A 56425-nucleotide genomic window follows, 5' to 3' on the forward strand; every position below is an offset into this window, starting at 1 on the left:
TCCGCTTCGGCGGCGCATCTTGAATGCCATTCAAGAACCTAGAACGTCATTCAAGGTTTGCGTCCAGAGTCAGGGGTCCGCCATGGGGCAGCAGGAGACAGCCGACGTCGACGAGGTGTTCCGGGTCGAGACCCACGGGATCGACCCCATCCCCGACGCCGAGCGCCACGGCAGCGCCAAGGACCTCTTCTGGCTCTGGTTCGGCTCCAACCTCACCTTCACCTACGTGATCAACGGCGCCCTCGCCGTGGCCTTCGGACTGTCCTTCTGGCAGGCCACCGCCGTGGTCGTGGTCAGCGGGCTGTCCTTCTTCGCCGTCAGCGCCGCCGGACTCAGCGGCATCCGCACCGGCACCGCCACCCTGGTCATCTCCCGCGCCGCCTTCGGAGTCCGCGGGAACTTCCCGGCCGGCGTCCTCAACTGGGTGGTGAGCATCGGCTACACCATCGTCAACACCGTGGTCGGCACGCTGGCCCTGGAGGTCTTCCTCGCCGAGGCCGGACTCGGCGGCGGCACCGCCGTCCGCGCCCTCGCGCTGACCGTCACCCTCGCCCTGACCTTCGCCGTCGCCATGTGGGGCCACGCCACCGTGCAGTTCGCCGAACGCTGGATGGCCTACGTCCTCGCCGCCGGCTTCGGCGTCCTGCTCCTCTTCGTGCTGCCCGGCGCCGACACCTCCGCCCCGGCCGCCGCCCCCGGCCTGTCCGGCTGGAGCCTCGCCTTCGTCGTCATGCTCGCCGGGCCGTTCTCGTACCTGCCGATGCCCGCCGACTACACCCGCTACCTGCCCCGGACCACCACGCTCAAGTCGATCACCTGGAGCGGAGCGCTCGGCGGCTTCGTCTCCTCCGTGGCCCTGGGCGTCGCGGGCGTCGCCGCCGCCACCCAGACCGACATGACCGACGCCGTCGCCGGGGCCGAGGGCCTGCTGCCCGGCTGGTTCCAGCCGCTGTTCCTGGCCCTCGTGCTCGGCGGCTCCGTCACCAACTCGATCATCACCCTCTACTCCTCCAGCCTGAACCTCCAGGTCCTCGGCATCCCCTGGAGCCGCGCCCGGGCCATCGTGATCAGCGCCGCGGTCACCGCCGCGGGCTCGCTCGCCGCCCTCTTCCTCACCGACTTCACCACCTCCCTCCTCTCCTTCCTCTCGCTGCTGATCATCGTGTTCGCCCCCTGGGGCGGGGTCTTCCTCGCCGACATGCTGCTGCGCCGCTGCCACTACGACGCCGACGCGCTGCACGCCGGGAGCGCGGGCGCCTACTGGTACCGCGCCGGCTACCACCCCGCCGGCCTCGCCGCCCTCCTCGCCGGCATGGTCTTCTCCGCCCTGACCTGCGACTCCGCCCTGTGGACCGGGCCGCTGGTCGCCCCGCTCGGCGGCGCCGACCTCACCCTGCTCGGCGCGGTCGTCTCCGGGCTCGCGTACGCGGCCCTGGTCCGGCGCGTCCCCGCGTACGCCCCGGCCGTCTGACCCCGCCCCGCGCCCCCACATCCACCGTCACCCCCACCCACCCCCACCGCACAGGAGCACCACCCCATGCCCGGCACCGCACAGCCCTTCCCCGCCGACCTGCTGCTCACCGGAGCCCGCATCCACACCGTGGACCCGGAGCTCCCCGAGGCCGAGGCCCTCGCCGTCCACGACGGCCGGATCGTCTGGGTCGGCCCCGACACCGGCGCGGAGGCCTGGGCCGGACCGGACACCGAGCGGATCGACGCGGGCGGGAAGCTGGTGCTGCCCGGCTTCGTCGACGCCCACAACCACGTCCGGCTCGGCTCCGACGACGCCTGCGTCCAGCTCGCCGGGGTCCGGACCCTGGAGGCCATCCTCGACCGCATCGGCACCTGGCGCGAGGCCCACCCGGACGCCGCGTGGATCGAGGCCGAGGCCTTCGACTACTCCGCCATCCCCGGCGGGCGGATGCCCTGCGCCGCCGACCTGGACCCCGTCACCGGGGACACCCCCGCGATCGTCCTCTCGTACGACGTGCACACGGCCTGGCTGAACACGGCCGCCCTGCGCCGCCTCGGCGTCACCCGGGACCACACCGACCTGCCCTTCGGCACCGCCGCCGTCGACCCGGAGACCGGCGAGCCCACCGGCTTCGTCAAGGACTTCGCGATCAAGGGGCTCTCCCGCGACGGCCACCGGGCCCTGCGCGACCTCGGAGTGCCGTGGGCCTCGACGGACCGGCAGTACGGGCGCCTCGCCAAGAGCCTCGACGACGCCATCGGCTTCGGCATCACCACCGTCGTGGAACCCCAGAACTCCCTCGACGACCTGGAACTCTACGAACGGGCCCGCGCCGAGGGCCGGCTGCGCTCGCGCATCGTCGCCGCGCTGTTCCACCCGCGCGGCACCACCGAGGAGGAACTCGACGCCTTCGCCGACGCCGCCCGCAGGTACGCCGGGGACCGGCTGCGGGTGGGCCCGCTCAAGCTGTACATCGACGACGTGGTGGAGCCGCGCACGGCCGCCCTGCTGGAGCCGTACACCGGCTGCGGCAAGCACCGGGGCGAGACCTTCTACCCGGCCGAGGAGTTCGCGGAGCTCCTGGCCGGGCTGGACGAGCGGGGCTTCCAGTGCTTCGTCCACGCCACAGGAGACCGGGGCATCCGCACCGTCCTGGACGCCGTCGAACACGCCCGCAGGGTCAACGGCCCGCGCGACGCCCGCCACCAGGTCGTGCACGTGGAGTGCCTGGACCCGGCCGACGTCCCGCGCTTCGCGGAACTCGGCGTGGTCGCCTGCATGCAGCCCCGGCACTGCGCCCCGGAGATCGCGGGCCCCGGCCAGGACTGGGCGGAGAACGTCGGCGAGGACCGCTGGCACAAGGCCTGGCCCATGCGCAGCCTGCACGCGGCCGGCGCGGTCCTGGCCTTCTCCAGCGACTGGAACGTGGCCGAGATGGACCCGATGATCGGCATCTACACGGCGGTCACCCGCCGCCCGCTGGACGGCGGCGACCCGTGGCAGCCGGCCGAGACGGTCGACGTGGCGACGGCCGTGCACGGCTACACGATGGGCTCCGCCTACGCCAACTTCCTGGAGCGGGAGCGCGGTTCCCTCACGGTCGGCAAGGTCGCCGACTTCGTCGTCCTGTCCCGCGACATCCTCGCCATCGCCCCGGAACGCATCCCCGGCACCGTGGCGGAAACCGTGGTGGTCGCGGGCGAGGTCGTCCACCGGGCGCCCTGACCCGGACCGGAACCGGCCGTCAGCGCTGGGGCCAGTACCAGAGGGGTTCGTCCAGGGGGCCCTCACGGCCCGCCACCTCGGTGCGGCCGAACTCCTTGAACAGGGTGATCGTCCGCAGGTCCACCCGGTGCCGGCGGGTGCCCGCCGCCAGGGCCTCGGCCAGCGGGGCCGCGTGGGTGACCACCACCGTCTGGGTGTCCCGGGCCGCGGTCAGGATCAGGTCGGCGAGGGGGGCCAGCAGGTCCGGGTGGAGGCTGGTCTCCGGCTCGTTGAGGACCATCAGGGACGGCGGCCGGGGCGTCAGCAGGGCCGCCGTCCACAGCAGGTAGCGCAGGGTGCCGTCGGAGAGTTCGGCCGCGCCCAGCGGACGCAGCAGGCCGTGCTGGTGGAGCTCCAGCCCGAACCGGCCGTCCCGGTCGGTGACGGTGACCCGCGTCCCGGGGAACGCCGCGTCGACGGCGGCGTCCAGCGCCGCGCCGTCCCCGGTCTCCCGGATCGTCTGCAGCGCCGCCGGCAGGTCCGAGCCGTCGGCGCCGAGCACCGGCGTACGGGTGCCGACGCGGGGGGTCCGGGCGGGCGCCTCGGCGTCGGTGCGGACGTGGTCGTAGAACCGCCACGACCGGATCAGCTCGCGCAGGGCGAGCAGGTCGGGCGCCAGCTGCGGGTCGGCGAGTTCGCCGAGCATGGAGTCGTAGGGGCGCAGCGCGTTCTGGGTGCGGTGCCAGCCGCCGTCCGCCGTGCGCGTCCGCACGGCCGGCCCCGCCCGGTCGCACAGCAGCGCCGCGGGGCGCAGCACGGGCCCGGCCCAGGTGCACTCGCGCTTGATCTCCGGGTCCAGGGAGAAGAGCGAGTCCGGTACGGGCGCCGGGTGCCCGAAGTCCACCGCGTACCCGAACTCGTCACCGGCGAAGCCCAGCCGCAGGCTGACCGGCTCGGCGCGCACCGTCCCCTGGAGCGGCCGGTGCCCGTCCCGGACGTCCCGGGACAGTTTCTCCGGACCCGCCCACAGGGTGGAGGGCAGACCGCCCTCCCGGGCCAGCGCGGCGACCGCCCCGCCGCGCGCGGAGTCGGCGAGGAGCCGCAGCGAACGGTAGAGGCTGGACTTGCCGGTGCCGTTCGCCCCCGTGACCACGGTCAGCCGGCCCAGCGGCACGATCAGCCTGCGCAGCGAGCGGTAGTTCTCCACGGCCAGGGTGGTGATCACGTCTCGGGGTGCTCCTCGGGAGCGAGGGAACGGCCCCTCGGGAGCACGCGCGGGCCCAGCCGGTCGTGGAAGACGGGGGTGTTCACCGCCCGGCCGTTCCCTCGCCGGCGAACCGGGCGACCGAGGGGGAGTCGTCGGGGAGCCCGCTGCCGACGGCGGCTCCCGGCTTGCCCTTGCGGAAGGCCGCGCAGGCGATCGTGACGGCGGAACCGAGCACCGCCCAGCCGGCGAGCACCAGCATCGGACCGCCCGCGCCGTTGCCCCTGAAGTACGCGATGGAGCGCCCGGCGTACGTACCGGCGCCCGGCGGCAGGGCCGGGCCGATGGTGCTCCAGAACGGCGGCAGCAGCGGGTACGGGTAGGCGCCGCCCGCGCTCGGGTTGCCGAGCACCACGACCAGCAGGATCGCCAGGCCGATGCCGACGACGCCCGCCAGTCCCTGGAGGGCCAGGGTGATCGCGCCGACCGCGAAGACGACCAGGGCGCCGAGGCCCCACAGGGCCATGAGCGAGCCGGGCAGCGCGTCCAGGACCGGGCCCGCGATGACCGCGCCGAGCAGGCCGGCGACGATCGCGTACACGAGCAGCGCGCCGAGCCGGATGACGGCGCGGGCGGAGTTCGCGGGCCGGGCGCCGGCGCTGATCGCGAGGATCGCGGCGCACAGGTACCCGCCCACGCACCAGCCGACGACGAGGTAGAAGGAGCTCAGGCCGCGCCCGTCGCCGGCGGCGGCCGGGGCCACGTCGGTGACCCGGACGGTGCGGCCCTGGCTCTTCTCGGCGCGGCCGACGACCTCCTCGATGGCCTGGGAGAGGGAGGCTCCGGCGCCGCCCGCGACGAGCAGCCGGTCGGTGGTGCCCTCGGGGTCGACGACCAGGGCGCCGTCCACCTCGCGGTTCTGGATCAGCCGGACGGCGTCGACCTCGTTCGCGGCCACCCGGGTGTCGAGCGGCTCGCCGGGCAGCTTGCCCAGCTGCTGCGCGGTCCGGTCGGCGAGCGGGGCCGTGGGGGCGGCCACGGCGAGCGGGATCTCGCTGGGCTTGGGGTGGTGGAAGGCCCCGATGTAGGAGGTGATGAAGGCCAGCTGGAGGGCCAGTACGCCCAGGACCAGCAGGGCTGCCCGGGTGGTCACGGCGTCCTTGATCTCGGCGAGGAAGCCGCCGGGCGGACCTGGGTCGGTGCTCTGGGTGGGCTGGGTCATGCCTCCCACGCTCGGCGCGCCGGGGACGGGGCGCAGCAGGGGAGGGCCGAACGGATGATCGAACAAGTGTTTCGCACGGGTATTCGAATTGCTCTATGGTGGAGACCGGGGGAGACCGAAGGAGCCGGGGGGCATCGAGCGAAGCAGGAGGCCGCGGGTGCCTGGTTTTACGCATCTGCACACCGTTTCGGGGTTCTCCGCGCGCTACGGAGCCTCCCACCCGGAACAACTGGCGGAACGTGCCGTCGAGCGGGGCATGGACGCCCTCGCCCTGACCGACCGCGACACCCTCGCGGGCGCGGTGCGGTTCGCGAAGGCGGCCGCCGGCGCCGGGATCCGGCCCCTGTTCGGAGTGGACCTGGCCGTGGCCCCGGCGGTATCCGGGCCGGCCGGCCGGCCCGCCGTCGCCGCGGGCGAGGCCTCCCGCCGGCGCCGGGTGCCCGTCAAGGGCGGGGCCTTCGTGGACGAGTCCGCCGCGCGCGCCGTCTTCCTGGCCCGGGACGGGGCCGCCGGATGGGCCGCGCTGTGCCGGATGGTCACCGCCGCGCACGCGACCCACCCGGGCGCGGAGCCGGGCACGCCCGGAGCCTGGGACATCGGGGCTGGCGGGGCGGACGGGGCCGACGGTACGGACGGGGCCGACAGAGCGTCCGGCGGGGTCCGGGCCGACGGGTCCGGCGCGCCCGGCATCCGCGTCCGCACCGGACAGCCGCTGCTGCCCTGGGAGGCCCTGTGCGCCGACGGCGTGTTCGTCCTGCTCGGCCCCGGCTCCGAAGTCGGCCGGGCCCTCGCCGCCGGCCGCCCCGACCTGGCCGCCCGGCTGCTCGCACCCTGGCGGGAGGTCTACGGGGATGCCCTGCGCCTGGAGGCCGTCCACCACGGCCGCCCCGGCACCGGCCCCGGCTCGCTGCGGCTGGCCGCCCGTACGGTCGGCTTCGCCGCCGAACAGGGCGTCCCGGCCGTACTGACCAACGCCGTCCGGTACGCCGACCCCGGCCAGGGCCCCGTCGCCGACGTCCTCGACTCCGCCCGCCGGCTCGTCCCCCTCGACCCCCGCGGCCCCCTCGACACCGGCGAGCGCTGGCTCAAGGCCCCCGCCGCCATGGCCGAGACCGCCGACCGGATCGCCGAAGCCGCCGGGCTGCGCCCCGCCGACGCCCGGCGCCTGCTCGCCCGTACCCGGGAGACCGCCGGGGCCTGCTCCGTCGACCCCGAGGACGACCTCGGCATCGGCTCCGTGCACTTCCCCGAGGCCCGCCTCGTCGGCGCCGCCCACCGCACCGCCCAGCGGGTCCTCACCTCCCGCGCCTCGGCCGGCATGGTGCTGCGCGGCTACGCCGGCGACCGCGCGTACTGGGACCGGATGCACCAGGAACTCGACGTCATCGCCCACCACGGCTACGCCTCCTACTTCCTGACCGTCGCCCGGGTTGTTGACGACGTGCGGGACATGGGCATCCGCGTGACCGCCCGCGGCTCCGGCGCCGGCTCCCTCGTCAACCACCTCCTCGGCATCGCGCACGCCGACCCCGTCGCCCACGGCCTGCTGATGGAACGCTTCCTGTCCAAACGCCGCCGCGTCCTGCCCGACATCGACATCGACGTGGAGTCCGCCCGCCGCCTGGAGGTCTACCGCCGGATCATCACCCGCTTCGGAACCGAACGCGTCGCCACCGTCTCCATGCCCGAGACCTACCGGGTCCGGCACGCCATCCGCGACGTCGGCGCCGCCCTGTCCATGGACCCCGCCGCCGTCGACCGGCTCGCCAAGGCCTTCCCGCACATCCGCGCCCGCGACGCCCGTGCCGCCCTGGAGGAACTGCCCGAACTGCGCGACGTACGGGGGGAGTCGTACGGGCGGCTGTGGGACCTCGTCGAGGCGCTGGACGCACTGCCGCGCGGCATCGCCATGCACCCGTGCGGGGTGCTCCTCTCCGACGCCTCGCTCCTCGCCCGCACCCCCGTCGTCCCCACCAGCGGCGAGGGCTTCCCCATGTCCCAGTTCGACAAGGAGGACGTGGAGGACCTCGGCCTGCTCAAACTCGACGTGCTCGGCGTCCGCATGCAGTCCGCGATGGCCCACGCGGTCGCGGAACTGCGCCGGGCGACCGGGCGGGAACTCGACCTGGACGACCCGGCGCAGCTGCCGCCCGGTGACGCGGCGGCGTACGAACTGATCCGCTCCGCCGAGACGCTGGGCTGCTTCCAGATCGAGTCCCCGGGCCAGCGCGACCTGGTGGGGCGGCTCCAGCCCGCCACCTTCCACGACCTCGTGGTCGACATCTCGCTGTTCCGCCCGGGACCGGTCGCCGCCGACATGGTGCGGCCCTTCATCGAGGCCCGGCACGGGCGGGCCCCCGTCCGCTTCCCGCACGAGGACCTGGCCGGGGCGCTGCGGGAAACGTACGGGGTGGTGGTCTTCCACGAGCAGATCATCGAGATCGTGCACGTCATGACCGGCTGCGGCCGCGACGAGGCGGACCGCGTCCGGCGCGGGCTGTCCGACCCCGGCTCGCAGGCCCGGATCAAGGTCTGGTTCGCGGCGGCCGCCGCGGCGCGCGGCTACTCCCCGGAGGTGACCGCCCGCACCTGGGAGATCGTCGAGGCCTTCGGCAGCTACGGCTTCTGCAAGGCGCACGCGGTGGCCTTCGCCGTACCCACCTACCAGTCGGCCTGGCTCAAGGCCCACCACCCGGCGGCCTTCTACGCCGGACTGCTGACCCACGACCCCGGCATGTACCCCAAGCGCCTGCTGCTGGCCGACGCCCGCCGCAGGGGAGTGCCCGTGCTGCCGCTCGACGTGAACCGCTCTGCGGTCGCCCACCGCATCGAACTGGTGTCCGGTACTCCGGAGCGCTGGGGGCTGCGGCTCGCCCTCGCCGACGTCCACGGCATCAGCGAGACCGAAGCCCGCCGCATCGAGACCGGCCAGCCCTACGCCTCCCTGCGCGACTTCTGGGACCGCGCCCACCCCGGCCGCCCCGTCGCCGAACGCCTCGCCCAGGTCGGCGCCCTGGACTCCTTCGGCACCAACCGCCGTGACCTGCTGCTCCACCTGACGGAACTCCACGGCGCCCAGCGCGCCTCGGCCACCCAACTCCCCCTGGGCGGAGGCCGTTCCACCGCCCGCGTCGGACTGCCCGACCTCACCGGAGCCGAACGGCTCAGCGCCGAACTCGGCATCCTCGGCATGGACGCCTCGCGCCACCTCATGGGCGACCACCACGCCTTCCTCGCCGAACTCGGCGTCACCCCGGCACACCGGCTCCGGGACACCGCGCACGGCCGGACCGTCCTCGTCGCCGGCGCCAAGGCCGCCACCCAGACCCCGCCGATCCGCTCCGGCCGCCGCGTCATCTTCACCACCCTCGACGACGGCACCGGACTCGTCGACCTCGCCTTCTTCGACGACAGCCAGGAAGCCTGCGCCCACACCGTCTTCCACTCCTTCCTGCTCCTCGTACGAGGCGTCGTGCAGCGACGCGGACCGCAGAGCCTGAGCGTGGTCGGAGCGGCCGCCTGGGACCTCGCCGCCCTCGCCGAACTGCGCGCCGGCAGCGGCCTCGAAGCCGTCACCACCCGGCTCGCCGAACCCCCGGCCGCCCCCGGCCCCGGCGACTCCGGCCGCCGCATCCACCTGCCGACCGGCTACGAGATGAACCCCTGGGCCGACCTCCAGCCGCCCGGCGAACGCGCCGCGACCGGCCGCAAGCTGTGGCACTCCAGCCCCGGGAGCGCCGGATGACCGCGATCCTCCACGTCCGCTGCGCCCCCGGGCTCCCCGAAGACGGCTACCGCGAACTCCTCGACCTGCTCCGGGAGTTCTCCCCGTTCGTCCAGGCCCTGCCGCCCCGCGCCGCCCTCGTCCAGGCCCGCGGCGCCCAGCGGTACTTCGCCTCCGGCCCCACCCGCATCGCCGAGGTCGTCCGGCTCCGCGCCGTGGCCCGGCTGGGCACCGACGTCCGCATCGGCGTCTCCACCACCTGGGCCGTCGCCGCCATGGCCTCCGCGCGCGTCCCCGAACCCGGTGGAGTCCTCTCCGTCCCCGGGGAATCCGTCACCGCCTTCCTCGCCCCCCTCCCCGTTGAAACCCTGCACGGACTCGGCGCCCGGCAGGCCGACGCACTGCGCCGGTACGGGCTCCACACCGTCGGAGCCCTCACCCGGGTCCCGCCCGGGGTCCTGGAACGGATCCTCGGCAAACGGGCCGGCCGCACCGTCGCCGACCGCGCCCGCGGCATCGACCCCCGCCCCGTCACCCCGCGGGACCTGCCCGCCTCCACCGCCGTCCGCACCCGCTTCACCCGCCAGGAACTCGACGGCCCCCACACCCGGGCCGCCCTGCTCACCCTCGTGGTCCGGCTCGGCGCGACCCTGCGCGGACGCCACCAGGCCGCCCGCTCGCTCCACCTCACCCTCCACTTCGCGGGCGGCACCCGGTGGGAGAAGACCCGCCGCCTCCCCGAACCCTCCGCGCACGACGAAGACCTCCGCACCCTCGCCTACCGCCTCATGGACGCCGCGGGACTCCAGCGGGCCCGTCTCACCGGCATGACGCTCCGCGCCGAAGACCTCACCGGCGCGGCCGCCGCCACCCGGCAGATCTCCCTCGACCCCGTCCGTGAATCCCGCCTCACCGTCGAAGCCGCCGTCGACCGCGCCAACGCCCGCTTCGGCCCGGGCACCGTCAGACCCGCCGCGACCCTTCTTTCCGGGGGCTCCTCCGCCTCCGGGACGCTCGCGGCCTGACCCCTTTCCCCAGGGGGGGCGGGACGGGACCCTCAGAGGTCCTCCAGCATCCGCCGGGCTGTCTCCGCCTTCAGGGCGGTGGTCTGGGCCTGGATCAGGTGGAACTGGGCCTCGCGGGAGAGGCGGCCCGCGGTGTGCCCGTACTGGACCGCGCGGCCGCCGGCCACCGCCACGCAGGTCGCGGCCGCCCGGACGGCCAGGTCCAGGGCGGCGGCCCGCAGCGCGAGGCGGTCCTGCGCCCGTTCCCCCGGCGGGAGTTCGTCCCGCAGCGCGTACGCCTCCGCGCGCAGCCGGGCGGCCCGCCGGGCGACCCGCAGGCCGAGGTCCTCGTACGGGGGCGAGGCGAGCAGGAAGTCCGCCGTGGCCCGCAGCTGGCCGAAGACCGCGGGCTGCGCATCGGCGTTCTCCAGGTCGTACGCCCGGATCCAGTCCGCCCGCGCCGCCCGGCCCAGCACCCGCGCGTCCGGCACGTGGACGTCGCGCAGCTCGACGGAGGCCGTGTGCGTACCGCCCATCGCCCACAGCGGGGCCCCCGCGACCGCGGTCAGACCGTCCCCCGGCACGCGGTCCACCAGGGCGAGGACCACCTCGTCGGACGCGGTGGCGGCGCCGACGAACAGGGAGTCGGCCAGCGCCCACCCCGTCACCCACGGCACCCGGCCCGCCAGCCGCCACCCGCCTGGAACCCGTTCTGCGGTGACGGGCGGGCGCGGGTGCCGCAAGAAGGCGAAACCGGCCGTCGCCCGCCGCTCACCGGCCGCCAGCGCGGGCAGCCACTCCTCGCGCAGGGCCGTGCCCGCCGGGTCCCGGGCCGCGAGCAGGGCCTTGGCCAGCGGAACGTGCTGGGTCCAGACGAACCACGTCGAGGGGTCCACCGCCGCCAGCACCTCGTGCACCTCCCGGGTCACCTGACGCGGCGTGAGACCGCTCCGCGGCGCCGGTTCGTATCCGATCAGCCCGTACGCGCCACAACCGGCGAGGGTTTCCAGGTGCGTGACGGGCACCCCCGCCTCGGCCGTCCGCTCCGCCTCGGGCCGCAGGACGCGTACGGCGGCCTCCGTGACGGCCGCGACGAGCGGATCGGCCGCCAGGGCCGCCGGGGCGGCCAGGTCGGTACCGGCGCCAGGAGCCCTCTGCATGGCCGCGCTCACCTCAACTGGGGGTTCGGGGGCGTCCATTGTTCCTGAGCGGCACTGGAGACGGACTCGACACGCGAGTTTTTACCGACGCGTAACTTCCCTGTCTTGCTACTCGCCCGTAATTTGGCCGGAGCAGCCCCCTTGTGATCCGGATCACGGGACGAACCCCCACGAACATTCCCCTTGACCCGCGAGGAGATCACACGATGCTGCCCTGGAGACGCCTGCTCCGCCCGCTGGCCGTCCTCACCCTCGCCGCCGCGGCCCTCGTCGCCCCCACCGGCACCGCACAGGCCGCGGCCGCCCCCAGCAGCGGCTGGAACAACTGGTCCTGCAAACCGTCCGCCGCACACCCCCGGCCCGTGGTCCTCGTCCACGGCACCTTCGGCAACTCCGTCGACAACTGGCTCGGGTTCGCCCCCTACCTGGTCCACCGCGGGTACTGCGTCTACTCCCTGGACTACGGCCAGCTCCCCGGCGTGCCCTTCTTCAACGGCCTCGGCCCCATCGACAAGTCGGCCGCCCAGCTCGACGTCTTCGTCGACAAGGTCCTCGCCGCCACCGGAGCCTCCAAGACCGACATCGTCGGCCACTCCCAGGGCGGCATGATGCCGCGCCACTACCTGAAGTTCCTCGGCGGCGCCCCCAAGGTCAACGCGCTCGTCGGGATCGCCCCCGACAACCACGGCACCACCCTCCTCGGCCTCACCCAGCTGCTCCCGTACTTCCCCGGAGCCGAGGACCTGATCAGCACCGCGACCCCGGGCCTCGCCGACCAGATCGCCGGGTCCCCCTTCATCACCCGCCTCAACGAGGGCGGGGACACCGTCCCCGGCGTCAAGTACACGGTGATCTCCACCAGGTACGACCAGGTCGTCACCCCGTACCGGAGCCAGTTCCTCGACGGGCCGAACGTCCGCAACGTCCTCCTCCAGGACCTGTGCGTCCTGGACTTCTCCGAGCACGTCACCATCGGCCTGACCGACCGGCTCGCCTGGCACGAGGCGCTCAACGCCCTCGACCCGGCCAACGCCGAACGGACCACCTGCGCGTCGGTCTTCGACTGACGCGCAGGTGGTCCGCGGCGGGAGGGCGCCGTTGGGGCGGCGCCGTGGTCGGTGAGGTCTGCCCGGTCCGCCCAGGCTGCCGGGTCTGTTCGGTCCGGCCGGACTAGCGGCCGTGGCGGCCCGTCGTCGCCCGGCGGCGGGCCAGGCCGAACAGCACGGCCGCACCGGCGGCCAGCGCGCCCGCACCGGCGATCGCGAGCGCCGGGGTGGCGCCGCTGCCGCCCGTCTCCGCGAGGTTGTCGCCCTTGACGGCGACCGGGGTCGAGGACGCGAGCGGCGCGGGGCCGCCGGCGTGGCCGTTCGTCTTCGGGTCGTCGTCACCGTGGCCGTTGTGCTCCACCGAGGACTTGGCCGCGCCGTCCGCGATCTGCCGGTCCGTCGGGGCCTCGGCCTTCGGGCCGTCACCGCCGGCGGCCGCGGTGGTGGGCGCGGCGGGCGCGGAGGTGCCCGCCCCCGGCTTCGAGCCGGGCTTCGTCCCCGCGGGGACGCTCGCCGACGCGCTCGGCCCGGTGCCCGGAGCGGTCGTTCCCGTGCCGCCGCCGGTGCCCCCGCCGTCCTTGCCGAAGACGACGTCGGAGCAGGTGTAGAAGGCCTCCGGGCTGTCCGAACGCTGCCAGACGCTGTAGACGAGGTGGCGGCCGGTCTTCTTCGGGACGGTCCCGCTGAAGACGTAGTCGCCGTTCTGCATGCCCGGGTCGGTGACCTTCGCGAACGGCGCCGGCTCCAGGTCGGACCACTTCAGCGGCTTCGTCGGGTCGTACCCGTCCTTCGTGACGTACAGCTCGAAGGAACCCTTGTGCGGGGCGGTGCCCTTGTAGCGGAAGGTGTGCGCCCCGGCCGTCATCGGGCTGGCCGGCCAGTCGGCGCGCGGCAGGTCCAGGCCCTTGTACTTCGCGTTGCCGGCCGAGCACAGCTGCCCGTCCGGGATCAGGGACTTGCTCTGGCCCGCGGCGTTGGCGATGTTCACCGCGTTCCAGTCGTAGAACGCCTGCGCCCCGCTCGCCGCGACGGCCGCCTTGCACGCCGCCGACTTCGGGGACTCCGGCCCTTCCGCGTAGCACGCCGCCACCCGGCTGACCGGGTCCGTCATCGACCCGTGGGCGGCCGCGGGCACGGCGGCGTACGCGGCCACCGCGAGCGGGGCGAGACCGACGGCGGCGATTCGGGTGGCGGTGCGGCGTACGGGCATGGGGGAACTCCTTCGGGCACGGGGCAGGGTGCGCCAGCGGGCCGGGGCCGTGCGGCGCCGCCCCCGAATCGGGGTCCCGACGCCGCGACCGGCCCTCCCTGGCCCCGCCAAGCTAGCCCCCCGGACCCCGCGTTTTCCCCTGACGGAGCCCCCGGAGCCGATCCTTAGGGTCCGGTTAAGGCAGAGGAAAGCGGCACCTCAGGAACGGGCCTCGACGTGCTCGCCGGACCACTTCAGGAGCGTCACGGCCAGCTCGGAGAGGTCGACGCCCAGCTGTACGAGCTCCTCCGGGAGGGACTCGTACGCGCTGGATCCCTCCTGGGGGCGGTCGTTCGCCGGATCCTGCACGGCCACGGCCGCTTCCCCCGCCGGCTTCCGCAGGCCGTAGATGTGCCTGTTCCGCTTCCGGAACGCCGCCACGCAGTCGTCGAGGATCTCACGGAGCTCATGGGAGGCCTCCGCGTCGTACGCGCCGGTGTCGAGGATCTGCCTGACGGTGTCGAGGGCGTCCGGTCCCGACGCCCTTGCCGCCATCACGGAAGCGAACGGACCGGCGACCATCCTCTCCATCGTCTGGAACAGGGCGAATTCGGTCGCTGCCGAATTCCTGACCATGAAGCCCAGGGCCAAGTCCAGGTCCTTCTCTTCGGGGCTGTGAGCGTAGAAGTCTTCCATCCGGCCATCCTCGCCTTCCCCGTGGTCTCCGGACAGCGAATATCCGCGCCCCCGGCCGGACCGCGCTACGGGAGCAGGGCCGCCAGGCCGGACGGGGTCCTGGCCTGGTCGTCCAGGGCGTCCAGGGCGCGGACCGCCTGGGCGGCGGCCTCCGGGTCCGTCGCGGTCAGCCCGCTCGCCGCGAACTCGTCCTCGTCCAGGCGCAGTACCGACGTCCGGTCCGCGGAGACCCACAGGTCGAGGTCCAGGTCCTCGACCAGGATCTCGCCCTCGCGGACCACCGCCGGGCGCGTGACGTCGCAGTACCAGCCCTTGAGGACCCCCTCGCCGGTCCACACCTCCTTGACCGCGTACCAGCGCGTGCGCCAGAAGTGCTCGACGAACACGTCACCCGGCTCGAAGCGCACGAACCCGAAGTCCTTCACCGCCTCGGCCGCCCAGGGGGCGCGGACGGAGATCCGGTCGCCGTCGTCGGCGACCTCCACCGCCGGATAGCGGATCTTGGTGCGGCCCGCCTTCGTCAGGGTGACGGTCCATCGGCTGCTCACTGTGCGGCTCCCGTCTTCTTCGCGTACCGCGTCTCGGTCGCGCAGATCTCGTACCCGAACCACCTGTTGATGGCGAGCATCGGTTCGTTCCCGGCGTCGTTTCCGGTGAACGCCTCCCGGTAGCCGGCCGCGCGGGCCCGCAGCAGGGAGTCGGTCTTGGCGAGCTTGGCCAGCCCGCGTCCGCGGAAGGCGCGCAGGGTGCCGGTCATCGCCGAGGAGTAGCGGCCGGCGCCGTCGGTCCGCGCCGCGGAGAAGGCCGCCACGACCCCGTCGACGAGGACGGCCGTGGTCAGCTCGTGGTCGAGGGCCGGGTTGTGCCAGACGTCGCGCAGCCAGTCCTCGTAGTCGTCCAGCTCGACGGGTACGTCACCCGGCTCGTCGGCCGAGGCCTCGCAGTCCGCGCGGTGGAACGGGCGCGGGTCGGCGGCGAAGGCGCTGCCGGGCCGCAGCTCCACTCCGGCGGGGAGCTCGGGCAGCGGCGGCAGCGCGGCCGCCGTCAGGTCCAGGCGCAGGAAGTGGGCCGAACGGCCGGCGCGGTACCCGCGCCGCTCGGCGAAGGCCCGGTGCTCCGGCTCGTCCAGTACCCAGCTGTACGTGTCCGTCACGTCCGGCCGCGCCAGGTGCGCCTCGGCCGCCCGCACGAGCGCGCCCCCGGTGCCGAGGCCGCGGTGCTGGGGGTCGACGTACACGTTGACGTACGCCTGCCCGGGCTCGGTGCTTCCGTGGGCCACGCCCACCTCGGCGGTGCCGACGGCCAGGCCCTCCGGGGTCTCGGCGAGCAGGACGCGGCGGTGGCCGTCGGGATGGGCGCGGGCGAGTTCGTAGGTCACGGCCGCGGCCGTGGTGACCATGAAGGGCAGCGCCGCGCGGCGCACCCGGACGGCGGATCCGGCATCGGCGGTGTCGCCCGGGCGCAGGTCGCGGATGGTGATGGTGGTCATGCGGCCGACGCTACGGGCGGCCGGGTGCGGGCCGCCTCCGAATTACGGCCGATGGGGGAGAATCCGTCAGGTGACCCCGACGAACCTGAAGATCACCATCGACGACGGGGCGGGCTCGGCCGCCCCGTACGAGCAGTTGCGCGCGCAGATCGCCGACCGGGCCCGGTCGGGGAGGCTGCCGGCCGGCTTCAAGCTGCCCACCGTGCGGGGCCTGGCGGAGGAGCTGGGGCTGGCCGCGAACACCGTCGCGAAGGCCTACCGGGCGCTGGAGGCCGACGGGGTGATCGAGACCCGGGGCCGCAACGGCACCTACGTCGCGGCGGCAGCGGAGGGCGCCGCCCGCGAGGCCGCGGGAGCCGCGCAGACGTACGCGGAGCGCGCGCACCGGCTGGGCCTGACCCAGGCGCAGGCCCTGGAGGCGGCCGCGGACGCCCTCCGGGCCCGGTACGCGCAGTAGCCCGGGCGGCCCGTTCCGGCAGCGGGCGCGGGGCCCGCTGCCGGGGCCCGGCCCGGTGGACCGGGTACCCCGGCGCCGGTTGACCGGTACCCCCCGGCCCGACGGCGGGGCCCCCGCTCAGAGGTAGAGGCCCTCCGGGCTGTGCGGCTGGGCCGGGAGGACGGCGGCCGGTCCCGTGCCGCGCCGGAGGGCGAACAGTTCGGCGAGGGTGGCGCCCTCGCGGGACACGCCCTCGTCCGTGCCGAGCCAGTCCACCGCCTCCCCGTGCGTCAGCCGTCCGACCTCGATGCGGGCCAGGCAGCGGCCCGGCCGTACCACCGCGGGGTGCAGCCGCTCCAGGTCCTCGTTGGTGGTGACGCCGACCAGGACGTTGCGGCCCTGCCCCAGCAGACCGTCCGTCAGGTTCAGCAGCCGTGACAGGGCCTGGCCGGCCGTGTGCCGGGCCTCGCCGCGGATCAGCTCGTCGCAGTCCTCCAGCAGCAGCAGCCGCCAGCGGCCCTTCGCCGTGCCCTCGTCCTCGCCGATCGCGATGTCCATCAGGTAGCCGACGTCGTTGAACAGCCGCTCCGGGTCCAGGACGCAGTCCACCTGGCACCAGTCACGCCAGGACCGGGCCAGCGTGCGCAGCGCGGACGTCTTGCCGGTGCCCGGCGGGCCGTGCAGCAGGAGCAGCCGCCCCGCGATGTCGTCCGGGGTGACCTTCATCAGCCGGTCCATCGCCCCGGCCACCGGCGCCGTGTAGTTGGGTCGGACCTCTTCCCAGGTGCCGGCGGAGATCTGCCGCGTCGTGCGGTACGGGCCGCGCCGCGGGGAGACGTACCAGAAGCCCATCGTGACGTTCTCCGGCTGCGGTTCGGGCTCGTCCTGCGCCCCGTCCGTGGCCTCGCCGAGCACCCGCGCCGCGACTTCGTCGGTGACCGCCGTCACCGTCACGTCCGCGCCCCGGCTCCAGCGCGAGATCAGCAGGGTCCAGCCCTCTCCCTCGGCGAGGGTGGCGCTGCGGTCGGTGTCGCGCGCCGAGCGGAGCACGACCGCCCGCGGGGGCAGCAGCGTCGCCTCCGCCTTGACCCGTTCGATCGACACGCTCTGCGAGTACGGCTGCTCGCCGGAGGCGAACCGGCCCAGGAACAGCGCGTCGACTACGTCCGACGGTGAATCGCTGTCGTCGACATTGAGCCGGATCGGCAGCGCGTCATGCGGGTCTGCTGGCATGGCGCCCATGATCCGGCACGAACTGGCCCCGTGCACCTGTGTTTCGCCGGATCGGGTGCCCGAATTCCCTCTTCAAACGCATCGGGAGTGAAGATTCCGGCCCGTTCCCACCCCGAACATTCTTGGCATGAACACTTACAGAATCCCCCGGCTGCTTGTACCACGGACTCAGGAGTAACCCCCACTAGGAGCCGCACACATGAGCAAGAGAATGTCGCGCTTCGCAGCCCTCACCTCCTCCCTGGTCCTCGCCGCGGGTGCCGCCCTGTTCGGCGCCGGCCAGGCGGCCGCCGCCCAGGCCGACTTCGGCTACGTCGCCCTCGGCGACTCGTACTCCTCCGGCGTCGGCGCCGGCAACTACGACAGCGGGAGCGGCGACTGCAAGCGCACCGCCCGCGCCTACCCCGCGCTGTGGGCGGCCGCCCACGCCCCGCAGACCTTCTCCTTCACCGCGTGCTCGGGCGCCCGTACCGGTGACGTCCTCGCCGGCCAGCTCGGCCCGCTCAACTCCGGCACCGACCTCGTCAGCATCACCATCGGCGGCAACGACGCCGGATTCTCCGACGTCATGACGACCTGTGTGCTCCAGTCCGAGTCCACCTGCGTCAACCGCGTCAACCAGGCCAAGGCGTACGTCGACTCCACCCTCCCCGGCCGGCTCGACCAGGTGTACGACTCCATCCGCGGCCGGGCCTCCGGCGCCAAGGTCGTCGTCCTCGGCTATCCCCGCTTCTACAAGCTGAACGGAACCTGCGCCACCGGCCTCACCGAGGGCGAACGCTCCGCCATCAACGGCGCGGCGGACCACCTCAACGCCGCCATCGCCAAGCGCGCCGCCGACCACGGGTTCACCTTCGCCTCGGTCGCCGGCGCCTTCACGGGCCACGAGATCTGCTCCGGCAACGCGTGGCTGCACAGCGTCAACTGGCTCAACATCGGCGAGTCGTACCACCCCACCGCCGCCGGACAGTCCGGCGGCTACCTGCCGGTCTTCACCTCCAAGGCCTGAGTCCCGGCCCTGAGCCCGGGTCCTGGGGCCCGGGCTTCAGGGAGCGGGTTCCGGGTCCGGCGCCCCCGTGGACGGGGGCGCCGGACCCGGTGACCCGGAGGGCTCCGGCGAAGCGGGCGGGGAGGAGGAGGCTCCGCCCGTCGGGGTCGGCGGCGGCGAGCAGGTGACCGAGAACTCCAGCCACGCGGACTCCGTCCGTACCGGCTGCCGCACCTCCAGTCGGACCGCGTCGTCCAGGGTCGTCCCCGGCCGGTACCCGGACGCGGTGTGCAGGACCTGACGGGTCCGCGGTCCGCCCTCCTCGTACGAGACGCTCTCCCAGCCCCGGTCCGCGGCGTCCCCGCCGCGCGTGGCCCAGCGGTACTCCAGCACGACGGGAGTACGGGCGACTTCGAGGGTGGCGGTGAAGGCGGGCGCGCCCACGGCGGGCGGCGGACAGCTGCCGCTGTAGACCGCGCGCAGGGTGTGGACGTACACGGTGACGCTCTGGGCGGGCTCCGCGCTCCCCGAAGCCGAGGCCGAGGCGGACGCGGAGGCCGAAGCGGAGGCCGGCGCGGACGGGGGAGGGGAGGGGGGCGCGGACGCCGGAGCCGGGGAGTCCGGACCCGTACCCGGAGCCCCGGCGCCCCGGCCGCCCCCGCTCTGGCGGTCCTTCAGCAGCAGCCACCCCAGCAGGCCCAGGGCCACCAGCAGGACCACGATGCCGAGGGTCAGCACCGTGCCCGCGTTCCCCTGCCGCGCACCCGGCCCCGGCGCGGGGCCCCGTACCGGCACCGGCACCGGCGGGGTCGCCGCCCCGTACGGCCCGCCGCCCCCGTCCTGCCCGAACCGCGCCGTCACCGCAGGGGCGCCGGGCTCCGACGCCGGTCCGCCGGCGGCCCGTACGGCGCCGCCCGCACCGATGATCCGCAGCATCCGGGAAGCCTCCGCCGCGTCGAGGCGCCGGTCCGGATCCTTGCGCAGCAGCCCTTCCAGGACCGGTTCCAGGGGGCCGGCCCGGCGCGGCGGCGGCAACTCCCCTTCCACCACGGCCCGGAGCGTCGACAGCGCGGTGTCCTGCCGGAACGGCGAGACCCCCTCCACGGCCGCGTACAGCAGCACCCCGAGCGACCACAGGTCCGACTCCGGTCCCGGATCGCGCCCGAGCGCCCGTTCCGGAGCCAGGAACTCGGGGGAGCCGACGACCTCGCCGGTCATCGTGATCGCCGACGAACCCTCCAGGCTCGCGATCCCGAAGTCGCCCAGCACCACCCGGCCGTCGTTGGCGATCAGCACGTTGGCCGGCTTGACGTCGCGGTGCAGCACCCCCGACCCGTGCGCGGACCGCAGCGCGGCGAGGACCTGCTCGCCGACGTGCGCCGCCCGCTGCGGGGTCATCGGCCCCTCGCCCTCCAGCACCTCGGCCAGGGAGAGCCCGCGCACCAGCTCCATCACGATCCAGGGGCGGCCGTCCTCGCTCGCCACGTCGTAGACCGTGACGACCCCGCGGTGCGAGACGCGGGCCGCGGCCCAGGCCTCCCGCTCCAGGCGCCGGTACATCCGGGCCACCTCCGCCGCGTCCAGACCGGCGGGCGCCCGCACCTCCTTGACGGCGACCTCGCGGCCCAGTACCTCGTCCCGGGCCCGCCAGACGATCCCCATGCCCCCGCGGCCGAGCGGGCCGAGCAGCCGGTACCGGCCCGCGACGACACGCGCGGCGTCGTCACTTTCGTTCCCACTCACGCGTACCCCCATGCGTCACCGGGCGATCACTCCAAGTTAGCGCAGGAAGGCTTCCGTGGCCCCTGTCGTGACGTCACTCCCTGCAGGGCTCCCCAAGTGGGCCGATTTGTGCGGAGAGTGACGGTCGACTCCGCTGAGTAATCGTCAACTACCCGTAAGGACAGGGGTAATTCACACCACCGGGATACCCGAGCGCGACGCGGGGGCGATAGGGTTACCCTGCCCGGGCCGGGTGCCCTCGTACGGGTGGGGAGAGACATGGAACAGATAGCAATGCGCAGCAGGCCGCCTCGCGTGCCTGCCATCACCTGCGGCAGCAACGCGACCAGCTCGCGCCTCGACCGCCACCTCGCAGTGCTGGGCGGCCCCGCCGTCCCGCGCCACGAGTCCGCCGAGGCGACCCTGCTGATGCGTGAGCTCACGTCCCGCGACCACACGCACGTCCAGCGGAGCCGGAGCGCGCGCGTCGCCCTCTTCGCCCCGCTGCGCAGGCTGCGGCGCACGCTCTTCGGCAGCCGCCGCTCGTAAACCGACCCCGTCGCGCAGCCGGCCGCTCCGGCTGCACCCCGGCCCACGTCCCTACTCGCCGGCGTCTCCCCGGCCTCCGGCGATCACACCGTCCCGGCGCAGTGCCGCGATCTGCGCGCCCGTCATCCCCAGGGCGCGCAGCAGGGCATCGTCGTGCTGGCCGAGCGCGGGCACCGCTCCCATCCGCGGTGCCGCGCCGCCCGGCAGCCCGATCGGCGGCAGCAGCGCCCGCAGCGGGCCCACCGGAGAACCCACCTCCCGCCAGCGGTCCCGTGCCGCCAGCTGCGGGTGCCCGGCCAGCTGGGCCACCGAGTTCAGCCGCGCGCAGGCGATCCCCGCCTCCTCCAGCCGCCGGACCGCCTCCTCCGCGCCCAGCCCCCCGAGCGCCGCGGCCACCACCGCGTCGGTCTTCTCCCGGTTCCGGGTGCGCGCCGCGTTCGTCGCGAACGCCGGATCCGCGGCCAGGTCCGGCCGCTCCAGCACCTGCCGCGCGAGCCGCTGCCACTCCCGGTCGTTCTGCACCGACAGCAGCACCCGGTCCCCGTCGGCCGTCGCGTACGCGTCGTACGGAGCGATCACCGCGTGCGCGAGTCCGGTGCGGACGGGCTGCTCCCCGTCGTGCATCGTGTGGTGCAGCGGGTGCCCCATCCACTCGGCGAGCGAGTCCAGCATCGACACCTCGACCGGACCGCCGCGCCCGGTGGTCCCGCGGCGCAGCAGCGCGGCGAGGACCCCCGAGAAGGCGTACATGGCCGCCGCGATGTCGGCCGCCGGGATCCCCGCCTTCACCGGCTCGTCGGGAGTGCCGGTCACCGACACCAGACCCGCCTCGCACTGCACGAGCATGTCGTAGGCGCGCTTGTGGGCGTACGGGCCCTGCGGACCGTAGCCCGAGACGTCCACGGCGATCAGCCGCGGGTAGCGGGCGCACAGCGTCGCCGCGTCGAGCCCGAGCCGGGCGGCGGCGCCGTGGGCGAGGTTCTGGACGAAGACGTCGGCGTCGTCGAGCAGCCGGTGCAGCACCTCCAGACCGCGCGGGTCCTTCAGGTCGAGCGTGAGGGACTCCTTCCCGCGATTGGCCCAGACGAAGTGGGAGGCCAGACCGTGGGCGGCGGTGTCGTAGGCGCGGGCGAAGTCCCCGCCGTCGGGGCGCTCGACCTTGATGACCCGGGCGCCGAGGTCGGCGAGCTGACGGGTCGCGAAGGGGGCGGAGACGGCCTGTTCGACGGCGATGACGGTGAGGCCGGCGAGGGGAAGGGGCTCGGTGTCGGTGTCCATGACACCGATCCCTATCCCGGCGCGCCCCGGTCTGTCACCCCCCGGAGGGGACGACGCGCTGCGGAGCGCGGAGGTCAGAGCAGGGCGAACTGGCCGCCCGGACCCTCCTCCTGGTGGTCCAGCACCGAGGCGGGCCGCCGGGCCCAGCGCGGCGGCGGCAGCACCCCGGCGGCCGTGAGCTCGGAGGCGGGCAACGGCGGCCCCGGGATGAACGCCGCCCGCTCCGGGGCCAGCGCGGCCAGCAGCGCCAGGGTCGTCACCAGCGCCGGAAGCTCCGAGGTCCAGGCCTGCGGCCAGCCGGCCGGGCCGAGCGCGGCCAGCCCGTCCGCGTCCGCCGCCCGGTGCGCGCAGCGGGCGGCGAACCAGGCCTCCAGCACCCGGACGCCCTGGGCCTCGTACTCCCAGGCCGCCGCCGGGACCGGCGACACGGCCCCGTCCCCGAGGGTCAGCGTCTCGCTCTCCGCGTCGTACCCGATGCCGTCCGGCCACCCCGTGACCGCCGCCCGGACGTACGGCCGCCGGCCGCCGGGCAGCCGGGGCGGCTCCCCGCCCCGCGCCCCGCGCAGCTGGACGGCCAGCAGCCGGTGCCCCAGCTCCAGCCCGGCCCGCCAGCGCTCCGGGTCGGCCGTGAGCGGGACCTCGTGGCCCCGGGGCCCCGGGCGGCCCGCGGCGAGGATCCAGCACAGCACGTCCTCCGCGGTGACCCAGCCGCCGAGGCGCTCGCCCAGCAACGGCAGCAGGCCCGGCGCGAGGTTCGGCTCGGCGCCGCCGGGGCGCCGGTGCAGCGGCCGGATCCGGCCGAGCCGGCCCGCCGGGAGGTGCGCCGTGACCAGCAGCTCCGGCATCTCCACCACGAACAGCTGGTACCCGTCGCGGACCCGCCACAGCTCCGGCCGCGCCGAGTCGATGAGCCGCTGGTCGGGCAGCAGCCACTGCTCGTCGAAGGGGGCCCGGAGCACCCGTACGGGTTCGGGGAACGGGCCGGGCGCGTCGGCGAACCGGGCCGTCGCGGAACGCTGCCCCGGCAGGGCGGCGGCGCCGGAGGCGGTCGTACGCGCCCGGGACGGGCGGAACAGCCGCTCCCGTTCGGCCCCTTCGGCGCCCGTCAGGGCGCTCCAGCGGGTGCGCAGCGTGGCCGGGTCGGGCGCCGCGACCCAGTCCCGGCCCAGGCGCAGGCCGCCCACGGCCCAGGGCATCAGTTCGTCCAGCAGCGGGTTCGGCGGCGGTGTCTCAGCGCTCACCCGGCAGATGGTAGCGACGCCCGCCGGGGGCGGGCCGCGTCCTGGCCGAAGCGTTACGCTCCTTATGGACGCATATGTGACGTGTGCACCCATCCGTACCGACGGAGGAGCCGGCCATGAGCCAGTACGACGAGTACTCGACGCCCTCGCAGGCCGAGGGCGAACGCCTCGACGAGGACATGGACGACAAGCAGCGCGAGCAGCGCCACCACCCGCAGACCGTGCGCACCACCCCCTCGCAGGCCGAGGGCGAGCGCAGCGCCGAGGACGACGAGACGAAGTAGCAGCGTCCGGGGCTCAGGGCGCGTCGACGGTGACCGTGAAGGAGAACCGGTCGCCCCGGTACCGGATCCGGGCCACGTCGGCCACCCGCCCGTCCTCGTCGTAGGTCACCCCCGTGTAGTGCAGGATCGGGCTCAGCAGCGGAACCCGCAGCAGTTCGGCCGTCACCGGGTCGGCCAGCCGCGCCTCGACCGTGTCCGTGATCCGGCTGATCCGTACGCCGACCACGTCGCGCAGCACCTTCGTCATCGGCCAGCGCACCAGGTCCGCCAGGTCCACCGCCTCGGCGAGCTCCGGGCGCACCGCGTTCTCCGCCCAGTTCGAGGGCTCGTCGCTCTCGCCGTCGTACCGGAGCCTGCGGTACGTGACGACCTCCGCCGTGTCCGGGAAGTGCTCCAGCAGCTCCCCGGACACCGGCGTGCGCTCATGGCCGAGAATCGTCGTCCGCTCGCCCGACTGCTGCGCCACGATCGCGTCGACCGAGCCCAGCAGCCGCACGGGGGCGCCGCGCCGCGCCCCCGGCTCGATGAAGGTCCCGCGCCGCCGGTGGCGGCTGATCAGGCCCTCGCCCTCCAGCTCCTTGAGCGCCTGGCGCATCGTCAGCACGCTCACCCCGTAGTGCTCGGCGAGCTGTTCCTCGGTCGGCAGCCGCAGGGAGGCGTCCGGGGTGCGCCCGAGTATCGAGGCGCGCAGGGACTGCGACACCTGATACCAGAGCGGCAGCTTCCGGTTCAGTACGAGGGAGTCGGGGGCGAAGGCGGTCACGGGTGGTTCTCCGTAGGGCTGGCCGGACGTCGTGCGGTGCGCATGCGCGAGCGGACTCCCGCCCGCGCATGCGCATGTTAGGCGCGGAAGTGGCGCTGGAGACCCTGCCATACGTCGTCGTATCCGCGCTGGAGGTGGTCGGCGTCCGCCGCTTGGGGGGTGGCGGTGATCGGCCAGCGGGTCTCGAACATGAAGGCCAGTCCGTCGTCGATCTTCTGCGGCTTCAGCTCGGCGGCGCTCGCCTTGTCGAAGGTCTCCCGGTCCGGACCGTGCGCGGACATCATGTTGTGCAGCGAGCCGCCGCCCGGGACGAAGCCCTCGGCCTTGGCGTCGTAGGCGCCCTCGATCAGGCCCATGTACTCGCTCATCACGTTCCGGTGGAAGTACGGCGGACGGAAGGTGTCCTCGCCGACCAGCCAGCGCGGCGCGAACACCACGAAGTCCACGCCCGCGAGACCGGGGGTGTCGGAGGGCGAGGTCAGCACCGTGAAGATCGACGGGTCCGGGTGGTCGTAGCTGATCGAGCCGATGACGTTGAACCGGCGCAGGTCGTACACGTACGGGACGTGCGTGCCGTGCCAGGCGACCACGTCGAGCGGCGAGTGGTCGTACGTCGCCGACCAGAGGTTGCCGCAGAACTTGTTGACCACCTCGGTCGGGCGCTCGCTGTCCTCGTACGCGGCCACCGGGGCCCGGAAGTCGCGCGCCGAGGCCAGGCCGTTGGCGCCGATCGGGCCGAGGCCGGGCAGCTCGAAGGGCTGGCCGTAGTTCTCGCAGACGTAGCCGCGCGCGGGGCCGTCGCCGGCGTCCAGCGGCTCGACGCGGAAGCGGACGCCGCGCGGGATCAGCGCCACCTCGCCCGGACCGGCGCTCAGCAGGCCGAGCTCGGTGCGCAGCAGCAGGCCGCCGCGCTCGGGGACGATCAGCAGCTCCCCGTCCGAGCTGCTGAACACCCGGTCCGTCATGGGGGCGTTCGCGGCGTAGAGGTGGATGGCCATGCCGGTGCGCTGGGCGGCGTCGCCGTTGCCGCCCAGGGTCCACAGGCCGGCCAGGAAGTCGGTGCCGGGGGCCGGGTCGGGCAGCGGGTTCCAGCGCAGCCGGTTCGGGTCGGGGACCGTCTCGGTGAAGGGCGCCGTGCGCAGGGCGCCGTTGTCGACGCGGGTGAAGGCCGGGTGCGCGGCCGAGGGGCGGATCCGGTAGAGCCAGGAGCGGCGGTTCTGGGCCCGCGGCTCGGTGAAGGCGCTGCCGCTGAGCTGCTCGGCGTACAGGCCGAGCGGGGCGCGCTGGGGCGAGTTCCGGCCGTGCGGGAGAGCGCCGGGCACGGCCTCCGAGCTGTGCTCGTTTCCGAAGCCGGTGAGGTACTCCAGCGCCTCCGCCGTCTTCCTGGCCTGCTCACTCATGTGCTGCTCCCGCTCCGTCGAAGGAATCCTATGGTCGACAGTAGGATTCCGCGACCCGCCCGTCAACGGTGCCCGGCGGCCGCGTCGCCCGCCTGGCTCGATCCGGCGGGTGCCGGCCGCCCGCCCCGTCGGGCCTCGGGCGGGGCTCGGGCGGGGCTCGGGCGGATCTTCGGCGGGCCTTCGGCGGGTCTTCAGCGGGGTCGATGTTCTGCCGGACGTACGGATTCCCGCAGAGGGGGATCCGAAAAGATGAACATTGCTCTACTCTCTCGCGCATGTCGTGGACCCGCAGGTTCCCTGCCGTGCCGGCGGCGCTCCTCGCCGCCCTCCTCGCGCTCCTGTCCCTCCTCGCCGCCGCGCCCGCCGCCCGCGCGCACGAGGAGCGCCCCGTCGCCCTCCCCGACGGCACCGGATCCGTCCCGCAGTACCGTTCCGCCGAACCCGACCTGCTGGTCTGCAAGACCGACCGGGCCGCCTTCGAACGCCGCACGTCCGGCTTCCCCGACGCCCTCAGACAACGCAACCTCGCCCTGTACGAGCGGTGCGAGAAGAGCGGCTACCGCCACCTCCAGGAAGCCGTCGACGCCGTCGACCGGCCCGGGATGAACATCGCGATCCTCCCCGGCCTCTACGAGGAGGAACCCTCGCTGCCCCCGCCCACCGGGGAGTGCGCCGCGCTCAAGGCCCCCAACTCCTCCTTCGGCTACCAGATCCTGTCCTACGAGCAGCAGGAGCAGTGCCGCCACAACCAGAACCTCGTCGCGATCCTCGGCAAGACCGACCTCCAGATCGAGGGCACCGGAGCCTCCCGCACGGACGTCGTCATCGACGCCAAGTACCGGAAGCTGAACGCACTGCGCGCCGACCGGTCCAACGGCATCTACTTCCGCAACTTCACCGCCCAGCGCACCACCTTCAACTCGCTGTACGTCCTCGCGGGCGACGGCTTCGTCATCGACGACGTACTGACCCGCTGGAACGACGAGTACGGCTTCCTCACCTTCGCCAGCGACCACGGCCTCTACAAGAACTGCGAGTCGTACGGCAACGGCGACTCCGGCATCTACCCCGGCAGCGCCTCCGACATCAACGACGGCCGCGGCTACGACGTCCCCCGCTACTCCATCGAGATCACCGGCTGCCGCAGCCACCACAACATGGTCGGCTACTCCGGCACCGCGGGAGACTCCGTCTGGGTCCACGACAACGAGTTCGACCAGAACATGGGCGGCGCCTCGATGGACAGCGCCTTCCCCGGCCACCCCGGACTCCCGCAGAACCACGCCCGGTTCGAGCGCAACCTCATCCACGACAACAACCAGGACTACTACCGGTACGTCGCCGACGGCACCTGCGCCAAACCGCCCGCAGAACGCGGCTACGAGCAGGGCGTCGTCTGCCCCCAGATCTCCATGCCCCCGGGCACCGGCATCATCACCGCGGGCGGCAACTGGAACCTCTACGAGGACAACTGGGTGTACGGGCACCGCCGCGCGGGCTTCTTCCTCAGTGCCGTGCCCGCCTTCATCCGCGGCGAGGAGGAGTGGTCGAAGCAGACCGACACCTCCCACCACAACCGCTACGCGGGCAACGTGCTCGGCAAGGACAAGTCCGGGGCCTCCCGCCCCAACGGCACGGACGTGTGGTGGGACGGCCAGGGCAAGGGCAACTGCTGGCAGGACGGACCCGACGGCTCCACCCCCGGCACGCTCCCGCAGTGCGGCGACCGCCGGGGCGCGGTGTCCGGCGCGTCGGCCCGCCTGGTGGGCGAACCGGTGAAACTCGCCCAGCTGCTGGTCTGCGCCGACTACAGCGTCCAGGCGCGCAAGCTCCCGGCGGGCTGCGACTGGTACGGAGCCCGCGGCCTGGAGCGGGTCGAGACCCAGATCGCCCTGGGGGCGGCCGCCGTGCTGCTGCTGGTCGGCGGGGTGCTGTGGCGGCGCCGGCTGCGTGGCTCCCGGCTGGGCGCGGCGGCGTCCCTCCTCGGCCTCGCCGGCCTCGCCCTGGACGTGGCCGGATCCACCATGCCCCTGGTGGACACCTTCGTCCCGGCCCTCGCCCTGCTCCTGCTGGGCCTGTGGTGGACGGGCGCCGGACTGGTCCTGCGCGCGGAACGCCCCTGGCTGGCCCGCCTCACCCTGCTCCTGGGAGCCCTGACCCTGCTGGACGCCTTCGACAAGGCCGTCCTGATGATCCCGTGGATCCCGCTGAGCCCCGCCTGGGTACGGGCCCTGCTCGCGGTGGTGTGGGTGCTGTGGGCCGTCGTCGCCTCGGCCCGCCCCGGCCCGCCCACCCCGGCCCACCCCGCGGGCCCCGGCGACGACCCGGAAGGCGACCGCGCCCCGACCCCGCCACCCCCGTCCCCACCCCTGACCACGACCGCCCCCACCCCATGACCCCCGCCCACCCGGCCCCCGCCCCCGGCCGGGCCAACCCCGGCCGGGCCCACGGTCCGCGGTGGCGGTGTGTGAGGCCGCGCCCGTGGCCCGCCGGGTACCGGGGCGTCATGGACCGGCGGGCCGGCCGTGGCGGGGGCCCGCGTGGGCGGAATTTCGATACGGCCCGTCCCCTGACCGGAGGTCCGCAGTGAGTGTCCGCCCCGAAGACCGCGTCCGCTGTGACGCGTGCGGGATACCGACCCGCGCCACCCGGCCGCCCCGCAGGCGCACCCGCGTCGCCGCACTGGTGGCCGTCCTCCTGGTCCTCGCGGGCGGCGCAGTGACCGGCTGCGGGGGCCGGGCCACCACCCACCACAAACCCGGCACCACCCACGAGGAGGCCTCCGGAGGAGTCGGGACCCTCCTGGAGGCACAGGACGGCACGGGACACCGACTGCGCGAGGTCCCCGCGCGGGGCGCGCCGGAGGTCCGGCTCACCGCACGCCCCGACTCCGAGGACGGCTGGAACCTCCAACTGGCCGTCACCAACTTCCGCTTCACCCCCGACAGCACCGGCGGAGGCGCCCTCCCGGGCGCCGGCCACGCCCACCTGGAGCTCGACGGCCGCAAGCTGGCCCGGCTGTACGGCCCCTGGTTCCACCTGCCCGCGGCGCAGGTGCCGGAGGGCGCGCACACCCTGACGGTCCGCCTCTACGCCGACGACCACACCGCCTGGGCCGTCGCCGGCAAGGCGGTCGAGGCCGGCCTCCCCCTGACCGCCGGCCCAGGGGGACAGGCCGCCCACAGCCACCCGGCAGACGCCCCGAGCGGCAGCGCCACCGGCACCCCGACCGGAGCCGCGACACCCACCGGAACCCCGCCGGCCGACCGGGCCGTCACCCTCACCGTCCGGGACGGCAAGGTGCACCCCGCCCCCGGCCGCACCGAGCTCAAGCGCGGCGAGCGCGTGGCCCTGCGCGTCACCAGCGACCGCGCGGACACCCTCCACGTCCACGGCTACGACAAGGAACTCGCCCTGCCCGCAGGACAGGAGGCGACCCTCGTTCTGACGGCAGACCGCGCAGGCCTCTTCGAGGTCGAAACCCACGAGTCCGAGCTGCTCCTGACCCAGCTCCTCGTCCGATGACGCCGGGCGGCCGGACGTCGTCGGAAAGCGCGCCGGGGGCTTGGCCCTGGCCCCCCGGCGAACCCGGCTCCGGCCTCGCCACCGGCCTCGCCCCCGGATTCGCCCCCGGTCCCGGCGAGGGCCCGGCCGGCGGGGCCGGCCAGGGCGTGGTCCTTCACCCGGCCGACCCGTCGACCCTGCTCGCGCACGGGATCGGATCCCAGCACGACCTGCCCATCTCCCCCTTCTACGCCTTCGCCGGCGCCTTCACCGCACTGTTCGTCTCCTTCCTGGCACTCGGCCTGCTCTGGTCCGCCTCCCGCTTCCGCGGCGACCGCTCCGGCCTCGCCCTGCCCGCCGGGCTCCAGCGGGTGGCCGACGCGCCGGCCACCCGCCTCACCCTGCGCGGACTCGGTCTCGCCGCAGCCCTCGCCGTCCTCCTCCACCTCCTCCTCGGTCCCGACGACCCCGCCCGCAACCCCGCACCGGGGGCCGTCTACGTCCTGCTCTGGGTCGGCCTCGTCCCCGCCTCCCTCCTCCTCGGCCCCGTCTGGCGCCTGATCAACCCGCTGCGCACCCTGCACCTCCTGCTCTCCCGGGGACGAGCCCGGCTCCGGGGCCGCCCGCCCGGACCCGGCCGCCCGCTGCCCGCCCGGCTCGGCCAATGGCCCGCCGCCGCAGGCCTGTTCGGCTTCACCTGGCTGGAGCTCGTCGCCCCCGATCCCGCATCCACCACCACCCTCCTGATCGCTCTCACCGGCTACGCCGCCGTCCACCTGCTCCTCGCCGCCCGCTTCGGCGAGCGCTGGTTCACCGACGCCGACGCCTTCGAGGCCTACTCCGGCCTCCTGGCCCGGCTCGCCCCGCTCGGCCGCCGCAGCGACGGCCGCCTGGTCCTGCGCAACCCCTTCCACGGACTCGACGCGACGCCCGAGCGGCCCGGACTCGTCGCCACCGTCTGCGTCCTCCTCGGTTCCACCGCCTACGACGGCTTCAGCGACAACCCCTCCTGGATCAACGCCGTTCAGACCTCCCCCCTCGGCCGTACCCCCACGGCCACGCTCGGACTGCTCGCTTCCATCGCCCTCGTCGCCACCCTCTACTGCCTGTGCGCGGCGGCCACCCGCCTCGTCGCCGGTCCTCACCCCGGCCCGCTGACCGCCTTCGCGCACTCACTCGTGCCGATCGCCGTCGGCTATCTCATCGCCCACTACTTCTCCCTCCTCGTCACCGAAGGACCACGCACAGTGAGCATCGCACTCGGCACTGACAACGGCCCCGAACCCAGTCCCCCCTTGGGTCCTGGCGGTCTGGCCACCCTCCAGGTCCTCGCCGTCGTCACCGGGCACGTACTCGGAGTGATCGCCGCCCACGACCGTTCCGTACGTCTCTTCCCGCCCGCCAAGGCGGTCGCCGGCCAACTCCCGCTGCTCGCGCTGATGATCGCTTACACCGTCGGCGGACTCGCCCTCCTGCTGAACTGACCGCCCGCCGGAGGCGGAAGGGGGGACTGCGGGGGAGGGGGACGATTCACGAGGGGCGGGGCCGGGAACGCTGGACCGAAAAGCCAGGAGCGGCATGATGGACCCCGTGCCTCCCGCCCACCCCCTGCGCCGGACCCCCGTCCAGCAACGCAGCGCCGACCGCCTCGTCCGGATCCTCGACGCCTGCGCCGAACTCCTCGACGAGACCGGGTACGAGAACCTCAGTACCCGGGCCGTCGCCCTGCGCGCCGGAGTGCCCATCGGCTCCGTCTACCGCTTCTTCGGCAACAAGCGGGCGATGGCCATCGCCCTGGCCCACCGCAACCTCGACCGCTACGCCGACGGCATCCAGGAACGCCTCGCCGCACTCCCCGCCGCCGACTGGCGGCCGGCGGTCGACGCGGTGCTGGACGAGTACCTGGCCATGAAGCGCAGCGTCCCCGGGTTCGCCCTGGTCGACTTCGGGGTGCCCGCGCCGCCCGCCGACGGTCCGGCCGCCGACCCGAACAACCTCGTCGCCGCCCGCCTGACCGAACTGCTCTGCGCGCACCTCGGCCTGACCCCCGGTGCCGAGCTCCGCAGGGCGGTCCTGGTGGCGGTGGAGGCGACCGACGCGCTGATCCAGCTCGCCTTCCGGACGGACCCGGCCGGAGACCCCGGAATCGTCGCCGAGACCCGGGCCATGATGCAGGCCTACCTGGCCCGCGTCCTCGACTGAACCGGCTTCCGCCCCGCGCCGGCCTCCCGTCCAACCGGATCCGCCCCGGACTCCGCGTCGAACGGGCGGCCGCAGACCCCTCCCCGCCGTGCCTACCGGTCGGTATGCTCGGTGCGCCCGCCGCCCAGCCCCTCCGGAGGCAGGGCCCGGCCCGTGCCCGCGCTGCAGCCCGCCGCCCTACAGGAGCGTCCATGCCCCGCACCGCCCCGCGCATCTGCCCGCTCTGCGAAGCCACGTGCGGCCTCACCCTCACCATCGAGGGCACCACCGTCACCGGCGCCCGGGGCGACCGCGACGACGTCTTCAGCCGCGGCTTCATCTGCCCCAAGGGCGCCGCCTTCGGCGCGCTCGACGCCGACCCCGACCGGCTGCGCACCCCCCTCGTCCGCCGCGGCGGACGCCTGCGCGAGGCCGGCTGGGACGAGGCGTACGAGGCCGTCGCCGCCGCGGTGCCGGCCCTCGTCGCGGAGTACGGGGCCCAGTCCGTCGGCGTCGTCCTCGGCAATCCGAACGTCCACACCATGGCCGGCGCCCTCTACCCGCCGCTCCTCGTCAACGCCCTCGGCACCCGCAACCTGTTCACCGCCAGCACCCTGGACCAGATGCCCAAGCACGTGTCCAGCGGGCTCCTGTTCGGCGACCCCTTCGCCATCCCCGTCCCCGACCTGGACCGTACGGACTTCCTCCTGGTCCTCGGCGCCAACCCGGTCGAGTCGAACGGATCCCTCTGCACCGCCCCCGACTTCCCCGGCCGCCTCAAGGCGCTGCGCGCCCGCGGCGGCACGCTCGTCGTCGTCGACCCGCGCCGTACGCGCACCGCCCGCCTCGCCGACTGGCACCTCGCCCCGCGCCCCGGCAGCGACGCCCTGCTGCTGGCCGCGCTCGCGCACACCCTGCTCACGGAGAAGCTCGCGGATCCCGGCCCGCTCACCGACCACCTCGAAGGGCTCCGGGAACTCGCCGACGCCCTCGGGAGTTTCACCCCTGAGGCAGCAGCCCCCGCCTGCGACCTCCCGGCCGCCGAGATCCGCGCCCTCGCCCGCGAACTCGCGGCCGCGCCGACCGCCGCCGTCTACGGCCGGATCGGCAGCTGCACCGTGGAGTACGGAACCCTCGCCAGCTGGCTGGTCGACGTGCTGAACATCCTCACCGGCAACCTCGACCGCCCGGGCGGAGCCCTCTTCCCGCTCGCCGCGGCCGGCCCGCGGCCCCGTCCCGCCGGACCGGGCCGCGGGTTCGCCCTCGGACGCTGGCACAGCCGGGTCAGCGGCCACCCCGAGGCGAAGAGCGAACTGCCCATCGCCTCCCTGGCCGAGGAGATCCAGACCCCCGGCGAGGGGCGGATCCGTGCCCTCATCTCCATCGCAGCCAACCCGGTGCTGTCCGCCCCCGACGGCCGCCGGCTCGACGCCGCCCTCGCCGGACTCGACTTCATGGTCAGCGTCGACCCCTACCTCAACGAGACCTCGCGGCACGCCCACGTCGTCCTGCCCCCGCCGCCGCCCTCCCAGAGCGCGCACCACGACTTCGCCTTCAACGGCTTCGCCGTACACAACCAGGTCCGCTACACCCGCCCGGCCGTTCCCCTCGAAGCGGACCGGCTGGACGAGTGCGAGATCCACGCCCGTCTCGTCCTGGCCGTCTCCGGCACGCACGGCTCCGCCGAGCCCTCCGCGGTCGACGACCTCGCCATCCGGGCCGCCCTCGCCAAGGAAACCGCCGACCGGCACTCCCCGCTGCACGGAGCCGACCCGGCGCGCCTCGCCGGCCTCCTCACCGGTGAGAACGGCCCCGAGCGGCGGCTCGACCTGATGCTCCGGCTCGGCCCGTACGGGGACCGGTTCGGGGCGGCCGGGAACGACGCCGCCGCCACGAGCGCCGGCCACCGGTCGGGCGGCGGCCCGGACGCGGCGGAGCCCAGGGCCGGGCTCAGCCTGGAACGGCTGCTCGCCCACCCGCACGGCATCGACCTGGGCCCGCTGAGGCCCCGGCTTCCGGGCGTGCTCAGGACCCGCAGCGGCAGGATCGAGCTGCTCCCGGACCCGATCGCGGCCGAGCTCCCCAGGCTCCGCGCGGCGCTCGCCGAACGCCCCGCCGCCCTGGTGCTCGTGGGTCGCCGCCACCTGCGGTCCAACAACAGCTGGTTGCACAACGTCCCGGCCCTCGTCGGAGGTTCCAACCGCTGCACCCTCCAGGTCCACCCCGAGGACGCAGCCCGGCACGGCCTCACCGACGGCGGGCGCGCCAGGCTCACCGCGGACGGCGGCAGCCTGGACGTACCCGTGGAGATCACCGACGCCGTCCGCGCGGGCGTCGTCAGCCTCCCGCACGGCTGGGGTCACGACCGGGCCGGCACCCGCCTCACGGTGGCCGCCGCCGACCCCGGAGCCAACGTGAACCAGCTGCTCGACGGCACCCTGCTGGACCCCCTGTCCGGCACGGCGGTGCTCAACGCCTTCCCGGTCCAGCTGGCACCCCTGCCCTGAGCTGGGGTTTTGCTCGTATTGCTCACGCGCGGACATCTTGTTGGGTCCAGGAGGCGGCACCTACGTTCCCTGCATGCTGACCTTCCTCGGCTTCGCCATGATCGCGACTTTCCTGGTCCTGATCATGCTGAAGAAAATGTCGCCCATCGCGGCGCTCGTGCTCATCCCCGCGCTCTTCTGCGTGTTCGCCGGCAAGGGCGCACACCTCGGGGACTACGTCATCGACGGGGTCGGCAAACTCGCGCCGACCGCCGCGATGCTGATGTTCGCCATCGTCTACTTCGGCGTGATGATCGACGTCGGTCTCTTCGACCCGATCGTGCGCGGCATCCTGCGCTTCTGCAAGGCCGACCCGATGCGCGTGGTGGTGGGCACGGCCGTACTCGCCGCGATCGTCTCGCTCGACGGGGACGGCTCGACCACCTTCATGATCACGGTTTCGGCGATGTATCCGCTGTACAAGCGGCTGGGCCTGAGCCTGGTGGTCATGACCGGCGTCGCCGCGACCGCCAACGGTGTCATGAACACCCTGCCCTGGGGCGGCCCCACGGCCCGCGCGGCCACCGCCCTCAAGCTCGACGCGGCCGACATCTTCGTCCCGATGATCCCCGCGCTCGCCGCCGGTCTGCTCTTCGTCTTCGTGCTGGCCTACGTCCTGGGCGTCAAGGAGCGCCGCCGGGTCGGTTCCCTGGTGATGCCCGGCGGGGAAGGCGAGGAGAGTGCCGCGGAGGTCCTGGTCCCGGCGGGCGCCCGCGCCGACGGCGGCAAGCGTCCGGGCAGTGGCAGCGGCAGCGGCGCAGGTACCGGCGCCACCTCGCCGGCCTCCGGTTCCGTCCCCGGCCCGCGGGCCTCGGACCCCGCCGGGCCCGCCGGGGAGCCGGCCGGGCGCGTCGACGCCGCCGGTTCGCCGGACGAGGACGGCTTCCAGGGCCTGGACCCCCACCGCCCGACGCTCCGCCCCCGCCTCTACTGGTTCAACGCGGGCCTGACCGTCGCCCTGCTCACCGCCATGATCACGGAGCTGCTGCCGATCCCGGTGCTCTTCCTCCTCGGCGCGGCCCTCGCCCTGACCGTGAACTTCCCCCACATGCCCGACCAGAAGGCCCGGATCGCCGCGCACGCGGACAACGTCCTCAACGTGGCGGGCATGGTCTTCGCCGCCGCAGTCTTCACCGGGGTCCTCACCGGAACGGGCATGGTCAAGGACATGGCCGACTGGCTGGTCGGGGCCATCCCGGAGGGCATGGGGCCGCACATGGCCCTGGTCACCGGACTGCTCAGCCTGCCGCTGACCTACTTCATGTCGAACGACGGCTTCTACTTCGGCGTCCTGCCGGTGCTGGCCGAGGCGGGTGCCGCCCACGGCGTGTCGCCGTTGGAGATCGCCCGCGCCTCCCTGGTCGGCCAGGCCCTCCACATGTCCAGCCCGCTGGTTCCGGCCGTCTACGTCCTCGTCGGCATGGCCAAGGTCGAGTTCGGCGACCACACCCGCTTCACCGTGAAGTGGGCGGCCCTCACCTCCCTCGTGGTCCTCGGGGCGGGGATGCTTTTCGGCATCATCTGATCCGGTCCGCCCCTGGCGCCCAGAAAACTACCGGCGCTAGTTTGTAGGCTGTCGGCGACGTCAGGTCTACAGGTCTACGCGCTCGTGCGTGCTCGGGAGGAATGCCATGAAGGCCCACGACGGGATGTACATCGGCGGGGCGTGGGTGCCCGCCGCCGGAACCGGCCGGATCGAGGTCGTCAACCCGGCGGACGAGCAGGTCATCGCCGAGGTCCCGGCCGGCAGCGCCGAGGACGTGGACGCGGCCGTACGCGCCGCCCGCGCGGCGTTCCCCGGCTGGGCGGCCACCGCCCCGGCCGAACGGGCGGCCCTGATCGGCGCCCTCCGGGACGTACTGGCCGCCCGCAAGGCCGAGATGGCCGAGACGATCACGGCCGAACTCGGTTCCCCGCTCGGCTTCGCGGAGGCCGTGCACGTCGGCTCGCCCATCGCCGTGGCCGGCTCGTACGCCGAACTGGGGGCCTCGTACGGCTTCGAGGAGCGGATCGGGAACTCCACCGTGCTGCTGGAGCCCGTCGGCGTGGTCGGCGCGATCACCCCCTGGAACTACCCGCTGCACCAGATCGTTGCCAAGGTGGCACCCGCACTCGCCGCCGGCTGCACCGTCGTCCTCAAGCCGGCCGAGGACACCCCGCTGACCGCACAGCTCTTCGCCGAAGCCGTGCACGAGGCGGGCGTCCCGGCCGGAGTCTTCAACCTGGTGACCGGAACCGGACCGGTCGCCGGGCAGGCGCTGGCCGAGCACGAAGGAGTCGACCTCGTCTCCTTCACCGGCTCGACCGCCGTCGGAAAGAAGATCGGCGCGATAGCCGGCGCCGCGATCAAGCGCGTCGCCCTCGAACTGGGCGGCAAGTCGGCCAACGTCATCCTGCCCGGGGCGGACCTCGCCAAGGCCGTCGCGGTGGGCGTCGGCCACGTCATGAACAACTCCGGCCAGAGCTGCAACGCCCTCACGCGCATGCTCGTGCACCGGGACCAGTACGAGGAGGCCGTCGCCCTCGCGGCCACCGCCGTCACCAAGTACCCCTCCGGCGACCCGCGCGACCCGGGCACCCGCCTCGGCCCGGTCGTCAACGCGACCCAGCGCGACCGCGTCCGCGCGTACATCGCCAAGGGCGTCGAGGAAGGCGCGCGCCTCGTCGCGGGCGGGCCCGACAGCCCGCACGAGCAGGGGTACTTCATCGCCCCGACCGTCTTCGCCGACGTCACCCCCGAGATGACGATCGCCCAGGAGGAGATCTTCGGCCCGGTACTGGCGATCCTCCCCTACGCCGACGAGGACGACGCCCTCGCCATCGCCAACGGCACCGTCTACGGCCTGGGCGGCGCGGTGTGGGCCGCCGACGAGGAGACGGCCGTGGCCTTCGCCCGCCGCATGGACACCGGCCAGGTGGACATCAACGGCGGCCGCTTCAACGTGCGCGCCCCGTTCGGCGGGTACAAGCAGTCGGGCGTCGGCCGCGAGCTGGGCCCGCACGGCCTGGGGGAGTACCTCCAGACCAAGTCCCTGCAGTTCTAGCCGCACCGAGACGGAGAAGAACACCATGGTCCGCGCCGCCGTCCTGCCCGCCGTCGGAGCCCCGCTGGAGATACGGGAGATCGTGCTGCCCGAGCCCGGCCCCGGCCAGGTCCGGGTGCGGCTCGCCGCAGCCGGGGTCTGCCACTCCGACCTCTCCCTCACCAACGGCACCATGAGGGTGCCCGTCCCCGCGATCCTCGGGCACGAGGGCGCGGGCACGGTCCTCGCCGTCGGGGAGGGCGTCACGCACGTCGCCCCGGGGGACGGGGTGGTGCTCAACTGGGCGCCGTCCTGCGGAGAGTGCCACCACTGCCGCATCGGCGAGGTCTGGCTCTGCGCCAAGGCGCTGACGGGCGTCGGCGCGGTCCACGCCCACGACGCAGAGGGCACCGAACTGCACCCCGGGCTCAACGTCGCGGCCTTCGCCGAGGAGACCGTCGTCGCGGCCAACTGCGTCCTGCCCGCGCCCGCGGGGATCCCGCTCACCGAGGCAGCCCTCCTCGGCTGCGCCGTCCTCACCGGCTACGGCGCCGTCCACCACAGCGCGCAGGTCTTCCCGGGTGAATCGGTGGCCGTGTTCGGCGTCGGCGGGGTCGGCCTCGCCGCGCTCCAGGCGGCCCGGATCGCGCAGGCCGGTCCCATCGTCGCCGTGGACGTCTCCCCGGCCAAGGAGGAGCTCGCGCGGGCGGCCGGAGCCACCGAGTTCGTGCTCGCCTCCGACACCACCGCCAAGCAGGTCCGCGCGCTCACCGGCGGGCAGGGCGTGGACGTCGCCGTCGAATGCGTGGGCCGGGCGGAGAGCATCCGCGGAGCCTGGGAGTCGACGCGCCGGGGCGGCCGGACGACGGTCGTCGGGATCGGGGGCAAGGAACAGCAGGTCACCTTCCACGCCCTGGAGATCTTCCACTTCGCCCGCACCCTCAGCGGCTGCGTCTACGGCAACAGCGACCCCGCCCGCGACCTCCCGGTGATCGCCGACCACGTCCTCGCGGGCCGCCTGGACCTCGGGTCCATGGTCACCGACCGCATCACCCTCGACGGCATCCCGGCGGCCTTCGACGCGATGCTCGCGGGCAAGGGAGGCCGCTCGCTGGTCGTCTTCTGACCCCGGCCCCTGCCCGACCCGGCCCCGGCTGACTCGGCCCGGGGCCCGGGCCGCCCCGGCCCGGCCCCGCAGGCCGGGGCGTCCGGCCGGCGGCCAGGTCGTCGGGCGGCCAGGCGGTCGGGCCGTCAGGCCGTCGGGTCGTGAAGGGCCTCGAACTGCAGGGCCAGGCCGTCCAGCAGGGCCGCGAGGCCGGTCTCGAACGCGCCCTCGTCCACCTCGCGCCGCCGCTCCGCCAGCAGATGGGCCTGGCCCAGGTGGGGGTAGTCCGCCGGGTCGTAGGCCGCCTCGTCGTCCACGAACCCGCCGGCGAAGGAGGCCACCGCCGAGCCCAGGATGAAGTACCGCATCAGCGCCCCGATCCGGGTCGCGTGCGCCGGCGGCCAGCCCGCCTCCGTCATCGCGCCGAAGACCGAGTCCGCCAGCCGCAGTCCCGCCGGGCGCCGGCCCGGCCCCCGCGCCAGCACCGGGACGATGTTCGGATGGTCCGACAGCGCGTCGCGGTACGAGTGCGCCCAGGCGTGCAGGGCCCGGCGCCAGTCCGTGCAGCCCTCGAACATCGACAAGTCGACCCGCGCGCTCACCGCGTCCGCCACCGCCTCCAGGATCTCGTCCTTCGTGCGGAAGTGGTTGTACAGGGAAGGCCCGCTGACCCCGAGCGCCGCGGCCAGTCGACGCGTCGACACCGCCTCCAGCCCCTCGGCGTCCACCAGCGCACCCGCCGCCTCGACGATGCGGGCACGGCTGAGGAGGGGCTTGCGCGGTCTGGCCATGCGCCACATAGTAGGGCCTGCCCGCCATAAACTACCGGTGCTAGTTAAAGGCCGGTCGACCCGCCCCGGAGGTGCCCGGTGAACCTGGAGCCGAGCGAGGAGCAGAGCGCCGTACGCCGGCTGGCCCGCGCGTTCACCGAGCGCGAGATCGTCCCGTACGCCGCCGAGTGGGACCGGGCCGAGAGCGTGGACCGGGGCATCGTGAAGAAGCTCGGCGACCTCGGATTCCTCGGTCTCACCGTCCCCGAGGAGTACGGCGGCTCCGGCGGGGACCACCTCTCCTATGCCCTGGTCACCGAAGAGCTCGGGCGCGGCGACTCCGCCGTGCGCGGCATCGTCTCCGTCTCCCTCGGCCTCGTCGCCAAGACGATCGCCGCCTGGGGCGACGAGGAGCAGAAGCGGGCCTGGCTGCCCCGGCTGTGTTCCGGCGAAGCGCTCGGCTGCTTCGGCCTGACCGAACCCGGCACCGGCTCCGACGCGGGCAGCCTCACCACCCGCGCCGTGCGCGAGGGGGACGCGTACGTCGTCACCGGCAGCAAGATGTTCATCACCAACGGCACCTGGGCCGACGTCGTCCTCCTCTTCGCCCGGACCAACGACACCCCCGGCCACCGCGGGATCTCCGCCTTCCTCGTGCCCGCCGACGCCCCCGGCCTGACCCGGCGCGAGGTCCACGGCAAGCTCGGCCTGCGCGGCCAGGCCACCGCCGAACTCACCCTCGACGGCGTCCGCGTGCCCGCCTCCGCGATGCTCGGCCCCGAGGGCAAGGGCTTCTCCGTCGCGATGTCCGCCCTGGCCAAGGGCCGGATGTCGGTGGCCGCCGGCTGTGTCGGCATCGCCCAGGCGGCCCTGGACGCGGCCGTCTCGTACGCCGCCCAGCGCGAGCAGTTCGGCAGGCCGATCGCCCACCACCAGCTCGTCCAGGAGCTCATCGCCGACATCTCCGTCGACGTGGACGCCGCCCGGCTGCTGACCTGGCGTGTGGCCGACCTCATCGACCGCGGCCGGCCCTTCGCCACCGAGTCCTCCACCGCCAAGCTCTTCGCCTCCGAGGCTGCCGTGCGCGCCGCCGGCAACGCCCTCCAGGTGCACGGCGGCTACGGCTACATCGACGAGTACCCGGTCGGCAAACTGCTGCGCGACGCCCGCGTCATGACCCTGTACGAGGGCACCAGCCAGATCCAGAAGCTGCTGATCGGGCGGGCCCGTACGGGAGTTTCCGCGTTCTGAGTACGTACGTGAGTACGTGCGCCCATGTGCGCCCGGCGGCGGCGCCCGATGCTGGACCCATGAACGAGACACCGGTCAAGCAGCAGAACACGGGGGCCTACTACGGCCAGGCCGTCGCCTCCTTCGGCGTCGCCATCGCCGCGGTCGCGCTCGGGATCTACAACATGGACGCCGACGGCTGGGTGCGCGCCTTCCTCGGCATCGCGGTGCTCTACCTCACCACCTCGGCGTTCACCCTCGCCAAGGTGATCCGCGACCGCCAGGAGGTGACCCAGATCGTCACCCGGGTCGACCAGGCCCGGATGGAGAAGATCATGACGGGCTACGACCCCTTCGCGCCGAAGCCCACCCCGCAGGACCGTTGACGCCGGCCTGCCCGGGAGTCCGCTGCGCTAAGCGCTTGCTCACCCTCCGGTAGGGTGTTCCTTCCTACAAGCGGAAGAGGTGGGCGGGGCATGGACAGCGCGGCGGAGACCGGCGGATACCAGCCGTGGTCGGAGGTCACCCCCGACGCCGCGCGACGGCTGCTCGTCGCCGCCGTCGAGGCCTTCGCGGAGCGCGGCTACCACGCGACCACCACGCGCGACATCGCCGGCCGTGCCGGAATGAGTCCAGCCGCGCTCTACATCCACTACAAGACCAAGGAAGAACTGCTCCACCGGATCAGCCGCATCGGCCACGACAAGGCGCTGGAGATCCTGGAGACCGCCGCCTCCGGTCCGGGTACGGCCGCCGAGCGGCTCGACGGCGCCGTGCGCTCCTTCGTGGGCTGGCACGCCGCGCACCACACCACCGCGCGCGTGGTCCAGTACGAGCTCGACGCGCTCGCGCCGGAGCACCGCTCCGAGATCGTGGCCCTGCGCCGGCGGAGCGACGCGGCCGTGCGGCGCATCGTCGCCGAGGGCGTGCGGGCGGGGGAGTTCGAGGTCCCGGACGTGCCGGGCACCACCCTCGCCGTGCTGTCCCTGTGCATCGACGTGGCCCGCTGGTTCAGCGCGGCCGGACCGCGTACGCCCGACGAGGTCGGCGCGCTCTACGCCGACCTCGTGCTCCGCATGGTGGGCGCCGGCCCCGGCGCCGTCGGGGGCGCGGCCCGCGAGCGGTGACCGCAGCGGAGCCGGCTCAGAAGTAGTAGCGGGACACCGACTCCGCCACGCACACGGGCTTCTCGCCGCCCTCGCGCTCCACCGTCACCGTGGCCGCGACCTGCACGCCGCCGCCCGCCTCGGTGACCGACGTGATCACGGCGGTCGCGCGCAGCCGCGATCCGACCGGCACTGTCGCCGGGAACCGGACCTTGTCCACGCCGTAGTTGATGCCCATCCGCATGCCCTCGACCAGCATGATCTGCGGCACCAGGCTGGGCAGCAGGGACAGGGTCAGATAGCCGTGCGCGATGGTGGAGCCGAAGGGGCCGGAAGCCGCGCGCTCGGGGTCCACGTGGATCCACTGGTGGTCGCCGGTCGCGTCGGCGAAGAGGTCGATCCGCTTCTGGTCCACCTCCAGCCATCCGCTCGGGCCGAGCTGTTCGCCGATGCCGGCGCGCAGCTCCTCGGCGGAGGTGAAGATCCTCGGTCCGGCCATGCCCTGCCCCTGTCTGCCGTCGCCTGCACTGCCCACGCCGAATAAGCGCTTGCTCAGCATGCTGGGCGCCGCGTGTGAATGTCAACGACGTCCGGCTAGGCTCGGCAGGGTGCCGCAGATTCCCGAGAAGATCCACGAACTCACCGTCGGCCAGCTGTCCGCACGCAGCGGAGCGGCCGTCTCAGCGCTCCACTTCTACGAGACCAAGGGCCTGATCAGTAGCCGGCGCACCTCCGGCAACCAGCGCCGCTACGCCCGTGACGCCCTGCGCCGGGTCGCCTTCGTGCGCGCCGCCCAGCGCGTGGGCATCCCGCTCGCCGACATCCGCGACGCGCTGGCCCAACTGCCGGAAGGGCGCACGCCGAACCGCGAGGACTGGGCGCTCCTGTCGGAGGCCTGGCGGGCCGAGCTCGACCAGCGGATCGAGCAACTCAGCAGCTTGCGCGACCGATTGACGGACTGCATCGGCTGCGGCTGCCTCTCCATGAAGACCTGCGCGCTGTCGAACCCCGACGACGTCTTCGGCGACCGCTTCACGGGCTCCCGCCTGTCGCAGTAGCGGCAGGAGAAGCAGCACCAGCGGTACCAGCGGGCCGTGCCGCCGTCACCGCCCGGCCCGGGCGGCGGCGTCCGGCGCGCCCGCGTCCCACGGAGCGGCTTCGGCGGTCATGTCCCGGGCGGCGGCGACCAGTTCGGCGTTCGACGGGGCCGACCGCCCGTCCGCCAGGCGCAGCACCTCGCCCACCCCGATCCGCAGCCCCGCACCGCACCGGGCGGCCAGCCGCAGCACCGGCCACGCCTCGGCCTCCCGGCCGTACAGCACCACCGGTACGGGCGGCAGCCAGCGCAGCCCCGCCACCAGCGCGGGATCGGCCCGCGCCAGCTCCGCCACCAGCCGCACCCGCCCGTGGTCCGGCGGTGCCCAGGCGAGGAAGCGGGCCAGTGGCTCCGGTCCGGCCGAGCCGCCCAGCGGTACCACCGCGTCCACCGCCACCCCGCGCGCCAGCAGGGCCAGCCCCAGCTCGCGGGCCCCGGGCTCGGCGAAGGACACCGTCGCCCGGTCCGGCAGCACCGACCAGTCCCGCACCCGCTCCAGGCGCCCCGCCCGGTCCGGCTCCGCGCCGATCGTCGCGGGCACCGCCAGGGGTACGCGGACCCCCGCGCCGCGCAGCTCCTCCAGCAGGGGCCCGACCACCCGGGGCGAGAGGCTCTCCCGGCCGCACGGGGTCCGCGGGTGCACCAGTACCTCGTCGGCCCCGGCGGCGACGGCGGCCAGAGCCGACTCCGCCAGCGCCCGCGGGGACATCGGTACGGCCGCCCCGTCGGCGGCGTCCCGCGAACCGTTGAGCGCGACCTGGAGCGGCCCGCTCATGCCGCGCCCGCCGACGCCGGATGCACCACCGCCGCGTAAGCCAGGGCCGGTCTGGGCACCACGATCCCGCATCCCCCGCACACCGGCCCGTCCCACGCCCACGCCCCGGCCCAGTCCCCGCCGCGGCGGGAGAGCGCCGACGGCCAGCGCAGCTCTTCCTCCCCGCACACCGGACACGAGGTGCCCGGCTCCGACTCCAGCGCGGTCACCAGCCTGCGCAGTACCTCGCCCAGCGTTCCCTCCGGCCGCACCCCGGGGTCGGCGCAGCGCACCACCGCGTCCCCGCTGCCGCCCCAGGCCCACTCCGGCCTGCGCACTCCGTCGTGCTTCTCACGTCTGCGCCGCGCCGCGAACTGCCGCTCGTACTCCAGCCAGACCGCCCGCGCCTCTTCCAGTTCCTCCAGCGCCGCGACCAGCCTGAGCGGATCCGCGCCCCGGTCCTCGGGGGCGATCCCGTGCCGGTCGCACAGGTGCCACCACGTCGCGCGGTGCCCGTACGGGGCGAACCGTTCCAGGCAGCGGCGCAGCGAATGGCGCCGCAGGGCCCGGTCGTTGCGCGCGTCGCGCACCTGATAGGCCAGACTTCGAAAACCCGCCATCGCACCTTCACCTCCGCCGTGCCCATCCCCCACACCGTGCCCGTGCCCGTGCTACTCCGTCGAACGAAGCAGCCCGCCCCGACGTGCCCAACATGCCCTGCCGGATGTGGGCGCATGCGGGGGCGGTCGAGGCGTGCGGGTGGCACATGGCCGGAACTCAGCGCCCCATGCGCCCCGCGGTGACCACGACCCGGGCCAGTTCCTCGTGGCAGATGTCACTGTGCGCCCCCGACGGAGCCCCGCCCCGGCGGACCACGGAGCCCGCGTCGACGCTGACGCAGCCGGTCTCCGGCAGGCCGCCGCGCAGGACGGCGTCCAGGCCCAGCCGGGGCGCGCCCGGCACCGCCCGTACCCCGTCGTGCCCGATCGCGCCCCACCGCTCGTCGAAACCGAGAAGTCCGGCCGAATCACCCGCCATCCGGGAGGCCAGCGGGTAGAACACCCCGAGCGAGGAGTCGTGCGGGGAATGGCAGGCCACGACCGGCCCGTCCACCCGGCGCTGGAGTCCCCCCAGGGCGCCGCCGCGCCGCGGGTCGTGGGGGAGCCGCTCGCTGAAGGCGTAGTGCGAGAAGGCCCCTTGGAGCAGCGTCAGCGACTTCAGGGTCCGCACCCCGTCCGGCACGCCGCGCAGTGCGAAGGACACCACGCGGCCGCCGAAGCTGTGGCCGATCAGGTGGACCCGCAGGGCGGGCCGGCGTCCGGCCAGGTCCGCCAGTACCGGGCCGAGGCCGTGCTCCCCGACCACCCCGGCGCGCTTCTTCATCTCGTAGTACGTCGCCTGCCGCAGCAGTTCCTTGGCCCCGCCCCACAGCGTCCGCAGCCCGCCGCCGAGTGCCAGGCCCGGGGCTCCGGGCGGCACCGGGTCCGCGTCCGCGCCGGCGGCCCGCGCCCCGCCGGCCTCCTCCAGCGCCCGGGCGAGGGCCCGGCAGACCGCCAGCACGTCCTCGGCGAAAATGGCCGGTACGTCGTGCCGCGCGGCCGGGGCCGGCCCCGCGCCCGGGCCCGTCGTGAACGGGGTTCCCACCCGGTCCACCCTGACCAGCTCCCGCACCAGCGCGCCGAACTCGACGAGGGCCGCCGCGGTGTCCGGCCGGTCCTCCAGCAGTTCGGCGACCCGGTCCAGTTCCGCCTCCCGGCCCGGCCAGAACTCCCCGAGCGCCCGCCGCGTGGCGGGGTCCAGCTCCGTCCCGAAGCCCGGCGCGGCGAGGGCGCCGCGCGCCTCGAAGTCGGGTATCGGCTCGTCGGAGAAGCGGATCGAGGGCCAGACGACCCCCACGTACCCGAGCCGCACCCCCGTCTCGACCAGGTCCGGGAAGGGGGCGAAGAAGCGGTCGTAGAGCCGGGTCGCCGCCGACCGGTCGCTGTTCCAGCCGTGCGCGAACACCAGCAGGTCGGTGGCCTCGATGCGGGCCACCGCCTCCCGCGTCGCCGGATCCACGTCCCCCTGCGCGTCGAAGGTCAGCTCCCGGTACGGTCCGACGCCGATCCCCGCACCGACCGCCGCCCGTGTCCCGGCCCCGGCCCAGGCCCCGGCCCCGGCTCCTGTCCCGATTCCGATCCCGGTCCCGGCCACCGCCCCGGCTCCCGCGCCCGTCCCGGTTCCGCCGCCGGATCCGCCCGGCCGTCCACCCGCCATGAGGTCCCCCTCCGCGCCGCGCCTGTGCTGCGTGTGCAGCATCTCGCCGCGCGGGCCGCCCGGCCAGACCCGGGACGCCACCGGATCGGGCGGCCGCCGCCCGGCCGTTCAGGGGTAGAGCAGGTACTTCTCCCGTACGGCCGCGAAACGCGCCAGCCCGGCCGCCCAGTCGCCCGCGATCTCCTCCACCCCGGCCCCCGCGTCCACCAGCGTGCGCACCCGGTCCGAGCCCGTCAGCCGGTCGATCCAGTGGTCGCTCCGCCAGCCGAACCCGGACCACACCCGCCGCGCCGTGACCAGCAGCCCGATCCCCGCCCGTACCGGATCGAAGGCCTCCCGGTCGTGCACGACCAGCCGCACCCCGCCGCAGACCTTCCCGGCGTGCTTGGAGAAGGAAGGCGTGAACCAGGTCTCCCGGAACCACACCCCGGGCAGCTCCAGCCCGTTCGCCGCCTCGGCCCACCGCCGGTCGACGCCCTCCGCGCCCACCACCTCGAACGGCGTGGTGGTGCCCCGGCCCTCCGACAGGTTGGTCCCCTCGAACAGGCAGGTCCCCGCGTACGCCAGCGCCGTGTCCGGAGTCGGCATGTTGGGGCTCGGCGGCACCCAGGGCAGCCCGGTCGCCCCGAAGAACGACTCCCGCCGCCAGCCGGCCATCCGTACCGTCCGCAGCCGGACCGGCCCCTGGGGGAAGGACGCGCCGCCGAGGAACTCGCCGTTGAACAGGAGCGCCAGCTCGGCCGCCGTCATCCCGTGCGCGAGCGCGATCGGCTCCCGGCCCACGAAGCTCGCGTACGGCCGCTCCAGCACCGGCCCGGCCGCCCGCCGCCCGCCCACCGGGTTCGGACGGTCCAGGACCACCACCGCCTTGCCGGCGAGAGCGGCCGCGCGCATGCAGTCGTAGAGGGTCCACACGTAGGTGTAGAAGCGCGCGCCGACGTCCTGGATGTCGAAGACGACGGTGTCGATCCCGGCCGCCGTGAACAGGTCCGCCAGCTTCTGTCCGCTCGTGGCGTAGGTGTCGTACACGGGCAGCCCGGTCGCCGGATCCCGCCCGGCCCCCTCGGAGCCGCCCGCCTGGGCCGTCCCGCGGAACCCGTGCTCCGGCCCGAACACCGCGACCAGGTCGACCCGTTCGTCCGCGTGCAGTACGTCGACCAGGTGGCGGGCGTCGGCGGTGATCCCGGTGGGATTGGTGACGACCCCGACCCGCTGGCCGGCGAGCGACGCGTACCCCTCGGCGGCGAGCTGCTCGAAGCCCGTGCGCACCCGCCCCGACCGGGGACCCCCGGCCGCGGCCGCGCCCGTACCGCCCAGGGCCCCTGCTCCGCCCAGGACTCCGGCGGCCCCCGCCGTTCCCGCCCCCGCCAGCCCCAGCACCCCGCGTCGTGACAGCGTCATCCCGCCACGCTAGGGGTCGCGCCCCTTCCGGCCGGGCATACCGACTGGTTAGTCTGCCGGGAACCGGCCCCCGGGGCAGCGACGAAAGGTGACCCCCGTGAGCGCGTACCAGGACCAGCGAGTCGTCGTCACCGGCGCGGGCGGCGGCATCGGCGCGGCCCTCGCCCACCGCTTCGCCGCGGCGGGGGCGACCGTCGTCGTCAACGACCTCGACCCCGCCAAGGCCGCCTCCGTGGCGGGGGAGATCGGCCCCCGCGCGATCGCCGTGCCCGGCGACGCCTCGACCGTCGTCGCCGAGGCCCGGGACGCCCTGGGCGGCACGGTCGACGTGTACTGCGCCAACGCAGGCCTCGCCTCCGGCGGTGACGCCTTCGCGGACGAGGCCGTCTGGGAAGCCGCCTGGGACACCAACGTCATGGCCCACGTGCGCGCCGCCCGGACCCTGCTGCCCGGCTGGCTGGAGCGGGGCAGCGGCCGCTTCGTGTCCACGGTCTCGGCCGCCGGTCTGCTGACCATGATCGGAGCGGCGCCGTACAGTGTCACCAAGCACGGCGCCCTCGCCTTCGCGGAATGGCTCTCGCTGACGTACCGCCACCGGGGCGTGCGGGTCCACGCCATCTGTCCGCAGGGGGTGCGCACCGACATGCTGACCGCCGCGGGATCGGCGGGAGAGCTCGTCCTGGCGCCGACCGCGATCGAGCCCGGAGCGGTCGCGGACGCGCTGTTCGACGGCATGGAGAAAGGCCGGTTCTTGATCCTCCCGCACCCCGAGGTGGCGGACTACTACGCCGCGCGCGCCACGGAACCCGACCGCTGGCTGAGCGGCATGAACCACCTCCAGCAGAAGTGGGAGTCCTCGTGACCCCGGCCCCCGAGGCCCCGGCCGCAACTCCGATCCCCGAGGCCCCGGCCGCAACCCCGGCCCCCGAGCCCCCCGCCTCGCCGTACGCCGCCCGGCCCTGGCTGGGCCGGCTGAGCCCCGCGCAGCGGGCGCCGGTCTCGCCGCCGCCCAGCGTGCTGCACGCCTTCCGTGCCGCCGTCGCCCGGGCCCCCGGGCATCCGGCCCTGGCGTACTTCGACGGCCGGATCGGCTACGCGGAGGCCGACGCCCTCTCCGACTCCCTCGCCGGCCACCTCGCCGCGCGGGGCGTCGCCCGGGGCGACCGGGTCGCCGTCATGCTGCAGAACACCCCGCACTTCGTGCTCGCCGTGCTGGCCGCCTGGAAGGCCGGGGCGGTGGTCGTCCCGCTCAACCCCATGTACAAGTCCGCCGAGGTCCGGCACGTCCTGGGCGACTGCGGCGCCGTCGCGCTGGTCTGCGAGGAGCGGGCCTGGGCGGAGTACCTGCGCGAGACCGTGCGGGGGACCGGCGTACGGGCCGCCCTGACCGCCCGCGACCGGGACTTCCAGACCCGGAACGACCCCCGCGTCCTGCCCCCGCAGCCCCCGCAGCCCGCCCCCGCCCCCGCTGGCGCCGGACCCGTCCCCGCCGACCTCGCCACCGAGGCCCGCCACGGCCACCCCGCGCCGCCCGGCCCCGGCCCGGCCGCGACGGACACCGCCCTCATCAGCTACACCTCCGGCACCTCCGGCACCCCCAAGGGCGCCGTGAACCCGCACGGCGCGCTCACCTACAACGCCACCCGCCAGGTCACCGGACACCCCCTCCCCGAAGGCGCCGGCTACTTCGCCCTCGCCCCGCTCTTCCACATCACCGGCATGGTCTGCGAGCTCGCCGCCTGCCTCACCAACGCGGGCACCCTCGTCCTCGCCCACCGCTTCGACGCCGGGACCGTCCTGGACGCCTTCCTCGAACACCGCCCCGCCTACGCCATCGGACCGGCCACCGCCTTCATCGCGCTCGCCGCCCACCCCGCCGTCACCCGGGACCACTTCGCCTCCTTCCAGGTGCTCTCCTCCGGCGGCGCCCCGCTGCCGCCCGCCCTCGTCGAGCGGCTGCGCGCCGACTTCGGCTTCTACCTGCGCAACGGCTACGGACTCACCGAGTGCACCGCCCCCTGCGCCTCGGTCCCCGCACACCTCGAAGCCCCCGTCGACCCGGCCTCCGGCACCCTCTCGGTCGGCGTCCCCGGCGCGCAGACCCTCGTCCGGATCCTCGACGAGCACGGCGCCGAGGTCCCCTTCGGGGAGACCGGCGAGATAGCCGTCCGCGGCCCCCAGGTCGTGCCCGGCTACTGGGGGCTGCCCGAGGACACCGCGAAGGCCTTCCCGGACGGCGAACTGCGCACCGGCGACGTCGGCTTCATGGACCCCGACGGCTGGCTCTACGTCGTCGACCGCAAGAAGGACATGATCAACGCCTCCGGTTTCAAGGTGTGGCCGCGCGAGGTGGAGGACGTCCTCTACACCCACCCCGCCGTGCGCGAGGCGGCCGTCGTCGGCGTCCCCGACCCGTACCGGGGCGAGAGCGTGAAGGCCTACGTGAGCCTGCGCCCCGGAGCCCGCGCCGAGCCCGCGGAACTGTCCGCGTACTGCGCCGGGCGCATCGCCGCGTACAAGTACCCGCGCCAGGTCGAGATCCTGCCTGTTCTTCCCCGTACGACCAGTGGCAAGATCCTGCGACGGGAACTGCGCGAGCGAGGCTGAAAACAGTCGGATGGTCGTACGACGCAGCAGGTGAGGGATCAGGAAAGGAAGGCGAGCGCCATGGCCGCCAGGACCACCACGGAGCCAGCGGAGGGCAACCGGGAGACCCCGGTGCCGCAGCGGCTGCTGGCCGTGGCCACCAGGCTGTTCGCCGAACGGGGCTACGACCGCACCTCCGTCCAGGAGATCGTCGAGGCCGCCGGCGTCACCAAGGGCGCGCTCTACCACTACTTCGGGTCGAAGGACGACCTGCTCCACGAGGTGTACGCGCGGATGCTGCGCCTCCAGCAGCAGCGGCTCGACGCGGTGGCCGGATCCGACGCCCCCGTCGAGGAGCGGCTGCGGGCTGCGGCCGCCGACGTCGTGGTCACCACCATCGAGAACCTCGACGACGCGATGATCTTCTTCCGGTCGATGCACCAGCTCAGCCCCGAGAAGTACAAGCAGGTACGGGCCGAGCGCAGGCGCTACCACGAGCGCTTCCGGGCCCTGGTCGAGGAGGGCCAGCGCACCGGGGTGTTCGCCACGGCCACGCCCGCCGACCTGGTGGTCGACTTCTACTTCGGGTCCGTCCACCACCTGTCGACCTGGTACCGCACGGACGGGCCGCTCACCCCGCACCAGGTCGCCGACCACCTCGCCGACCTGCTGCTGCGCTCCCTGCGCCCCTGAGCGGCCCCGCTCACACCCGAGCCAGCGCCGGGTAGTCGGAGTACCCCTCCGCCCCCTGTACGTACATCAGGAACTCCGGGCGGAGCTCGTTGAGCGGGGCGCCGGTGCGCAGCCGCTCCACGAAGTCGGGGTTGGCGAGGAAGCCCCGGCCCAGCGCGATCAGGTCGGCGCCGGCGGCGAGCAGCCGTTCGCCCCGCAGCTTCCCGCCGTCGGACGCGGCCTCCTCGCGGGAGAGCACGGGGTTGGCGATCAGCGTGCCCGGCCAGGCGGCGCGGATCCGCCCGAAGAGGGGCCGGTCCGGATCGGCGTGCACCTGGTGCAGGTACACCGGGCCGACCCCGGCCAGGGCCTCGACCAGCGCCGGGTAGATCTCCTCGGTGTCCCCTTCCTCGATGCCGTTGACGCTCGCCCCGGGGGAGATCCGTACGCCCACCCGCTCGGCGCCGATCGCCTCGACGACGGCCCGGACGACCTCGACGGTGAAGCGCACGCGCCCCTGGACGGAGCCGCCCCAGCCGTCGGTGCGCCGGTTGGTGTTCCCCGCGAGGAACTGGTGGAGCAGGTGGCCGTTGGCGGAGTGCACCTCGACGCCTTCGAAGCCCGCCGCGATGGCGTTCCGGGCCGCGGTCGCGAAGTCGGCGATGGTGGACCGGATGTCGGACTCCGTCATCTCGCGCGGTACGGGGGCGTCCTGGAGCCCGCCCGGGGTGTGCAGCGGCTCCGGGAAGCGGACCGCGGACGGGGCGAGCGGGACGTGCCCGCTGGTGTCGGGGTGGCCGACCCTCCCGCCGTGCTGGAGCTGGAGGAACATCCGCCCGCCCGCGGCGCGCACGGCGTCGGTGACCCGGCGCCAGCCGGCGACCTGCGCGGGGGAGTGGATGCCGGGGATGTGCGGGTAGGTCTGGCCGACGGCGTTCGGCGTGGTGCCCTCGGCGATGATCAGGGCGGCCGAGGCACGCTGCGCGTAATGGGCGGCCATGAGGTCGCCCGGGACGCCGTCGGCGTCCGCGCGGTTGCGCGTCAGCGGCGCCATCACCAGGCGGCTGGGCAGCTCCAGGCCGCCGAGGCGGGCGGATGCGAAGAGGCGGGATGCGGCGGGAACCTGCTCGGTGTGCGTCATCATGCCGGTACCGTAGAACTTGACACTGATGTCAGATTCAAGCCCGGGAGCGCGGCATGCGGATCGGCGAACTGGCGGCGCGCACCGGGGTCGGCCCGCGTTCGCTGCGCTACTACGAACAGCAGGGCCTGCTCGTGTCCGACCGGACGCCCGGCGGCCACCGGGACTACCCCGAGCGGGCCGTCGACCGGGTCATCCGGATCCAGGAGCTCTACGCGGCCGGCCTGCACAGCGCCAGGATCGCCCGGATCCTGCCGTGCATGCGGGACGAGGACGGCGGCCCGTCGGTGCGCGCCACCCCGCAGCTGGTGGCCGAACTGACCGCCGAGCGGGAGCGCATCGACCGGATGATCGGCGATCTGCTGCGCTCCCGCGAGGTGCTGGACGAGGTCATCGACGCGGCCGCGGGACACCTCCCCGCGGGCTCCGCCTGACCGGGCGCAGGGGGGATCAGCCCAGCGGGAGGACCTTGCGGCCCCAGGTCTCCTCGGCCACCACGGCGAAGGAGACGTACCAGGCGATGCCCGCGCACAGCAGGCCGAGGAAGCCGCCGGCGCGGCCGAGGGCGGTGACCTGGGTGAGGTCGCCGAGCGCCAGGAAGAGGAAGGTCAGCGCCAGTACGCCGAACAGCAGCCGGTGCGCCAGGTCCAGCTTCAGGGCGGCGACGGCCATGTACGCGGTGAAGACGAACCAGGCGACGAGGAACCAGCCGGTCGCGACGTGCGCCTGCCCGGCCGGCAGGGCCGGGACGACGAACTTCACGTAGCCCGCGAAGGACATCCAGAAGGCGCCGTACGAGACGAAGGCCGTGGTGGCGAAGGTGTTGCCGCGGCGGAACTCCATCGCGCCGGCGACGAACTGCGCGAGACCCCCGTAGAAGAGGGCGAGCGGCAGTACGACGGCGCTCAGCGCCGTGTCAGCGATCAGGCCGGAGTTGAAGAGGCTGAGCACGAAGGTGGTCAGCGCGAAGGCGGCCAGGCCCAGCGGCCCGGGGTTGGCGAGCCGGGGTGCCTGCGCCTGCGGGGCGGTGACCTGCGGGGCGGCGGCACCGGCCGGGGCGGGGGCGGCCGGGGTCAGGGTGGAGCTGGGCATGGCGATATGCACCTTCGGTGGGGGGATGCACCGAATATAGCCCACCTCGCGGGACCCCTCCGACCGCATCGGGCGGGACGCCGCGGGGCGAAGGTCCCGTCCCCGGCGGGCCGACCGGCCGCTGCGACCCCGCACACCGACCCCGCACGCCGACCGCGCACACCGCCTCCGCACACCGACCCCGCACGACGGACCGGCCCGCCCCCCGGCACGCCCCTGGCGGGGGCGGCCGGTGGACGGGCCGGTCCGGTACGTCGGGTCACCCGTTACGGGGCCACCTTCAGCAGCTTGTTCGCCGTGCCCGTCGACGGGTTGGTCACCGCGCCCGCGGTCGCCGCCGCGGTCAGCGCCGCGGAGGTCTGCGCCGGGGTCGAGGACGGGTGCCCGGAGAGGTAGAGGGCGGCGGCACCCGCCACGTGCGGGGCGGCCATCGAGGTGCCGGAGATGGTCTTGGTGCCGGTGTCGCTGTCGTTCCAGGCCGAGGTGATGTCCGAGCCCGGCGCGTAGAGGTCCACCACGGAGCCGAAGTTGGAGAAGGAGGACTGCGCGTCGTCGATGGTGCTCGACGCCACGGTCATCGCCTCCGTGACCCGGGAGGGCGAACCCTGCCCGGCGTCGCTCGACTCGTTGCCCGCCGCCACGGAGAAGGCGACGCCCGCGGCGACCGCCCGGCGCACCGCCTCGTCGAGCGCCTCGTCGGCGCCCCCGCCCAGGCTCATGTTGGCGACGGACGGCCCGGAGTGGTTCTGGGTGACCCAGTCGATGCCGGCGACGACCTGCTCGGTGGTGCCCGAGCCGTTGTCGTCCAGCACCCGCACCGCGACCAGCTTCGCCTTCTTGGCGACGCCGTGCGCGGTCCCCGCGACGGTCCCGGCCACGTGCGTGCCGTGGCCGTTGCCGTCGTCGGCGCTGTCGTCGTTGTCCACGGCGTCGAAGCCGTGGGTGGCGCGGCCGCCGAAGTCCTTGTGGGTCACCCGTATGCCTGTGTCGATGACGTACGCCGTCACGCCTTCACCGGCCTTGTCGGGGAAGTCGTACTTCTTGTCCCCCTCCTGTGCGGTCTGGTCGATGCGGTCCAGCCCCCATGACGGCGGGTTGGGCTGGCTGGCCTTGATGGTGAACTTCTTGTTCTGCACGACCTTGCCGACGGCCGGGTCCGCCGCGAGCCGCTTGGCCTCGGTCTCGCTCAGCCCGGAGGCCGAGAATCCGTTGACCTGCGAACCGTAGGTGCGTTGCAGTTCGCCTCCGTACTTGCCGGCGAGCTTCGCCTTGTCCGCTGATTCGTCGAGGATGACGACGTAGCTTCCGCTGATCGCACCGGGTGCGCCCAGTCCGTAGACCGTGCCCTCGGCCGGTGCCGCCGCCCCCGCGAAGGGGGTGGCGAGCAGGGTCACGGCGGCCGCGGTGGCGGCTCCCGTGGCGAGTGCCGCGTACCGGAAACCGCGCGAACGCTTGTGAGTTGCCATGTGGAGGGTTCTCCTCGTGGGTGACGTGTGGGGCGTCGAACCTTCTGGAGAACCCTGTTCCGATTGACAGGCGCAAATCAAGATCGCCCCTGCCCTCAGGGGATATTCAACAAGGTTTCTTAAAAGGCCCCCCGCATCACCTTCACCATGCACACATCTTCACCCGAACTCCCGCACGAATACCGCACGTTCAGCTACGCCCGGCCGCGTACCCCTTCAGCTCCCGGCGCGCCAGCGACCGCTGGTGCACCTCGTCCGGTCCGTCGGCCAGCTGCAACGTCCTTGCCGCGGCCCACAGTTCGGCCAGCGGGAAGTCCTGGCTCACCCCGCCCGCGCCGTGCAGCTGCACCGCGCGGTCCAGGATCCCCACGACCGCGCGCGGGGTCGCGATCTTGATGGCCTGGATCTCCGTGTGCGCCCCCCGGTTGCCGGCCGTGTCCATCAGCCAGGCCGTCTTCAGCACCAGCAGCCGCAACTGCTCGACGGTGACCCGGGCGTCCGCGATCCAGCCCTGCACCACCCCCTGGGCGGCGAGGGGCTTGCCGAAGGCCGTACGTTCCACCGCGCGCCGGCACATCAGCTCGACGGCCCGCTCCGCCATGCCGATCAGCCGCATGCAGTGGTGGATCCGCCCCGGGCCGAGCCGGGCCTGGGCGATGGCGAAGCCGCCGCCCTCCTCGCCGACCAGGTTCCCCGCCGGGACCCGGGCCCCGTCGAAGACCACCTCGGCGTGCCCGCCGTGGTCGTGGTCCTCGTACCCGTACACCTTCATCGCCCGGCGGACCTCGACCCCCGGGGTGTCGCGCGGGACCAGGACCATGGACTGCTGGCGGCGCGGATCGGCGCCGTCGGGGTCGGTCTTGCCCATGACGATGAAGACCTTGCAGTCCGGGTTCATCGCCCCGGAGATGTACCACTTGCGTCCGGTGACCACGTACTCGTCACCCACCCGTTCGATCCGCGTCTCGACGTTGGTCGCGTCCGAGGAGGCCACCTCGGGCTCGGTCATCGCGAACGCGGAACGGATCTCGCCCGTCAGCAGCGGCTCCAGCCACTGCTTCTTCTGCGCCTCGTCCCCGAACTGCGCGAGCAGCTCCATGTTCCCGGTGTCCGGGGCCGCGCAGTTGGTCGCCATCGGCGCGAGGTGCGGACTGCGCCCGGTGATCTCGGCGAGCGGGGCGTACTGGAGGTTGGTCAGCCCCGCCCCGTACTCGGCGTCCGGCAGGAAGAGGTTCCACAGGCCCTGCCGGCGCGCCTCGGCCTTCAGTTCGCCGAAGACGGCCGGGGTGTCCCAGGGCGAGGCCAGCCGTGCGCGCTGCTCGGCGGCGACGGGTTCCGCCGGGTAGACGTACTCCTCCATGAACGCGAGCAGCCGCTCGCGGAGTTCCTCGGTCCGGGTGTCGAATGCGAAGTCCACGGTGAGTGCCTCAGCCTTCCTGAAGTTCCTTGAGAGTGGTCAGACCGTGCTCGATGAAGACCGGGACCAGCTCGCCGATCCGGTCGAAGCCCGCGCCGACGGTCTGCCCGAGCGTGTAGCGGTAGTGGATGCCTTCGAGGATCACCGCGAGCTTGAACCAGGCGAAGGCCGTGTACCAGGCGATGGCGCAGGTGTCCCGCCCGGAGCGCAGGGCGTAGCGCTCGATCAGCTCGGCGGGCGCCGGATGGCCCGGGGCCCGGCTCGTGGTGCTGACGGGAGAGTCGGTCAGGCCCAGGTCCGAGCTGTACATCACCAGCAGCCCGAGATCGGTCAGCGGGTCGCCCAGCGTGGACATCTCCCAGTCCAGGACCGCCCGGATCGTGTCGTCCGGTCCGCCGATCAGCACGTTGTCCAGCCGGAAGTCCCCGTGCACCACGGTCGGCGCGGGGGAGGGGGGCAGGGTCCGGCCCAGGGCCTCGTGGAGCTCCCCGATCCCGGCGAGCTCGCGGCCCCGGGAGGCCGCGAGCTGCTTGCCCCAGCGGCGCAGCTGCCGTTCCAGGAAGCCCTCGGGCCGGCCGAAGTCGCCCAGGCCCACCGCCTCGGGGTCGACCGCGTGCAGGTCGACCAGGGTGTCCACCAGGCCGAGGACCGCCCGCCGGGTGCGCTCGGGCCCGATCCCGGCCAGCTGGCCGGCCGTCCGGTACGGGACGCCCTCCACGTACTCCATGACGTAGAACGGCGCCCCCAGTACGGACTCGTCCTCGCACAGCAGCAGTGCCTCGGGGACGGGCACGGCCGTCCCGTGGAGGGCCGCGATCACCCGGTGCTCGCGCCGCATGTCGTGGGCGGTGGCCAGGACGTGGCCGAGCGGCGGGCGGCGCACCACCCAGTGACCGGCGCCGTCGGTGACCGCGTACGTCAGGTTCGACCGGCCCCCCTCGATCAGCCGGCCGCTCAGCGGTCCGCTCACGAGCCCGGGCAGCGCGGCGTCGAGCCGGCCGCGCAGCCGTTCCAGGTCGAGGCCTCGCGGATCGTCCGGGGCTGGGGTCATGCTGGGCACCTCCGTACGGAGTGGACGGTGACGGGCTGGGCGCGCCGGGCGCCCGGAGCCATCATGCCGACCAGTCGGTATGCCGTCCAGAGCCCGGGCCGGAGGAATGCCCCCGGGTCACCCCAGCCCCGGTTCACCTCAAGCGGGGCTCACCTCACGCGTGGCACAGGATCGGCGTCCCGCCGTTCATCACCGTCATGTCCCTCAGCACGGCCAGGATGT

At 74.2% G+C, this 56425-nt stretch carries 50 protein-coding genes (1 of these 50 running past the window's edge); 25 read left to right on the forward strand and 25 right to left on the reverse strand.

The window, feature by feature from the left end; genetic code table 11:
* Positions 1-82: 82 nt before the first annotated feature.
* Both AC07B0_RS31775 and AC07B0_RS31780 read left to right on the forward strand, forming a co-directional pair.
* Entirely contained in the window at positions 83-1471 is a 1389-nt protein-coding gene (locus tag AC07B0_RS31775; RefSeq protein ID WP_356874766.1) for a purine-cytosine permease family protein, read from the forward strand.
* A 66-nt stretch (positions 1472-1537) separates the two neighbouring features.
* Entirely contained in the window at positions 1538-3199 is a 1662-nt protein-coding gene (locus tag AC07B0_RS31780; RefSeq protein WP_478899472.1) for an amidohydrolase, read from the forward strand.
* A gap of 19 nt (positions 3200-3218) precedes the next feature.
* Here AC07B0_RS31780 and AC07B0_RS31785 read toward each other — a convergent pair whose 3' ends face one another.
* Entirely contained in the window at positions 3219-4403 is a 1185-nt protein-coding gene (locus AC07B0_RS31785; RefSeq protein ID WP_478899474.1) for an AAA family ATPase, read from the reverse strand.
* 82 nt (positions 4404-4485) lie between these two features.
* Complete coding sequence (locus tag AC07B0_RS31790; protein WP_478866324.1) at positions 4486-5604, reverse strand: DUF3533 domain-containing protein; 1119 nt, start codon at positions 5602-5604, stop codon at positions 4486-4488.
* 157 nt (positions 5605-5761) lie between these two features.
* Between AC07B0_RS31790 and AC07B0_RS31795 the strand changes: the two genes are divergently transcribed.
* Both AC07B0_RS31795 and AC07B0_RS31800 read left to right on the forward strand, forming a co-directional pair.
* Positions 5762-9349, forward strand: coding sequence for a DNA polymerase III subunit alpha (locus AC07B0_RS31795; protein ID WP_478899475.1), 3588 nt, complete (start codon positions 5762-5764; stop codon positions 9347-9349).
* On the forward strand, positions 9346-10353 hold the full coding sequence (locus AC07B0_RS31800; protein WP_478899477.1) for a DNA polymerase Y family protein: 1008 nt from the start codon (positions 9346-9348) through the stop codon (positions 10351-10353). The genes AC07B0_RS31795 and AC07B0_RS31800 overlap by 4 nt, the downstream gene beginning before the upstream one ends.
* Before the next feature lie 32 nt (positions 10354-10385).
* On the opposite strand, the gene AC07B0_RS31805 is transcribed toward AC07B0_RS31800, so the two are convergent.
* Positions 10386-11492 carry an acyl-CoA dehydrogenase family protein gene (locus AC07B0_RS31805; protein WP_356874779.1) on the reverse strand — a complete coding sequence of 369 codons (1107 nt, stop codon included), beginning with the start codon at positions 11490-11492 and terminating at the stop codon, positions 10386-10388.
* 206 nt (positions 11493-11698) lie between these two features.
* Between AC07B0_RS31805 and AC07B0_RS31810 the strand changes: the two genes are divergently transcribed.
* Positions 11699-12559 (forward strand): esterase/lipase family protein, encoded by an 861-nt coding sequence (locus AC07B0_RS31810; protein WP_356874781.1) that lies wholly within the window; start codon positions 11699-11701, stop codon positions 12557-12559.
* 103 nt (positions 12560-12662) lie between these two features.
* Here AC07B0_RS31810 and AC07B0_RS31815 read toward each other — a convergent pair whose 3' ends face one another.
* The 4 genes from AC07B0_RS31815 to AC07B0_RS31830 form a co-directional block, all read right to left on the reverse strand.
* A complete protein-coding gene (locus tag AC07B0_RS31815) occupies positions 12663-13748 on the reverse strand; it encodes a lytic polysaccharide monooxygenase auxiliary activity family 9 protein (protein WP_478899478.1) in 1086 nt (361 codons plus the stop codon).
* Positions 13749-13946: 198 nt separating this feature from the next.
* Complete coding sequence (locus AC07B0_RS31820; RefSeq protein ID WP_478899480.1) at positions 13947-14423, reverse strand: hypothetical protein; 477 nt, start codon at positions 14421-14423, stop codon at positions 13947-13949.
* A 65-nt stretch (positions 14424-14488) separates the two neighbouring features.
* Positions 14489-14971, reverse strand: coding sequence for a ribonuclease FAU-1 family protein (locus AC07B0_RS31825; protein WP_356874787.1), 483 nt, complete (start codon positions 14969-14971; stop codon positions 14489-14491).
* A complete protein-coding gene (locus tag AC07B0_RS31830) occupies positions 14968-15912 on the reverse strand; it encodes an N-acetyltransferase family protein (protein ID WP_478899481.1) in 945 nt (314 codons plus the stop codon). Before AC07B0_RS31830 ends, AC07B0_RS31825 begins: the two co-directional genes overlap by 4 nt.
* Positions 15913-15982: 70 nt before the next feature.
* On the opposite strand from AC07B0_RS31830, the gene AC07B0_RS31835 reads away from it, so the two are divergent.
* Complete coding sequence (locus AC07B0_RS31835; protein WP_356874791.1) at positions 15983-16369, forward strand: GntR family transcriptional regulator; 387 nt, start codon at positions 15983-15985, stop codon at positions 16367-16369.
* Between the two features lie 117 nt (positions 16370-16486).
* Here AC07B0_RS31835 and AC07B0_RS31840 read toward each other — a convergent pair whose 3' ends face one another.
* Complete coding sequence (locus tag AC07B0_RS31840) at positions 16487-17581, reverse strand: DUF5925 domain-containing protein (protein ID WP_467294639.1); 1095 nt, start codon at positions 17579-17581, stop codon at positions 16487-16489.
* 199 nt (positions 17582-17780) lie between these two features.
* Here AC07B0_RS31840 and AC07B0_RS31845 point away from each other — a divergent pair, with 199 nt between their 5' ends.
* A complete protein-coding gene (locus AC07B0_RS31845; protein ID WP_467294637.1) occupies positions 17781-18590 on the forward strand; it encodes an SGNH/GDSL hydrolase family protein in 810 nt (269 codons plus the stop codon).
* Positions 18591-18626: 36 nt separating this feature from the next.
* Here the strand turns inward: AC07B0_RS31845 and AC07B0_RS31850 are convergent, their stop codons facing one another.
* Positions 18627-20324: a serine/threonine-protein kinase gene (locus AC07B0_RS31850; RefSeq protein ID WP_478899482.1), complete on the reverse strand. Its 1698-nt coding sequence runs from the start codon at positions 20322-20324 to the stop codon at positions 18627-18629.
* 246 nt (positions 20325-20570) lie between these two features.
* Between AC07B0_RS31850 and AC07B0_RS31855 the strand changes: the two genes are divergently transcribed.
* Positions 20571-20840 carry a hypothetical protein gene (locus tag AC07B0_RS31855; protein ID WP_356874799.1) on the forward strand — a complete coding sequence of 90 codons (270 nt, stop codon included), beginning with the start codon at positions 20571-20573 and terminating at the stop codon, positions 20838-20840.
* 51 nt (positions 20841-20891) lie between these two features.
* Here the strand turns inward: AC07B0_RS31855 and AC07B0_RS31860 are convergent, their stop codons facing one another.
* Both AC07B0_RS31860 and AC07B0_RS31865 read right to left on the reverse strand, forming a co-directional pair.
* Entirely contained in the window at positions 20892-22118 is a 1227-nt protein-coding gene (locus tag AC07B0_RS31860; RefSeq protein WP_469381764.1) for a CaiB/BaiF CoA transferase family protein, read from the reverse strand.
* A 74-nt stretch (positions 22119-22192) separates the two neighbouring features.
* Positions 22193-23314: a type ISP restriction/modification enzyme gene (locus AC07B0_RS31865; RefSeq protein ID WP_478899503.1), complete on the reverse strand. Its 1122-nt coding sequence runs from the start codon at positions 23312-23314 to the stop codon at positions 22193-22195.
* Positions 23315-23475: 161 nt separating this feature from the next.
* On the opposite strand from AC07B0_RS31865, the gene AC07B0_RS31870 reads away from it, so the two are divergent.
* Positions 23476-23643 carry a hypothetical protein gene (locus tag AC07B0_RS31870; RefSeq protein ID WP_356874803.1) on the forward strand — a complete coding sequence of 56 codons (168 nt, stop codon included), beginning with the start codon at positions 23476-23478 and terminating at the stop codon, positions 23641-23643.
* Positions 23644-23656: 13 nt separating this feature from the next.
* Here AC07B0_RS31870 and AC07B0_RS31875 read toward each other — a convergent pair whose 3' ends face one another.
* Both AC07B0_RS31875 and hmgA read right to left on the reverse strand, forming a co-directional pair.
* On the reverse strand, positions 23657-24406 hold the full coding sequence (locus AC07B0_RS31875) for a GntR family transcriptional regulator (RefSeq protein WP_356874805.1): 750 nt from the start codon (positions 24404-24406) through the stop codon (positions 23657-23659).
* 77 nt (positions 24407-24483) lie between these two features.
* Positions 24484-25806: a homogentisate 1,2-dioxygenase gene (gene hmgA / locus AC07B0_RS31880; protein WP_467294631.1), complete on the reverse strand. Its 1323-nt coding sequence runs from the start codon at positions 25804-25806 to the stop codon at positions 24484-24486.
* A gap of 275 nt (positions 25807-26081) precedes the next feature.
* Here hmgA and AC07B0_RS31885 point away from each other — a divergent pair, with 275 nt between their 5' ends.
* The 8 genes from AC07B0_RS31885 to AC07B0_RS31920 all read left to right on the forward strand — a co-directional run bounded on the left by AC07B0_RS31885 (position 26082) and on the right by AC07B0_RS31920 (position 38186).
* Complete coding sequence (locus AC07B0_RS31885) at positions 26082-28202, forward strand: right-handed parallel beta-helix repeat-containing protein (RefSeq protein WP_478899484.1); 2121 nt, start codon at positions 26082-26084, stop codon at positions 28200-28202.
* 235 nt (positions 28203-28437) lie between these two features.
* Positions 28438-29331: a cupredoxin domain-containing protein gene (locus AC07B0_RS31890; RefSeq protein WP_469381824.1), complete on the forward strand. Its 894-nt coding sequence runs from the start codon at positions 28438-28440 to the stop codon at positions 29329-29331.
* Between the two features lie 146 nt (positions 29332-29477).
* Positions 29478-30794, forward strand: a complete 1317-nt coding sequence (locus AC07B0_RS31895; RefSeq protein WP_356874811.1) for a hypothetical protein — start codon at positions 29478-29480, stop codon at positions 30792-30794.
* 97 nt (positions 30795-30891) lie between these two features.
* Complete coding sequence (locus AC07B0_RS31900; RefSeq protein ID WP_467294732.1) at positions 30892-31512, forward strand: TetR/AcrR family transcriptional regulator; 621 nt, start codon at positions 30892-30894, stop codon at positions 31510-31512.
* 191 nt (positions 31513-31703) lie between these two features.
* A complete protein-coding gene (locus tag AC07B0_RS31905; protein ID WP_478899486.1) occupies positions 31704-33998 on the forward strand; it encodes a molybdopterin-dependent oxidoreductase in 2295 nt (764 codons plus the stop codon).
* A 73-nt stretch (positions 33999-34071) separates the two neighbouring features.
* Positions 34072-35562 carry a CitMHS family transporter gene (locus tag AC07B0_RS31910; RefSeq protein WP_478899487.1) on the forward strand — a complete coding sequence of 497 codons (1491 nt, stop codon included), beginning with the start codon at positions 34072-34074 and terminating at the stop codon, positions 35560-35562.
* Between the two features lie 106 nt (positions 35563-35668).
* Positions 35669-37081: an aldehyde dehydrogenase family protein gene (locus tag AC07B0_RS31915; protein WP_356874817.1), complete on the forward strand. Its 1413-nt coding sequence runs from the start codon at positions 35669-35671 to the stop codon at positions 37079-37081.
* A 25-nt stretch (positions 37082-37106) separates the two neighbouring features.
* Complete coding sequence (locus AC07B0_RS31920; RefSeq protein WP_478899489.1) at positions 37107-38186, forward strand: Zn-dependent alcohol dehydrogenase; 1080 nt, start codon at positions 37107-37109, stop codon at positions 38184-38186.
* Positions 38187-38311: 125 nt separating this feature from the next.
* Here the strand turns inward: AC07B0_RS31920 and AC07B0_RS31925 are convergent, their stop codons facing one another.
* Positions 38312-38956, reverse strand: a complete 645-nt coding sequence (locus AC07B0_RS31925; RefSeq protein WP_478899491.1) for a TetR/AcrR family transcriptional regulator — start codon at positions 38954-38956, stop codon at positions 38312-38314.
* 78 nt (positions 38957-39034) lie between these two features.
* Between AC07B0_RS31925 and AC07B0_RS31930 the strand changes: the two genes are divergently transcribed.
* From AC07B0_RS31930 to AC07B0_RS31940, 3 genes are all read left to right on the forward strand, one after another.
* Entirely contained in the window at positions 39035-40186 is a 1152-nt protein-coding gene (locus AC07B0_RS31930; RefSeq protein WP_356874823.1) for an acyl-CoA dehydrogenase family protein, read from the forward strand.
* A gap of 59 nt (positions 40187-40245) precedes the next feature.
* Positions 40246-40551, forward strand: coding sequence for a YiaA/YiaB family inner membrane protein (locus AC07B0_RS31935; protein WP_478866309.1), 306 nt, complete (start codon positions 40246-40248; stop codon positions 40549-40551).
* 90 nt (positions 40552-40641) lie between these two features.
* The gene (locus tag AC07B0_RS31940; RefSeq protein ID WP_467294615.1) at positions 40642-41292 is read left to right on the forward strand and encodes a TetR/AcrR family transcriptional regulator; all 651 of its coding nucleotides are present in this window, start codon (positions 40642-40644) and stop codon (positions 41290-41292) included.
* 16 nt (positions 41293-41308) lie between these two features.
* Here the strand turns inward: AC07B0_RS31940 and AC07B0_RS31945 are convergent, their stop codons facing one another.
* Entirely contained in the window at positions 41309-41770 is a 462-nt protein-coding gene (locus AC07B0_RS31945; protein ID WP_356874829.1) for a MaoC family dehydratase, read from the reverse strand.
* A 109-nt stretch (positions 41771-41879) separates the two neighbouring features.
* Here AC07B0_RS31945 and soxR point away from each other — a divergent pair, with 109 nt between their 5' ends.
* Entirely contained in the window at positions 41880-42329 is a 450-nt protein-coding gene (gene soxR / locus AC07B0_RS31950) for a redox-sensitive transcriptional activator SoxR (protein WP_356874831.1), read from the forward strand.
* A gap of 45 nt (positions 42330-42374) precedes the next feature.
* On the opposite strand, the gene AC07B0_RS31955 is transcribed toward soxR, so the two are convergent.
* From AC07B0_RS31955 to AC07B0_RS31970, 4 genes are all read right to left on the reverse strand, one after another.
* Complete coding sequence (locus tag AC07B0_RS31955) at positions 42375-43142, reverse strand: 3-keto-5-aminohexanoate cleavage protein (protein WP_478899492.1); 768 nt, start codon at positions 43140-43142, stop codon at positions 42375-42377.
* Positions 43139-43741 (reverse strand): hypothetical protein, encoded by a 603-nt coding sequence (locus AC07B0_RS31960; protein ID WP_467294611.1) that lies wholly within the window; start codon positions 43739-43741, stop codon positions 43139-43141. Before AC07B0_RS31960 ends, AC07B0_RS31955 begins: the two co-directional genes overlap by 4 nt.
* 157 nt (positions 43742-43898) lie before the next feature.
* Positions 43899-45377, reverse strand: coding sequence for a serine-threonine protein kinase (locus AC07B0_RS31965; protein WP_478899493.1), 1479 nt, complete (start codon positions 45375-45377; stop codon positions 43899-43901).
* Between the two features lie 108 nt (positions 45378-45485).
* A complete protein-coding gene (locus AC07B0_RS31970) occupies positions 45486-46778 on the reverse strand; it encodes an exo-beta-N-acetylmuramidase NamZ family protein (RefSeq protein ID WP_356874839.1) in 1293 nt (430 codons plus the stop codon).
* Positions 46779-46866: 88 nt separating this feature from the next.
* Here AC07B0_RS31970 and AC07B0_RS31975 point away from each other — a divergent pair, with 88 nt between their 5' ends.
* From AC07B0_RS31975 to AC07B0_RS31985, 3 genes are read left to right on the forward strand one after another with little or no spacing between them, the layout of a single operon-like run.
* Complete coding sequence (locus AC07B0_RS31975) at positions 46867-47640, forward strand: SDR family oxidoreductase (protein WP_356874841.1); 774 nt, start codon at positions 46867-46869, stop codon at positions 47638-47640.
* Positions 47641-47672: 32 nt separating this feature from the next.
* Positions 47673-49385 carry a class I adenylate-forming enzyme family protein gene (locus AC07B0_RS31980; protein WP_478899506.1) on the forward strand — a complete coding sequence of 571 codons (1713 nt, stop codon included), beginning with the start codon at positions 47673-47675 and terminating at the stop codon, positions 49383-49385.
* Between the two features lie 60 nt (positions 49386-49445).
* Positions 49446-50057, forward strand: a complete 612-nt coding sequence (locus AC07B0_RS31985; RefSeq protein ID WP_356874843.1) for a TetR/AcrR family transcriptional regulator — start codon at positions 49446-49448, stop codon at positions 50055-50057.
* Between the two features lie 10 nt (positions 50058-50067).
* Here the strand turns inward: AC07B0_RS31985 and AC07B0_RS31990 are convergent, their stop codons facing one another.
* Entirely contained in the window at positions 50068-51177 is a 1110-nt protein-coding gene (locus AC07B0_RS31990) for an alkene reductase (protein ID WP_478899508.1), read from the reverse strand.
* Between the two features lie 56 nt (positions 51178-51233).
* Between AC07B0_RS31990 and AC07B0_RS31995 the strand changes: the two genes are divergently transcribed.
* Positions 51234-51611: a MerR family transcriptional regulator gene (locus AC07B0_RS31995; RefSeq protein WP_478899494.1), complete on the forward strand. Its 378-nt coding sequence runs from the start codon at positions 51234-51236 to the stop codon at positions 51609-51611.
* A gap of 16 nt (positions 51612-51627) precedes the next feature.
* Here the strand turns inward: AC07B0_RS31995 and AC07B0_RS32000 are convergent, their stop codons facing one another.
* From AC07B0_RS32000 to AC07B0_RS32020, 5 genes are all read right to left on the reverse strand, one after another.
* The gene (locus AC07B0_RS32000) at positions 51628-52269 is read right to left on the reverse strand and encodes an acetate uptake transporter (RefSeq protein ID WP_467294599.1); all 642 of its coding nucleotides are present in this window, start codon (positions 52267-52269) and stop codon (positions 51628-51630) included.
* Between the two features lie 266 nt (positions 52270-52535).
* Positions 52536-53735, reverse strand: a complete 1200-nt coding sequence (locus AC07B0_RS32005; protein ID WP_469381736.1) for a S8 family peptidase — start codon at positions 53733-53735, stop codon at positions 52536-52538.
* 190 nt (positions 53736-53925) lie between these two features.
* Entirely contained in the window at positions 53926-55152 is a 1227-nt protein-coding gene (locus AC07B0_RS32010) for an acyl-CoA dehydrogenase family protein (RefSeq protein WP_469381734.1), read from the reverse strand.
* Positions 55153-55162: 10 nt separating this feature from the next.
* Complete coding sequence (locus AC07B0_RS32015) at positions 55163-56203, reverse strand: phosphotransferase family protein (RefSeq protein ID WP_469381732.1); 1041 nt, start codon at positions 56201-56203, stop codon at positions 55163-55165.
* Between the two features lie 154 nt (positions 56204-56357).
* On the reverse strand, positions 56358-56425 hold the final stretch of the coding sequence (locus AC07B0_RS32020; RefSeq protein WP_478899496.1) for an MBL fold metallo-hydrolase. The gene runs 844 nt beyond the window's last position; the window shows 68 of its 912 coding nt (coding positions 845-912); its start codon lies beyond the right edge, outside the window; the stop codon is at positions 56358-56360.

The organism is Streptomyces sp. NPDC044704 (assembly GCF_056433525.1).

Bases quoted from the DNA above. Each gene is read 5' to 3' on its own strand.
- AC07B0_RS31775 (WP_356874766.1), top strand. From the start codon at position 83: ATGGGGCAGCAGGAGACAGCCGACGTCGACGAGGTGTTCCGGGTCGAG.
- AC07B0_RS31780 (WP_478899472.1), top strand. From the start codon at position 1,538: ATGCCCGGCACCGCACAGCCCTTCCCCGCCGACCTGCTGCTCACCGGA.
- AC07B0_RS31790 (WP_478866324.1), bottom strand. From the start codon at position 5,604: ATGACCCAGCCCACCCAGAGCACCGACCCAGGTCCGCCCGGCGGCTTC.
- AC07B0_RS31800 (WP_478899477.1), top strand. From the start codon at position 9,346: ATGACCGCGATCCTCCACGTCCGCTGCGCCCCCGGGCTCCCCGAAGAC.
- AC07B0_RS31805 (WP_356874779.1), bottom strand. From the start codon at position 11,492: ATGCAGAGGGCTCCTGGCGCCGGTACCGACCTGGCCGCCCCGGCGGCC.
- AC07B0_RS31810 (WP_356874781.1), top strand. From the start codon at position 11,699: ATGCTGCCCTGGAGACGCCTGCTCCGCCCGCTGGCCGTCCTCACCCTC.
- AC07B0_RS31815 (WP_478899478.1), bottom strand. From the start codon at position 13,748: ATGCCCGTACGCCGCACCGCCACCCGAATCGCCGCCGTCGGTCTCGCC.
- AC07B0_RS31820 (WP_478899480.1), bottom strand. From the start codon at position 14,423: ATGGAAGACTTCTACGCTCACAGCCCCGAAGAGAAGGACCTGGACTTG.
- AC07B0_RS31830 (WP_478899481.1), bottom strand. From the start codon at position 15,912: ATGACCACCATCACCATCCGCGACCTGCGCCCGGGCGACACCGCCGAT.
- AC07B0_RS31840 (WP_467294639.1), bottom strand. From the start codon at position 17,581: ATGCCAGCAGACCCGCATGACGCGCTGCCGATCCGGCTCAATGTCGAC.
- AC07B0_RS31845 (WP_467294637.1), top strand. From the start codon at position 17,781: ATGAGCAAGAGAATGTCGCGCTTCGCAGCCCTCACCTCCTCCCTGGTC.
- AC07B0_RS31850 (WP_478899482.1), bottom strand. From the start codon at position 20,324: ATGGGGGTACGCGTGAGTGGGAACGAAAGTGACGACGCCGCGCGTGTC.
- AC07B0_RS31855 (WP_356874799.1), top strand. From the start codon at position 20,571: ATGGAACAGATAGCAATGCGCAGCAGGCCGCCTCGCGTGCCTGCCATC.
- AC07B0_RS31860 (WP_469381764.1), bottom strand. From the start codon at position 22,118: ATGGACACCGACACCGAGCCCCTTCCCCTCGCCGGCCTCACCGTCATC.
- AC07B0_RS31865 (WP_478899503.1), bottom strand. From the start codon at position 23,314: ATGCCCTGGGCCGTGGGCGGCCTGCGCCTGGGCCGGGACTGGGTCGCG.
- AC07B0_RS31870 (WP_356874803.1), top strand. From the start codon at position 23,476: ATGAGCCAGTACGACGAGTACTCGACGCCCTCGCAGGCCGAGGGCGAA.
- hmgA (WP_467294631.1), bottom strand. From the start codon at position 25,806: ATGAGTGAGCAGGCCAGGAAGACGGCGGAGGCGCTGGAGTACCTCACC.
- AC07B0_RS31885 (WP_478899484.1), top strand. From the start codon at position 26,082: ATGTCGTGGACCCGCAGGTTCCCTGCCGTGCCGGCGGCGCTCCTCGCC.
- AC07B0_RS31900 (WP_467294732.1), top strand. From the start codon at position 30,892: ATGGACCCCGTGCCTCCCGCCCACCCCCTGCGCCGGACCCCCGTCCAG.
- AC07B0_RS31905 (WP_478899486.1), top strand. From the start codon at position 31,704: ATGCCCCGCACCGCCCCGCGCATCTGCCCGCTCTGCGAAGCCACGTGC.
- AC07B0_RS31910 (WP_478899487.1), top strand. From the start codon at position 34,072: ATGCTGACCTTCCTCGGCTTCGCCATGATCGCGACTTTCCTGGTCCTG.
- AC07B0_RS31915 (WP_356874817.1), top strand. From the start codon at position 35,669: ATGAAGGCCCACGACGGGATGTACATCGGCGGGGCGTGGGTGCCCGCC.
- AC07B0_RS31920 (WP_478899489.1), top strand. From the start codon at position 37,107: ATGGTCCGCGCCGCCGTCCTGCCCGCCGTCGGAGCCCCGCTGGAGATA.
- AC07B0_RS31925 (WP_478899491.1), bottom strand. From the start codon at position 38,956: ATGGCCAGACCGCGCAAGCCCCTCCTCAGCCGTGCCCGCATCGTCGAG.
- AC07B0_RS31935 (WP_478866309.1), top strand. From the start codon at position 40,246: ATGAACGAGACACCGGTCAAGCAGCAGAACACGGGGGCCTACTACGGC.
- AC07B0_RS31940 (WP_467294615.1), top strand. From the start codon at position 40,642: ATGGACAGCGCGGCGGAGACCGGCGGATACCAGCCGTGGTCGGAGGTC.
- AC07B0_RS31945 (WP_356874829.1), bottom strand. From the start codon at position 41,770: ATGGCCGGACCGAGGATCTTCACCTCCGCCGAGGAGCTGCGCGCCGGC.
- AC07B0_RS31955 (WP_478899492.1), bottom strand. From the start codon at position 43,142: ATGAGCGGGCCGCTCCAGGTCGCGCTCAACGGTTCGCGGGACGCCGCC.
- AC07B0_RS31960 (WP_467294611.1), bottom strand. From the start codon at position 43,741: ATGGCGGGTTTTCGAAGTCTGGCCTATCAGGTGCGCGACGCGCGCAAC.
- AC07B0_RS31965 (WP_478899493.1), bottom strand. From the start codon at position 45,377: ATGGCGGGTGGACGGCCGGGCGGATCCGGCGGCGGAACCGGGACGGGC.
- AC07B0_RS31970 (WP_356874839.1), bottom strand. From the start codon at position 46,778: ATGACGCTGTCACGACGCGGGGTGCTGGGGCTGGCGGGGGCGGGAACG.
- AC07B0_RS31985 (WP_356874843.1), top strand. From the start codon at position 49,446: ATGGCCGCCAGGACCACCACGGAGCCAGCGGAGGGCAACCGGGAGACC.
- AC07B0_RS31990 (WP_478899508.1), bottom strand. From the start codon at position 51,177: ATGACGCACACCGAGCAGGTTCCCGCCGCATCCCGCCTCTTCGCATCC.
- AC07B0_RS31995 (WP_478899494.1), top strand. From the start codon at position 51,234: ATGCGGATCGGCGAACTGGCGGCGCGCACCGGGGTCGGCCCGCGTTCG.
- AC07B0_RS32000 (WP_467294599.1), bottom strand. From the start codon at position 52,269: ATGCCCAGCTCCACCCTGACCCCGGCCGCCCCCGCCCCGGCCGGTGCC.
- AC07B0_RS32005 (WP_469381736.1), bottom strand. From the start codon at position 53,735: ATGGCAACTCACAAGCGTTCGCGCGGTTTCCGGTACGCGGCACTCGCC.
- AC07B0_RS32015 (WP_469381732.1), bottom strand. From the start codon at position 56,203: ATGACCCCAGCCCCGGACGATCCGCGAGGCCTCGACCTGGAACGGCTG.